This window comes from Puia sp. (genome assembly GCF_036500295.1).
In the GTDB taxonomy this organism is placed as follows: domain Bacteria; phylum Bacteroidota; class Bacteroidia; order Chitinophagales; family Chitinophagaceae; genus Puia.
The window spans coordinates 1-46,408 of record NZ_DASYCH010000145.1 but is presented as its reverse complement, the minus strand read 5'-3'; the positions used below and the strand labels follow the sequence as shown (position 1 = coordinate 46,408).

The following is a 46,408-nucleotide window of genomic DNA, read 5'->3' as shown; positions in this document are numbered from 1 at the left end:
GCGGACGCGGTAGGTGCGGGCGCAGCGGCGGTCTCCCAGCCGGTGACCATGGCGCGGAAGTTGTTCCAGCCGGCGAGGACGACCTGGACGACATGGACCACGAAGAAGACGCAATAGAGCCCGGTGAGGATAAAATGGATGATGCGGGCCGTCGCATAACCGCCGAAACAGGCCGCGAGCCACCCTAACTGGACGGGTTTATAAATAGCCAGCCCCGTCAGCACCGACCCCAACCCCATGACGATGATCCCGGTATAGGCAATCCGTTGCGCCCCATTGTACTTGACCTGCGGCGGGGCCGTCTTGCGCAGATGGAGATCGTGGAGCAGCACCAGCCAGGCCTCTTTGAACGAATGCCTGTTGGGAACGAGAAGCCGCCACTGCCCCGAGAAAAGGGTGTACAGCACATATACCAGCCCGTTAATGAAGAAGATCCACATAAAGAAAAAGTGGAAGGCCATGCCCTCGGCCAGCCGGCGGGATATGTTCAAATTCTTATAGAAGCCGTTGGGGAAGAAGGAGTAAAGGATATCATGCCCCACCCTTACCTTGTAGACATCATTTGCCCAGTAGATGAGCAGGCCGGACCAGATCATGGCGAACAGGACCGGGAAGTTGATCCAGTGCATCCAGCGGATGGCCAGGGGGTGTTTGGGAACCAGCTTTTTCACTGAGGCAAAAGTACAGTATTAAGCAGGATTTTACCTATATTACAATATCACAGAAGTATCACAATTAACCGCTGTCTTATGCTGAGAAACTACCTTATCATCGCCTGGCGCAGCCTCCTGCGCAACCGCACAGCCAGCATCATCAACCTATTTGGCCTTTCCGTCTCTGTCGCGTTTTGCCTGTTGCTGTTCTACCATATCCGGTGGGAGCAGTCTTTCGATACTTTTCATATCAATAAACAGCGGTTGTTCCGCGCCGAGATGAGCCAGACCGGCAGCAACGCCGGAAGAGAGAAGGCGGCAACGGGTTTTTTTGCGCGGTTCCTACCCGGGGATGATCAAAAGATGCAACTGGGCTTTCCGATCATCTGCGGCCCGGACCTCCAGCGGAATTTCCCGGAAGTGGCGGCGGTGACCCGGCTTGCACAGGGCGAAGAGAAGCTGATCCGGGCGGGCGATGCCGTCTACCGGCAAACGGAGGTGGCCGTGGCGGACGCCAATTTCTTCGAGGTCTTCTCCTTCCCGCTGTTGAAGGGCGACCCGCGGACCGTGCTGTCCTCGCCCCGGAATGTCGTACTGACGGCATCGGTGGCCAAAAAATACTTTGGAGACCGGGAGCCCCTGGGTCAAACGATCAGTCTGGCAGGCGACAGCACGCAACTCTTTCGCGTGACGGGGATCGCCCGCGACGTGCCGGCCAATTCGAGTATTCAGTTTGGCGTGGTCATGCAAATAGAAAGCGATCCCGACTATCCCGAACGCGTCAAGGCAGGATTTGACAACGCGATGTACCAGTTGGTCGTTCAGCTGAAACCGGGCACCGACGCAGGCGCCTTCGAGGGAAAGATGAATACCTGGGTGAAGAACTATATGAAGCCCGCACTCGATTTCTATCGGCAGAACGGCGTTGCGGCAACCCTGATCGACAATTTCCACTGGCATCTCCGGCCCCTCGCCGATTGCCATTACAATCCTTCCACCATCTGGGGACATTATACCAACCAGAAAGCCATCTACCAACTGTTTTGCATCGTGGGTGTGATCCTGCTGCTGGCCTCCCTGAATTACGTGCTGATCACGGTGTCCAACGCCGCGGCCCGCAGTCAGGAAGTGGGCGTGAGAAAGGTGATGGGGGCGGCCCGGCGGTCCATCGTCCTGCAATCCTGGCTGGAGACCCAGGTGACCGTGGGTGTCGCGGTGGGCTTTGGGTTGTTGCTCTCCTGGTTAGGGATGCCCCTGTTGAAAAGCGTTCTCGGCAGTGGAGCGAGCTTTAGCACCCTTTCGATGACGGAAGTGGTCGCCGCGGCGGTGGTCCTCGCCTTGGGGCTGGGCCTCGTTGCGGGGTATTACCCGGCCCTGCTGATCTCCCGGCTCAAGCCGTTGTCGGTCATGAAGAGCTTTAGCAGCGTGCGGATCAACCCGCGGTTCTCGCGGGCCCTGGTCGTTATCCAGTTTACCTGTTGCGTGGTGTTGATGACAGCGGCGTTTGTCATCGACCGCCAGCTTTCTTTTGTCATGAACAAGGACCTGGGTTTTGACAAGGACCAGGTGCTCATCATCCATACGACCACCCTGAATGCGGATATGAGCCGAAAGACCAGGGACCGGTTGTATGCTTTTGCCCGGACCCGGCCGGAGATCCTGGCGTCGACCTCGATGGACGGCGGCCCCACGGGATCGCATAATCTCAACGGCATCGTCCTCGACGGCAAGCAGGAGTGGTACAATATGATGTGGGTGGATTACAATTATTTCGAACTCCTGAAAGTAAAAACCCTCCAAGGACGAACCTTCTCGACTGCCTACCCTACCGATACCGCCGTCGTTAACAGACCCTGTGTGGTCAACGAGGCGATGATGCGGCTGTTAGGAAACAAGGCAAAAATGGGCGTCTATATCCCCGAACTCCGGGCGACGATCATCGGCATCGTAAAGGACTACAACTTCGAAAGCCTTACCCAGAAGATAACTCCCGAACAGCACCGGCTGATGAACAACCGGGCGCCCAGCGATATCCTGTTCAAGGTCCGCGGCGGGCAGGTGGCTGCGACGATCCATGCTTTTGAATCGGAATGGAAGAGCCTGACCAACAATTACCCGTTGGATTACGATTTTCTCGATGCGTCGTTGGCAAAGCGGTATGAGGCCGATGTCCGCTCGCAGCAGGCGATGGGCGCAGCCAGCTTTTTTGCGATCGTCATCGCGTGTATGGGTCTCTTTGGGCTTAGCGCGATCGCGGCCGCCAACCGGGTCAGGGAGATCGGCATCCGGAAGGTACTGGGCGCCAGCGTGCGCGAACTCGTGGGAATGCTCGCCTCGGGCTTTGTCTCGATGGTGGGGTTGTCGATCCTCATCGCGGTACCGCTGGGCTGGTGGTTGATGAATAACTGGCTGGAAGACTTCGCGTACCGGATCACGATCCAGTGGTGGATGTTTGCGGTGGTGGGATTGGCGGCCCTTGTGATCGCGTTGGCGACCGTGAGTTTCCAGGTGTTGCGGGCGGCGAGGGCGAACCCGGTGGAGGCATTGCGCAGTGAATAGGTGGATTGGCGGCTTTGGCGTTGCGCAGTGAATAGGCAGAGCCAACGGCCCGGCGAGAGTGCATGAAAAAAACAACTGTTTATGATAAAGAGCTATCTGAAGACGGCGTGGCGTAACCTGCTGCGTAACCGGGTATTCAGCATCATCAATCTGGCCGGTCTTTCCGTGTCTGTCGCCTTTTGTCTGCTCCTGTTCTATCATATCCGCTGGGAACAGGGCTTCGACGCCTTCCATAGCAATAAGGATCGTTTGTACCGGTGTGAGATGAGCCAACTCTTCCCTGACATGGATAAAAAACCGGCAAAGGGATTTTGGGGGAGCCTGTTGGGAGATGCCGATGTCGACAATAACCTTGCTTTCCCCATCATCGCGGGCCCCGATCTGCAGCACAATTTCCCCGAAGTATCGGCGATCAACCGCCTCCGAACCCAGGACGACGAACTCGTCAAAGCTGCCGGCTCGGTATATAAGGAAACGCATGTGGTGCGGGCCGATGATAATTTTTTTCAGGTATTCTCTTTTCCGCTGATAAAGGGAGATGCCCGGACGGTCCTGTCCTCGCCGCAGAACGTCGTATTGTCGGAGACCGTGGCAAAGAAATATTTCGGGGACAAGGAACCCATCGGCCAGACGATCAGCCTCGTCAACGACAGCTCCCGCCTTTACCGGGTCAGCGGGATCGCGAAGGATGCGCCCGCCAATTCCAGCATTTCCGTTGGGCTTGTTTTTCCGATCAAAGGCGATCCGGACTATGCCGAGCATGTCCGCCAGGGCTTCAATCAAATGGCCTATCAGCTGGTGGTGGAATTGCGGCCGGGGACCGACGGGCAGGTTTTTGAAAAAAAGATGAACACCTGGGTGGGCACCTATATCAAACCGTATATGGATACGGGCTGGTACAAGAGCTACCCGGCTTCGGTGCGGGATGCTTACCACTGGAACCTGCGGCCGTTTGCAGACTGCCATTATAACGTGTCGGCTCCCTGGGGTCACTATACCAATGCCCGGGCCATCTACCAACTGCTTTGCGTCGTGGCAGTGATCCTGCTGCTGGCTTCCTTGAACTATGTGTTGATAACCGTGTCCAATGCGGCGGGCCGGAGCCAGGAAGTGGGCGTGCGGAAAGTGATGGGCGCGGGGCGGCGATCGATCGTCCTGCAGTCCTGGGTGGAAACCCAACTCATCGCGGGTATTGCCGTCGGGGTGGGATTGTTGCTGTCGTGGATGGGATTGCCTTTGCTGCGCAGCACGCTCGGGAGTGGGGTGAGTTTTGGCGTTCTTTCCTGGAAAGAGATGCTCGGTGCAGCGCTGGTGCTTGCGTTTCTCCTTGGGATCCTGGCGGGGTATTACCCGGCCCTGCTGATCTCCCGGTTGAAGCCGGTGTCGATCATGAAAAGTTTTAGCAGCGTGCGGATCAACCCGCGCTTTTCCCGAATATTGGTGGTCGTGCAGTTTACGTGTTGTGTGGTGTTGATGACAGCGGCGTTTGTGATCGACCGGCAGATGGCCTTTGTGATGAATAAGGACCTGGGTTTTGACAAGGACCAGGTCCTGATCATTGACAACCCTTCGTGGGACCGGCATTTTACCGCCCAGACGAGGGACGGGCTCTATGCTTTTGCCCGCAATCACCCGGATGTGCTGGGCTTTAGTGCGATGGGCGGCGACCTGACGGGCGGCTACAATACCAATGGATTTAAACTGAACGGGAAGCAGGAATGGCGCAAGGAGTTGTTGGTGGACTATGACTTCTTCCAGCTGCTGAAGCTGAAACTGGTCCAGGGCAGGGCGTTCTCGCGGGATTTTTCGGATGATACGGCAAAGAAGGCGCCGGCCGTTGTCGTCAACGAGACCTTGTTCAACATGCTCGGAAAGGAGGCGAAGGTGGGGGTGTATAATAAAGATATCCGGGGGACGATCATCGGCGTGGTGAAGGATTACAATTTCGAGAGCGTGACCAGGAAGATAGAACCCGAGGAACACCGGCTTGGTACCCGGTGGCTGGGGCATTTTTTCTTCAAGGTGAGGGCGGGTAAGATGCCGGCGACGATCAGGGCCTTCGAGGCGGAGTGGAAGAAGATGACCAACAACTATCCCTTTTCTTATAGTTTCCTGGATGCGTCGCTGGCACAGATGTACGAGGCGGATATGCGGTGGCAGCGGGCGATGAAGGGGGCGAGCTTCTTCGCGATCGTGATCGCGTGTATGGGGTTGTTTGGACTCAGTGCGATCGCCGCGGTCAACCGGACCCGGGAGATCGGGATCCGCAAGGTGTTGGGGGCAAATGTGCGCCAACTCGTGACCCTGCTCGCCGCCGGATTCCTGTCGATGGTGGCGCTATCGATCGTCATCGCCGTTCCGCTGGGGTGGTGGCTGATGAACAAGTGGCTGGAAGATTTTGCGTACCGGATCGAGATCCGGTGGTGGATGTTTGCGGTGGTGGGGTTGACGGCGGTGGTGATCGCGCTGGCCACGGTGAGTGTGCAGGTGTTGCGCGCGGCGAGGGCCAATCCGGTGGAGGCGTTGCGGAGCGAATGATCTGCGGCGGATGAGCTGCGGAGCGAATGAGCCGCGGGCGGATGAGTTTGCGATGAGAATGATCGACTATGATGCTATATTGAAAAATGTGGGCCGGCATGCGGCGATTGACGAAGCGGCGATGGAGCATTTTATTTCCCTGTTGAAATTCCGGCGGTTGCCGCGGAAGGCCTTGTTGCTACGGGAAGGGCAGGCCTGCCGCAACTTTTATTATGTCCACTCGGGGGCGTTGAGGGCCTATTGTATGGATAAGAAGGGCAAGGAGGCGACGATTATGTTTGCGCCGGCGGATTGGTGGGTGACGGATATGTTTTGTTTTTTGAACGGGCGTAAGGCGATGATGTATATCGAGGCGTTGGAGGAGAGTGAGATCTTCCAGATCAGCAAGACCCAGCTTGATCAACTGCTGGACCGCTGGCCGACCTTCGAACGGTGGTTCCGGGTGTTGATGCAGAACGCCTATACGCGGGAGCAGCTGCGGGCGATAGACAACCTGTCCCTGTCAGCGGAACAACGCTATGCGAGTTTTGTGGCAAAGTATCCCGTTATCGCACGTCAGCTGACCCAGAAGCAGATCGCGTCCTATCTCGGGATCACGCCGGAGTTTTTGAGTGCGATCATTGGGAAGGGTGGGCGGCGGGATGGGCGAAGCTGACCCGCCGGGGGAGCCTTCTTAAGATAGTTTAAGTTTTTTTATTTCCTTCCGCGCGTTCTTTGCGCAAATATCTTTTTGTATGCTTATACTTATTGCGGGGCCCTATCGTAGCGGCACCGATGACGATCCGGTGCTGATGCAGGCGAACCTTTCGCGGCTGGAGGCGGCTGCGCTCCAGGTGTTCCGGTTGGGGCATCTGCCGATGATCGGCGAATGGGCGGCCCTGCCGTTGATGCGGGTGGCGGGATCGCAGTTCCCCGGAGATGCGGTCTGGGAGGCCATCCAATACCCGGTGGCGCACAGCCTGCTGGAGAAATGCGATGCGGTATACCGGATCGAAGGCGCGTCCAAGGGTGCGGACCAGGATGTGCGCATCGCCCGGGAGCGCGGGCTGCCGGTATATTATAACCTGGATGAGATCCCCGCCGCGACAGCGAATGTCCATTAAGGGGTGGCATCTGGTGGGCGCGCCTACTTCCCGCTCATCGACTGGATCAGCTTGGTGAGGGTGGTCAGGCTGTTCTGCTGCGAGTCGGTCATCCTGATCTCAAATGCCGACTCCATTTCCCTGCCATGAATGCGTGCCGTCGTAAAGACGATGCGGTCGAAAGTGCCGAGCAGCGTCTGCATCTGTTTGTCCTTTGGCGAGTTGCCGACGAACATGGGTTGCAGGAATTCGCCGAGGGCCTTCATGTCGACGGCCAGCGCCACAGGGGCCGAACGGATATCATCGGTAACCAGCCGGCTTGGGCCGCGGCCGGTCTTGTTGAAATAGTCATCGGTCGCCTGCTGGCTGGGGCCCAGCACGAGGATATTATCCCGGAGGGTATGGGCCGGATGCCATTTTTTGGATTTTTTTGAGGCGGTGGCGGTGTCGGCCGCAACCGGGGCCGCGGCGTCGCGGGTGAGGTGCAGGACGTCGTTCAGCTTGTTGAAGGCGTTGGCGTCACTGATCGTAACCACCACATAGACATTCGGTTTTCCGGGCCGGGCGGGTGTGCTATCCGTTGCGGGGGTGGTCTTGCCGCTGTCGATGACGGCGAGGAGGAGATCTCCTTTAAACGCCGATAGAATATCTTTTATCGTCAGATCCTTTTTTGCGAGCATGGAATCCAGGAAATGGGTGGCCTTTCCACCGGCCTGTAATTGGATGAGGTTCAGCCATGCGGAGGGGTCGATGTGGATGGAGGCCAGTCCGAGGAGATTACCCTGGGGAAGCCGGTCGATAAGCCCGGTGTTCAGGGGATGGCTGCCCGGATCGAGGTTTATGGCCTGATCGTAGAAGACGTGGCTGCGGAAGCTGATGAGGCCATTGTCGAAACGGAAGGTGCCGAGGGTGTGCGAGCGGCTACGTTTTATCTGTTCGGCCACCTGTAAGAAGCTCTTGTCTACCGGCGCCTTACTCATCCGCATGGCATCGGCCATCATGCCGAGACCCGAGCCGAAGCGGCTCCAGGAATGCACGTCTGCGTCGTCGCCAAAGCCTTTTACAAAGTCCGGGTTGGTAAGGAAGGGATTGGTGTCGGAGCCTTTCAGCGCCGCCAGGCATTTGCGGAGGGCGCTCCGCGAGTTGCGGAGGGCGATCTGGGAGTTGGTTTGGATGCCGCCCTGGGTCGGATGGACAGCCGGCCACGGTTTTACGATGACGCAAACCAGCAATTTATCGTCCCAGGCATAGGCCTTGTCCGTGCTGTCCTTTGCGGCACGGATCTTTCCGGGGAGGATGATGAATTTGCCTTTTCGCTGTTGTTTTATCGCCTGAATAAATTTTCCCGAATCGCTGAGCGGGATCAGGATCGTGGTATAACGGGGGCTGTCCACTGCCATCACATTGCTTTGCGTGATCATAAAACCCTGGCGGGGGTCGAGGCCGAGCGCGGAGGGGTTGGTGACGTAGGTGAGCCATTTGGCATTCTCGCCCTTTTGGGGCGCCATGGACATGAGCGCGTGCCAGTCCAGCTTACTGCTGATAGCGGAATAGTTGATGTGGTAGATCTTGTCCGCATCGGCTGGGATGTGGCGATAGAGGGGATTGCCTGCCGGCGTCTGACCATAAGAAAGCATTGCGGTGGAACAAAGGAATGTGGTGGCGGTCAAAACGGTCAGGAGGGTCCTGGGGTGAAATTTCATGGTTAAGTGTTTACGAGTTGTTCAAAGCTGAGCGTTTCCTGCTGGCCGGTGGACAGATCCTTTCTTTTTACGGTGCGGCCGGCGAGCTCTTCGCTGCCGAGGATAACGACGTAGTGAGCGCCTTTCTTATCTGCGTATTTGAATTGTTTGTCAAACTTTGCGGTTTCGTGATAGAGTTCGGCGGAATGTCCCTTCGACCGGAGCTGTTGCATGAGGCCGAAGGCGGCTTTTGCTTCTGCTTCCCCGAGGTTGAAGAAGAGGTATTCGATGCTGGCGTCGATCGCCGTGGGGAAGAGGGTTAGTTCGTCCATGACATCATAGATGCGGTCGACCCCGAAGCTGACGCCGACGCCGGGGATGCCGGGGACGCCGAAGGTGCCGGTGAGGTCGTCGTAGCGGCCGCCGCCGCCGATGCTGCCCATCTGGACGCCGGTGGCTTTGACCTCGAAGATGGTGCCGGTATAATAATTAAGCCCGCGGGCCAGGGTGAGGTCGACGATCAGCGAGGGCGCGCCGGGGTAGGAGGCGTCGGTTGCCGGGTTTGCGGAGGTGTCGGTTGCCGGGTTTGCGGAGACATTGGCGGCCGGGTTTGCTGACGCGTTGGTAGTGTAGGCCAGGATGTATTCCAGCTCGGCGATGCCTTTTGCGCCCGTTTCGTTTATGCCGCTTGTGCCCGTTTCGTTGATGCCGGTTGTGCCCGTTTCGTTGATGCCGGGTCCTCCGGTGGCGGGCGGCGAAAAGAGGGTTTTGAGGGCGGTGAGTTTTTCTTCGTTGGAGCCGGTGAGGGCGAGGTATTTTTCGATGATGGCTACCTGGTCGGGGGTGAGCGCGCGTTCGAGGAGTTCGGCCTTTACTTTTTCGAGGCCGATCTTATCGAGTTTGTCGATGGCGACGGTGATGTCGACCATTTTGCCGGCGCCGCCGCAGATCTCCGCGAGGGCGGCGAGGATCTTGCGGTTGTTGATGCGGATCTCGACGGGGATGCCCAGCTTCTGGAAGGCGGTGGCGTAGATGGAGGCCAGTTCGACCTCGTTGAGCAGGGAGTAGCTGCCGACGACGTCGGCGTCGCATTGGTAGAATTCACGGTAGCGGCCTTTCTGGGGACGGTCGGCGCGCCATACGGGCTGCATCTGGTAGCGGCGGAAGGGAAAGGTCAGGGTGCCGTGGTTCATGGCTACATACCGGGCAAAGGGGATCGTCAGATCATAGCGAAGGGCCCGTTCGGTCAGATTACTGTCGTTCTTTCCCGCGAGGACCTTTTCGAAGGCCGACCTGGCTTTTTCGACGTTTTTAGGGTCACTCAGGCCATTGTTTAGGATCTTGAAAATTAGCTTATCACCTTCCTCCCCGTATTTGCCCATGAGAGTGTCGAGATTTTCCATGGCGGGAGTTTCGAGGGGCTGGTAGCCATAGAGTTCGAAGACGGTGCGGATGGTATCGAAGATATACCGCCGTTTGCGAACGGTGGCGGGATCGAAGTCGCGGGTGCCTTGCGGGAGACTGGGTTTATTCTTGCTCATTTTGCTTTTGGTTATTGGGCCGGCCGGGCTGGCTGGGGGGTAAGGTGGCCATATTTGGCGATGATGTGGTCGGCGGCGGCATCGATCATTTTATATACTTCATGATAGCCGGGTTCGGGGCCGTACCAGGGGTCGGGGACGTCTTCGTCTTTGCCGGGGTGTAATTCGTTCATCAGCAGTTCAACCCTGGACGGGTCGAACTGGCGGCCGGCGATGCGGCGCATTTCATCGACGACATCGCTGGCCATGGCATAGATTTTGTCAAATCGTTGAAGGTCAGCGGCGGTAAAACGGCGTGCGCGTTGTTGGGTGATGTCGATGCCGTTATGGCGGGCCACTTTTTGGGCGAGGTGGTGCGGGGCTTCGCCGATGTGATAGCCGTTGGTGCCTGCGCTGTCGATGGTCCAGTCGAGGCCTGCCGCCCGGGCTTTTTCCTGCAGGATGCCTTCCGCCAGCGGGCTGCGGCAGATGTTGCCGAGGCAGACCATCAGGAAGGAGGCGGGTTGAGCCGGTTTTGTCCCGGAGGTGTTGGGCGCTGTTTCCATGGGCGCAAAGGTACGGCAAAAAGGGAATGGCAGGCGGCCGGAACGGAGGAAGACAGGTGGGCGGATCATGGAAGAACGGGACCTGGGGCGGATATGGGATCATGGAAAAATGGCGTCTGGAGACAGGGTGGGATTTATGGAATCGGGGTTGTTGCGGCATCTAATTTAATGCTATAGGTGGATGTTTTTAAGGTTATTTGCTTAATTTGCCCGCCCTGGGGACGCCAGGCGGGCGGAACCACAATAAATTAGTAAAAAATGGCAAACGAGTATCCGGGAGTGCCGAAAGGGGGTCCGGAACATGATGAAACGAATGGGGCGCCGAGGCCTTTTGTGGAGAAGAGCCGGAAGAAGTCGTATGAGCTTAGGCGTGCGATCCTGGATTACGGCATGGGGGTGATCATCTTTTGTCTCGGGCTGGTTATCCTGTTGGCGCCAAAGCTTGGGGTGTCGGTCAATCTTGATGATCCGCTCCGGTATGCCATGGGGGGATTATTCCTGCTATATGGAGGATTTCGGGTTTACCGCGGGAGGCAGAAAAATTACTATAACAACTAATGGACGGGTATTTCCGGTAATGATATGATCGGTATTGGTAAAGGCATTCTGACAGGCTTTGTTGTTTGCACTCTTCTGGGCGGCTGCGCCAGCAAGGCGCCCAAGACGGCGCAGGAGACGCCGACGAATGGGACGATCCATATCAGTGTGGACGAGTCGTTCCGGCCGGTGATCGATTCCCAGATAAAGGTTTTTGAGTCCTCGTTCCCCAACGTTCATATTATTGCAGATTACCGGTCGGAGGCGCAGTGTCTGCGCGACCTGACCACGGACAGCACGCGGATGGTGCTGGTGACGCGCGGGCTGACGCCGGAGGAGGGAAATTTCTACAATGACTCTTTCCATCTGCGGCCCACTTTTGGGGTGCTGGCCTTTGATGCGATCGCGGTGATCGTTAACAAGGCATCCAAAGATTCTGTTTTCGAGATGCAGGACCTGAAGGATATGCTGAGCGGAGCCGATACGAAGCATTTGCCGGTGATGGATGGGGTGTCGGCGACCAGCACGGTGCGTTATGCGATGGATTCGATCCTTGGCGGGAAGCCGCTTGGGAAGACGGTGACCGCGGCCCGGAGCAGTGAGGGGGTGGTGAATTATGTGGCGAATAATCCCCGCGCCGTGGGTTTTATCGGTGCGGGCTGGATCGCGGACCGGAATGATCCGGGTGATACGAGCTTTAATAAAAATGTGATCGTAGCGGCTATCCGGTGTAAGAACTGCCTCGGGGCAACTTATGTCAGACCCTATCAGGCAAATATTGCACTGCAACGGTACCCACTGGTTCGAAGTTTGTATTATATCCTGAAAGAGAATTTTAGCGGAGTGGGGAACAACTTCGTCAATTTTCTGCAGTATGAACGCGGACAGCTGATCTTCAGTAAAGCTTATTTGTGGCCGGCGGGAATGCATTTCGAGCTTCGGGACGTGCAGCTTAGTAAATAGGGGCATTGTCACATTAATCGACAGGGAAGAAGCCACTACGGAAAAAGGGAGATTGTTTTTTCACAAAAATTTAAACCAGATTTATATAAATTTACACACTTCTAAACAAGACTACGTAATGAAGAACAAGATGCGAATCGGCTTACTACTGGTGGCAAGTGTTGCAGGTCTCTGCAATATAGCATTGGCTCAGACGGTGGAACAGGGGAAGAAATTCCTCTATTATCAGCGTTTCAAGAGCGCTAACGATGTGTTTGACAAGATACTGGCAGGCAATCCCAACAATATAGACGCGATTTACTGGAAAGGACAGACCCTTTTGGCGCAGCATGACTCTGTTGCCGCCGGCGACCTGTATTCCAAGGCACTGCAGACGAACGGCAATGCGCCGATGTTGCTGGCCGGAATGGGGGGTGTGGAGTTGCGGATGGGGAAGACCCCCGATGCGAAGCAGCGCTTCGAGACGGCGATCAGCCTCACCAAGGGCAAGGATGTCAATGTCCTGAATGCCGTTGCCGACAATAATATCGATGCCCGCAACGGGGATGCGCAATATGCCATCGAAAAGCTGACGCAGGCCACCCAGACGAAGAATTTCAATAATGCGGATACTTATTTGTTGATGGGGGATGCCTACCGGAAGCTGATCGACGGGGGTAATGCGGTGCAGTCCTATCAGAAGGCGCTGACGCTTGACCCTAAGCTGGCGGAGGCGAAGTATAAGATCGGGAAGATCTATGAGACCCAGAAGAACACTGAGTTCTATCTGCCGGCTTATAACGATGCCGTCCAAATGGACCCGAACTATGCGCCGGCTTATTATGCTTTGTATGTGCACTATTTCGAGCATGGTGATGTCGATAAGACGACGGATTTCCTGAATAAATATGTTGCGGTGACCGATGAGACCCCTGAGTTGAAGTACGATCAGACCACGCTGTTGTATGTCGGTAAGAAATACGATGAAGCCATTGCGGCTTCCAAGGCAGCGATCCAGGCCCAGGGGGATAAGGTTTATCCGAAGTATTATCTGTTGCTTGCCTACTCCTATGATGGGAAGAATGACAGTGTGAATGCGCGGGAGTATCTGAATCAATATTTCCAGAAGCAGAAACCGGATGCGCTTACAGGCAGGGACTATGCTTTTCAAGGGAAGGTGCTGACGAAATTCCATTCCGACAGTGTCGCGGCCATCGCTGCGTATATGAAGGCGATCAATATGGATACGATACTGCAGAACAAGTTGGATGTTATCAAGGAGGCGCAGGACTTCGCCAAGCAATCGGGAAATAAGGGCGCATATGCTTACTGGCTGGGCGTCGGGTATCCGTACCTCAAGGACCCCAACCAGAACGAGCTTTACAACTGGGGTTTTGCGAACTATTCTGCGGGTAACTATCAGGCGTCAGACAGCATATTCTGCGGGCTTTATGAGTCGAAGTATCCGAATGAGATCTTCGGTTACCTGTGGTGTAAGAACTCCGCTTTGGCGCTGGATGATTCTCTTTGGACGAAGGGATTGCCGATAGAAGCGTATCAGAAACTGGGGGCGATTGCGCGTAGCCTGGATTCGACTGCGAAGGCCGCTAACAGCCCGGATTCGACCAAATATAAACGATATGTTATAGAATCTTATTCCCAGCTGGCCGGTTACTTTAACAATGTGAAGAAGGACAAGGAAACGGCGATCACTTACCTGGACATGTGGATCGAGGTGGACCCGGCCGATCCCAATCCGAAGAAGTTTAAGGAGATACTGACCCGGAAGCCACCGCCAGCGGCTAAACCTTCTTCGGGCGGGAAGAAAGCTGCGAGGAAGTAAAAACTACAGTAAATAGTTGACTATAAGGGGCCGGCGCGAAATTAAATAGTCGCGCCGGCCCCTTTTTTACTTGGAAATCCGGAATGCTGGCTTATTTTTGCGGGTGAAATCCTATAATCTATCATATGGACATCACCCTTCTACAGGTCACTAACCCAAATCTGAATAATTCTACCAGTTATTTTCCGATCGGTGTCCAACTCATATTCGCTCTTGGCTTCGTAGGTGCGGTACTTGGCCTCACTCATTTGCTGGGCCCTAAACGCAAGACTGCTGAAAAACTCCAAAACTTTGAAAGTGGTATCGAAGCCGTCGGTAATGCGCGTCATCCGATGGCCATCAAATATTTCTTAGTAGCTATCCTGTTTGTACTTTTTGACGTGGAAGTAATCTTTTTCTATCCCTACGCTGTTAATTTCAGGGGGTTGGGGTGGAATGGCTTTATGGAGGTGTTGATGTTCGTTGGCTTTTTTCTTGCAGGCTTTATATATGTCATCAAGAAAGGAGCGTTGACCTGGGAAGACTAGTGAGCGTAGCGAAGCCAGGGAACGTGGCGGAGCAGCCCTGACGAAGTTCGGATTGATGAGGTAACATTAAAATATTTGAGTATATGGCACGTCCGGTTAGGTTCAATATTCATCCCATTCAGGCCGATGTTAAAGATAACATCAGCCTTGCCAATATGCCTGAGGGTTTTGGCGGGGACGGTTTTTTTACGACCAAGCTGAGTGATGTTGTGGGGTTGGCCCGGAAGAATTCGCTCTGGCCCATGCCTTTTGCAACTTCCTGTTGCGGGATCGAATTCATGGCGACGATGGCCAGCCACTATGATCTGGCGCGGTTTGGCGCGGAGCGGCTTGGTTTTTCTCCCCGGCAGTGCGATCTGCTGATGGTGATGGGGACCATTGCGAAGAAGATGGGCCCGATCGTGAAGCAGGTGTATCTGCAGATGGCCGAACCTCGTTGGGTGATGGCCGTGGGTGCCTGTGCGAGCAGCGGGGGCATTTTCGACACCTATTCTGTATTACAGGGGATCGACCAGGTGGTACCGGTTGACGTTTATGTTCCGGGTTGTCCGCCGCGGCCTGAGGCGATCCTTGACGGTTTTATGCGGATTCAGGACCTTGTTGGCCAGGAGAGCATCCGTCGCCGCAATGGTGACCAGTATAAGGGGTTGTTACAGAGTTACGGCATACAATAAAAAGCGTAGCTGCCTTTTGGCGGCTTTTTGTATATATGGCATTAACCAACGAAACGATCAAGGATCGGCTTATTACGAAATTTGGAGAGCAGCTTTCCCACTTTGAAGAGCCGTATGGCTTTCTGACCTTCGAGGCGCCCAAGGACCTTAACTTAAAAGTGATGCAATTCCTGTTTGATGACGAGGAGTTGCGTTTCCAGTTTCTCACCGATCTGACGGCGGTACATTACCCCGATCAGCGGGGGAGGGAGCTGGCGGTCGTTTATCATCTGCACAATCTTACCGATAATATCCGGTTGCGGTTTAAAGTGTTTACGTCGATCGAGAAGCCCGATGTTTACACGGCGACGCAGTTGTATTCTTCCGCCAATTGGATGGAGCGGGAGACGTTTGATTTTTTCGGGGTGAATTTTGTGGGTCATCCCAATCTGAAGCGGATATTGAACGTTGATGAGATGGAGTATTTCCCGATGAGAAAGGAGTTTCCGCTGGAGGATCAGACGAGGATCGATAAGGATGATGCGATGTTTGGGCGTGGGCCTTTGCCGGCGGCGGCCAACCGCGGAGCGGTTGAGACTCCGAGGCATGCCGAGGAGCCGCTGGTTCCTGCCAGCGGGACGCCGGGTGGGGGTCAGCAGAAACAGGATTGGAAGACGGATACTACGGCGGGAACGGATGGAACCACCGCCGATAAGAATTGATATCGCTGAACGGAGCGTCGCAACGAAAGATGAAGAGAGATAAGACGCCGACGACAAAAAAAAGTAACACATGAGCACCGAGCAACACATAAAATTGCCGGAAGGCAGCATCGAGAAGACAACGACTACGCTGAACCTGGGTCCAACGCACCCGGCTACGCACGGGGTATTCCAAAATATCCTGGAACTCGATGGAGAGCGGATCGTTTCCGCGGAACAAACGGTGGGGTATATCCACCGGGCGTTCGAGAAGCTGGCTGAGCGCCGGCCGCTTTATCAGATAACGACGCTGACGGACCGGCTGAACTATTGTTCTTCCCCGATAAACAATATGGGCTGGCATCTCACCTGTGAGAAGCTGCTGGGTGTGAAGACGCCGAAGCGGGTGGATTATCTGCGGGTGATCATCATGGAGCTGTCGCGGATCTCCGACCATCTGATCTGTAATTCGGTGGTAGGGGTTGACTCGGGGGCCTTCACGGGATTCCTGTATGTGATGCAGTACCGCGAGCTGATCTATGAGATCTATGAAGAGGTGTGCGGGAGCCGGCTGACGACGAATATGGGCCGGATCGGCGGGTTCGAGCGGAATTTTACGCAGGCCGCCTGGGAGAAACTGGATCGCTTCATGGCGGAGTATCCGGCGGTACTAAAGGAGTTTGAGCACCTGTTCACGCGCAATAGAATTTTTATGGAGCGGACGATCGGCGCGGGTCCGATCAGTGCGGAGCGGGCATTGAACTATGGCTTTACGGGGCCGAATCTTCGTGCGGCGGGTGCCGATTATGACGTTCGCGTACATACACCCTATTCTTCGTACGAGGATTTTGAGTTTGATATCCCTGTCGGAAAGACGGGTGATTGCTATGACCGGTTTCTGGTGCGTAATGGCGAGATGTGGCAGTCGATGCGGATCATCGAGCAGGCGTACCGGAAGATACAGGATATGAAGGGCGCCGAGGCGGATGTTTATCACGCGGATGTGCCCGAGTATTATCTGCCGGCGAAGGAGGATGTGTATACGAAGATGGAGGCGTTGATCTGGCATTTCAAGATCATAATGGGTGAGACGGAGATCCCGCCGGGTGAGGTTTACTGTTCGGTCGAGGGTGGGAATGGAGAGGTTGGATACTATCTGATCAGCGATGGGGGGCGGACGCCTTACCGGCTGCATTTCCGCCGGCCCTGCTTTATTTATTACCAGGCGTATTCGGAGTTGACGCAGGGGGCGATGCTGAGCGATGCTATTATTGTTATGAGTTCGTTGAACCTTATTGCGGGGGAAATGGACGCCTGACCGAGCGGAGGGAAGGTCGCGGAGCAAAGCGAAGCAGACATTAGCCCTGTGGAGACTGCGGAGCAGTCGATGCGAGGGAGAGACTATAAAAAATTGATATGGTAAAGTTCTCGGATGAAAAACTAAAGAAGGTGGACGAAATTATCGCCCGATACCCGCAGGGGAAGCAGAAGAGCGCTATCCTGCCGATCCTGCATATTGCGCAGGAGGAGTTTGGAGGTTGGCTTAGTGTGGAGACGATGGATTATGTGGCGACGATCCTGAAGATCGAGCCGATCGAGGTGTATGAGGTGGCTACCTTTTATTCCATGTATAATCTGAAGCCGGTGGGCCGGTATATGTTCGAGGTATGTCAGACGGGGCCTTGCATGTTGCGGGGCAGCGATGACATCATCGATTATATCAAGAAGAAGCTGGGGATCGGGGTTGGCGAGACGACGCCGGACGGGCTTTTCTCGCTGAAGACGGTGGAGTGTCTGGGGGCTTGCGGGTATGCGCCGATGATGCAGCTGGGCAAGCATTTCCGGGAGAATCTGACGCCGGAGAAGGTGGATGCGATCATTGAAGAATGCCGGAAGACGGCTGCTACGAATAATTAAATCATTATGGGTAGAAAATTATTACTAGAGAAGGCCGGGGTTGAAGGGATCCGCGGGTACGATGTTTATCGGCGGGAGGGAGGCTATGCGAGTGTCGAGAAGGCCTTGAAGAACATGACGCCCGATCAGGTGACGGAAGAGGTGAAGAAGAGCGGCTTGCGGGGTCGTGGCGGTGCGGGTTTCCCGACGGGGATGAAGTGGAGCTTTCTGGCGAAACCGGAAGGTGTGCCACGTTATCTGGTTTGTAATGCCGACGAGTCGGAACCGGGGACGTTCAAGGATCGGTATCTGATGGAGTTTTTGCCGCATTTGCTGATCGAGGGACTGGTGGTTTCGTCCTATGCGCTTGGCAGTCATTCGACGTATATCTATATCCGCGGCGAGTATGCGTGGATCCCCGATATTCTGGAACAGGCGATTGCGGAGGCGAAGGCCAACGGCTGGCTTGGGAAGAACATCCTGGGAACGGGCTTCGACTGCGAGATCTATGTTCACCGGGGCGCCGGGGCTTATATCTGCGGTGAAGAGACGGCGCTGATCGAGTCGCTGGAAGGCAAGCGGGGTAACCCGCGGATCAAGCCGCCTTTCCCGGCTGTAAGGGGAGTTTGGGATTGCCCGACGGTGGTGAATAATGTGGAGACGCTGGCGGCCGTAGTGCCGATCATCAATATCGGCGGGGAAGAATATGCGAAGATCGGCGTGGGTAAGTCGACGGGTACGAAGCTGTTGTCGGCATGCGGGAACATCAACAAGCCGGGGGTTTATGAGATAGATATGACGATCTCCGTGGAAGAGTTTATTTATTCCGATGAATATTGCGGCGGGATTGCCAATGGGAAGCGGCTGAAGGCCTGTATCCCTGGCGGTTCGTCGGTGCCGATATTGCCCGCTAACCTGTTGCTGAAGACGGTGAAGGGTGAGAAGCGGATGATGAACTATGAGAGTCTTTCCGACGGCGGTTTCCCGAAGGGATCGATGATGGGTTCGGGCGGGTTTATCGTGCTGGACGAGGATCAGTGTGTGGTCAAGCATACGCTGACGCTGGCGCGGTTCTACCGGCACGAAAGCTGCGGACAGTGTTCGCCTTGCCGGGAAGGGACGGGATGGATGGAGAAGATCCTGAAGAATATCGAGACGGGTAAGGGGAAGCAGAGTGATATCGACCTGCTTTGGGATATCCAGCGGAAGATCGAGGGGAATACGATCTGTCCGCTTGGGGATGCGGCGGCCTGGCCGATAGCGGCGGCGATCCGGCATTTCCGGGATGAGTTTGAGTGGCATGTGGATAATCCGAAGGAGTGCCTGGTAAGGAATTATGGATTAGCTCATTATGCCGACCCGCTGGAAGCGGTGCCGGCGTAGGGGGGCTGAGCACTTAAGATAAAAGCGTCAGTTATAAAAAGACAAACATGGCAGACGAAAAGAAAATGTTTAAGGTAACGATCGATAACATTACGGTGGAAGTGGAGCCGGGGACGAACATTTTGCAGGCGGCCCGGATGATTGGCGGGGATGTGGCGCCACCGGCGATGTGTTATTATTCGAAGCTGAAGGGTACCGGCGGGAAATGCCGGACCTGTCTGGTGGAGGTTGCGGCGGGCAGTACTGCGGATCCGCGGCCGATGCCGAAGCTGGTGGCATCCTGCCGGACGAACGTGATGGATGGGATGGTGGTGAAGAATATCACGAGCGAGAAGGTGATCGACGCCCGCAACGGGGTTGTCGAGATGTTGCTGATCAACCACCCGCTGGACTGTCCGATCTGTGACCAGGCCGGGGAGTGTCAGCTGCAGGACCTCAGCTATGAGAACGGCCGTCCCGGCACGCGGTATGAGTTTGCGCGGCGCACCTTTGAGAAGCACGATCTGGGTCCATATATCCAGTTGCATATGACGCGCTGTATCCTTTGCTACCGCTGCGTTTTCACGGCGGATCAGCTGACGAACAAGCGGGTGCATGGGATCCTGGATCGCGGGGAGCATGCGGAGATCGCGACCTATATCCATCAATCGCTGGACAACGATTTTATCGGAAATATCATCGATGTATGCCCGGTGGGCGCACTGACGGATAAGACCTTCCGGTTCAAGAACCGGGTATGGTTTCTCAAGCCCGTGGATGCACATCGGGATTGCGGTCATGCGAACTGCAAGGGGCATGTGACCCTTTGGTACCGGGGCGATGAGGTGTTCCGGGTAACGGCGCGCAAGGATCAGTGGGGGGAGGTTACGGACTGGATCTGTAACGAGTGCCGCTTTGAGAAGAAGAAGACCAGCGACTGGACGATCGACGGACCGACGAAGGTCAGCCGGCACAGCGTTATTTCGCAGGGGCACTATGTTGGGGTCGAGCGGCCGCAGGAGGTGTTGTACGATGTGCTGGATGGGCGGAAGCCGAAGCTGTTGATGGATATCCATACGATCAGCGAGGTGAACAGGCCGGAGATCGATCTGAGCGAGATACAGGGGCCTTCGCATTCGACAGATTTTGGGCCGCATGAGGCGAGGGGCGTTAATGCGACCAGCGAGGCGGGGAATCCCTGGAACGACGATAAGAAAAAGAAGAAATAGGCAATCCGGGTTGGGAATAGGGGAGAAAGGCGAGTGGGGCGGAATGGACGGATCAGATATAATGGGGCGGAATGGCCGGATGAGATAATGGGGCGGACCGGATGAGGTATATTGGAATAGAAAATGCAATAAATATCGACCGATGCATCTAACGTTATTGGCTTTTGACTGGGTATTGTTATTAGAAAAGGCTGTGCTGATCCTGATCATCATCAGTGTGTCGCTGCTGGTTGCGATGTATGAGACCTGGGGAGAACGGAAGGTGGCGGCGTTTATGCAGGACCGGCGGGGGCCGAACCGGGCGGGTCCGGGGGGTATTTTCCAGCCGCTGGCCGACGGGTTGAAGTTGTTCATGAAGGAGGAGATCATTCCGTTGAGCTCGTCGCGGTTCCTTTTCGTCCTCGGGCCTGGGCTGGCGATGCTGACGGCGATGATGACGAGTGCGGTTGTGCCCTGGAGCAGTCATTTTCATTTGTTTGGCCGGGATATTTCGATGCAGATTGCCGATGTCAATATTGGCATCCTGTACATTTTTGGGGTTGTGAGCATGGGGGTCTATGGGATCATGATCGGGGGCTGGGCTTCGAACAATAAGTTCTCGCTGCTGGCGGCGATTCGCGGGGCTTCGCAGATCATCTCGTATGAGCTGGCGATGGGGCTTTCGATCATCGCGCTGTTGATGATCGCCGGGTCGCTGAGTCTGAAGACGATCGTCGAGCAACAGCAGATCGGCCATTATTATGTGCTGGTGCAGCCGCTGGGTTTTCTGATCTTTCTGATCTGTTCGTTTGCGGAGTGTAACCGGACGCCGTTCGATCTTTCCGAGGCAGAGAATGAGCTGAACTTCGGGTATCACCAGGAATATTCCTCGATGAAGCTGGGGTTCTATCTTTTTGCCGAGTATGTGAATATGTTTATCAGCAGCGCCGTGATGGCGACGCTGTATTGGGGCGGATATGATATCCCGTTTGTAAACGATGCGTCGCTGATCCATAATATCGGGCAGAATCCGGTGGCGATCCTGCAGGTGGTGAGCCTGTTTGCGAAGATCATCATCTTTATCTTCTTCTTTATGTGGGTGAGATGGACGATCCCGCGCTTCCGGTATGACCAGCTGATGAAGCTTGGGTGGCATGTGTTGATCCCGCTGGCCTTATTTAATATGCTGGCGACGGGGGCGATTATTTTGTGGCGTGGTTAAAAACTATATTTTTGCGAACCTGAACCGGACTCCGTCCGGTTGCCGGGCGATATTTTAAAAATTCAGAATATGCAACCATTAACGAGCCGGGCGAAGTCGGTGGAGCGAAAGCCGATGAATCTGTGGGAGAAGATGTATATCCCGGCGATAGCGAAGGGCATGTCGATCACTTTCGGGCATATGTTCAAGAAGAAGCCGACGGTGAACTACCCGGAGAAGAAGCGGCCGTTCAGTCCGGTTTTTCGCGGGCTGCATGTGCTGAACCGGGATGAGGAAGGGCGTGAGCGTTGCACGGCCTGCGGGCTTTGCGCCGTGGCGTGTCCTGCCGAGGCGATCACGATGGAGGGTGCCGAGCGGCTGCCGGGTGAGGAGAATCTGTACCGGGAAGAGAAGTACGCGGCGAAGTATGAGATCAATATGCTGCGGTGCATTTTCTGCGGGCTTTGTGAAGAGGCGTGCCCGAAGGATGCTATTTATCTCTCGGAGACGTTTGCTCCGTCCAACTATACGCGGAAAGGTTTTATTTATGGGAAGGAGGAGTTGCTGATCCCTAATCCCGTTACGAATCCGGAAGAGTTCGCTAAGGCTAAAGGTCATTAATATGGGTACTACGCAAGTTTTGTTCTGGTTTTTAAGCATATTGGCCATCCTTGGGGCCATCCTTGTGGTGACGAGTAAGAATCCCGTGCATAGTGTGTTGTGGCTGATCGTGGTGTTTGTCGCTATCTCGGGTCACTATATCCTGCTTGATGCGCAATTCCTGGCGATCGTGAACCTGATCGTCTATGCAGGCGCCATCATGGTGCTTTTCCTGTTTGTTTTCATGCTGATGAACCTGAATGCGGATACCGAGCCGCAGAAGAACCGGTGGTTGAAGATTGCCGGAGTGGTGACGGGTGGGGCGTTGTTGCTGGTGCTGGTGGCTGCTTTGAAGCGGGCGGATATGAAGGCGCAGGTGGCGGAGCTTGGCAGCGGAGATATCGGGCTTATCCGTAATCTGGGGCTGGTGTTGTTCCATGACTATGTGGTGCCGTTTGAGATCTCGAGCGTTTTGTTCCTGAGTGCGATGGTTGGGGTGGTGGTGATCGGGAAGAAGACGGATGAAGAGCGGACGACGATCCCGGGTGGACAAAAGTATGGAGGCTAGGATCCAATTCAACTTACTATGCCAATTAACTACTATATTTTTCTTTCTGTGGCGTTGTTTTGCATCGGGGTTGCCGGTGTGCTGACACGCCGGAATGCGATCATTATTTTCATGTGCGTGGAGTTGATGCTGAATGCGGTGAACCTGCTGTTGGTGGCGTTCTCGAAGATGCACTATCATGCGATGGCCGCCACGTCGCCCAATGCGGGGATCGACGGGCAGTTGTTTGTGTTCTTTATCATGGTGGTAGCGGCGGCTGAGGTGAGTGTGGGGCTGGCGATCATCGTGATGATGTATCGCAATACGCATTCCACGGATGTTAATTTCCTTAACCGGTTGAAACATTAATATGACACAATTAGTTTGGCTGGTCCCTGCGTTGCCTCTTGCCGGATTCCTGCTCAACGGTCTTTTCCGCAATCAATTATCCAAATCGCTGACCGGGATCATCGGGAGCGGGGCGGTGCTGGCGGCATTTGTGGTGAGCTTGTTGATCTTTGGCGAGGTGCGCCATGAGGGTTTCCAACCGACGGTGGTTACGCTGTTCGATTTTATCAGTGTGGGGAAGCTTTCGATCCCCTTTGCGTTCCAGGTGGACCAGCTGTCTTCGCTTTTCTTATTGATCATTACGGGGGTGGGTTTTCTGATCCACCTGTATTCGACGGCCTATATGCATGAGGAAACGGCCCCGCATTTTGCGCGGTATTTTTCCTATCTGAATCTGTTTGTGTTCTCCATGTTGCTGCTGGTGCTTGGGGCGAATTTTGTGATCCTTTTCATCGGTTGGGAAGGGGTAGGACTTTGTTCGTACCTGCTGATCGGTTACTGGTTCCAGAATGTAGATTATGGCAATGCGGCGAAGAAGGCGTTTGTCATGAACCGGATCGGTGACCTGGGTTTTCTGATCGCGATCTTTTTTCTGATCCAGAAATTTGGGTCGGTGTCCTTCGATACGGTGTTTGCAAAGGCTTCTTCGGTTCCGGTGGGGATGATGACGGCGATCACGCTCTTGCTTTTTGTGGGTGCGACGGGTAAGTCGGCGCAGATCCCTTTGTATACCTGGCTGCCGGATGCCATGGCGGGTCCGACGCCGGTTTCGGCGCTGATCCATGCGGCTACGATGGTGACGGCTGGTATCTATATGATCGCGCGGAGTCATGTGCTTTTCGATCTGGCGCCGGTGACGCAGACGGTGGTGGCCGTGATCGGTCTGGCGACGGCGCTTTTGGCGGCTACGATCGCCCTTAAACAGAATGATATCAAGAAAGTGCTGGCTTACTCCACGGTGAGTCAGCTGGGTTATATGTTCCTCGGTCTTGGCGTCGGCGCGTATACCGGTGCGGTCTTCCATGTGATGACGCATGCGTTCTTCAAGGCGTTGTTGTTCCTTGGGGCCGGCTCGGTGATCCATGCCATGGGCGGGGAGCAGGACATGCGAAAGATGGGCGGCCTGTGGAAGAAGCTGCCGCAGACGGGGGTGACCTTTTTGCTGGGTTGTATCGCGATTGCGGGGATCCCGCCTTTTTCGGGTTTCTTTTCGAAAGATGAGATCTTATCCGCGGCGTATGCGAAGAATCCCATCTATTATGTGATCGGGGTGTTGACGGCGCTGCTGACGGCATTTTATATGTTCCGGTTGTTTGCGTCGACGTTTGCGGGCAGTTTCCGCGGAACGCATGAGCAGGAGCACCACCTTCATGAGAGTCCGGCGGCGATGACCATTCCCCTTTGGGCGCTGGCTATTCTGGCGGTGGTGGCCGGGTTCCTGGGAATCCCGGCGGTGATGGCGCCGAATGCGCACTGGCTGGCGAAGTTCCTGGGGCCGGTGGTCGGCGAGGGGACGGGTGAGGAGTTGGCGCATGGGACGGAGTGGATGCTGATGGGCATTTCGGTGCTGCTGGCGTTGATTGGGAGTCTTGTCGCCTATTTCCGGTACAGCAAGCGGCCGGAGCTGGGTGAGCCGGTGGGGTTCGGGAAGGTGCTGGCGAACAAGTGGTATGTGGACGAGCTCTATAATGCGGTGGTTGTAAGGCCGTTGGACCTGTTGGCGCAGTTCCTTACATTTTTTGATAAGAATATTGTGGATGGGATCGTGAATGGGGTTGGGCGGCTTATCCAATATGGCAGCCGGCAGCTTCGGCTGTTGCAAAGCGGCCAGGTTGGGGGGTATGTGTTGTTGATGGTGCTGGGGATATTGGCTTTGTTCCTTGTGGAGTTGTTTACGGGGGGAAGCGGTGTGAGTGCCGCGGCGGGTATACCCGGTGCGCCCAAAATGCTTCCGCATTAAGTGCAGATGAAAGAGGCCGGTGATGGCCGTAGAAAATGATTGGCTGTAATTAATTTTTTGATATGATTCCAGTTTTACTGATCGTCATTCCCCTGGTAACCGGGTTGATCGGTTTTCTCCTGAAGAACGAGAAAACGGCTCGGGGCTGGGCGCTTTTGTCGTCCCTGGCGACCCTTGTCGTTGTGTTGTGGGGGGTGGGTGTAGCCAAGGGCAGTTCGCTGTTGCATGCCAATGTCGAGTGGCTGCCCGATCTTGGGAGCCGGTTTGCGGTGGGTTTGGACGGGCTTAGCCTGATTCTCAGTCTGCTGACGGCGTTGAGTTTTCCGTTGATCTTTATCGCTACGTGGCGGGACCAGTACAAACGGGCCTGGAATTTCTATGCGCTGATGTTGTTGTCGCAGGCGGGTTTGCTTGGGGTATTTCTGGCTACGGATGCGCTTTTGTTCTACTTCTTCTGGGAGCTGGCGCTGATCCCGGTCTATTTCCTTTGTTCGCAATGGGGTGGTGAGCGGCGGATCGCGGCAACCTTTAAATTCTTTGTCTATACGTTTTTGGGCAGTCTGCTGATGCTGGTCGGGCTTATCTGGCTTTATTTCCATACGGCCGACCACAGCTTTTCGATGGAATCCTTCTATGCTTTGCGTGGGAAGCTTTCCGGCAGTGATCAGACCTGGGTCTTCTGGTTATTATTCACCGCCTTTGCGATCAAGATGCCGATCTGGCCTTTGCATACCTGGCAGCCCGATACCTATGAGCAGTCGCCGACGGCCACGACGATGGTGCTGAGTGCGATCATGGTGAAGATGGGGTTGTTTGGGGTGATCCGCTGGCTGGCGCCGGTGGTGCCGATCGGGACCTGGGCCTGGGGGGATACGGTGAGTACGGCTTGTGTGATCGGGATGATCTATGCGTCGCTGGTGGCGATGAAGCAGGATGATCTGAAGCGGCTGATCGCGTATTCGTCGATCGCGCACGTGGGGTTGATGTGTCTGGCGATCTTTGCGACGGATCTGACGGGGATGCAGGGGGTGATGATCCAGATGTTCAATCACGGGATCAATATCCTCGGGATGTGGATAGTGGTGGACCTGATCGAGCGGCAGTTTGGGACGCGGAAGATCTCGGAGCTTGGCGGGCTGGCGCAGAAGGCGCCGGGGCTGGCGATATTGCTGGTCATTGTGGCGCTTGCGAATGTGGCGTTGCCGCTGACGAATGCGTTTATCGGGGAGTTTTTGTTGTTCAGCGGGGTGTTTACGTCTGCTGCGACTCAGTATAACGTGGTGTTTACGGTGGTGGCGGGGCTGTCGATCATTCTGGGGGCTATCTATACGCTGAATATGATCCAGCGGGTGTTTTATGGGAAGACGAATGCGTTGACGGAGCGGGCGGTGGATATTGCTTTTAATGAGAAGGTGGTGCTTGGGGTGATCGTGGTGCTGATCCTTTTTATCGGGGTGTATCCGAAGCCGATGCTGGACCTGACGAAGGATGCGGCGGATTTTATCCTGACGAAGATGAGTTACAAGTAACGAAGATTATTTAGAAGATATGAATGCAATCGTACTTTCTGCAATTTGGGGGATCGTGATGATGTTCAGCGGCATTTTTACCAAGAGTAAAACGGCGATCCGTAATGTTGCCGTTGCCGGGCTGGCGTTGTTACTGGCGGTGAACTATGCGGACATGATCGGGCATCATCTGGCGATCGATGTACACAAGATGCTGTATTTTGATACGTTCGGGTTGCTTGGCAATGCGATCGCGTTTGGCAGCACGTTGTTGTATGTCTTGCTGTCGGGCCGGGACATGGAGCGGGTGGGGAATAACCTGGCCGAGTATTTTGCGCTGATCTTTTTTGTGCTTTGCGGGGTGGCGATCATCACGACGTTCAATACGCTGCTGATGTTATTCTTGGGGATCGAGATCATTTCCATTCCCCTGTATATATTGACCGGGTCGGATAAGCGCAACCTCAAGAGTAATGAGGCTGCCCTGAAATATTTCCTGATGGGTTCGTTTTCGACGGGGCTGATGTTATTGGGTATTGCCTTCCTTTATGGTGCGAGTCCGACGGGGACCTTCTTTATCGATGATCTGTGGAGTAAGGGGGGGACAATGGGACCGATCTTTATGGCGGGTTTGCTGTTGCTGCTGGTCTCGATGGCCTTTAAGGTGAGCGCGGCACCGTTTCATTTCTGGACGCCCGATGTGTATGACGGAGCGCCGACGGTGTTTACGTCCTTTATGGCTACCATTGTGAAAGTGTCCATTTTCGTGGGTTTTGTCCGGCTTTTCGACGAGGCTTTCGGGGACAGCCAGGGACAATGGCAGGTCTTTGTGGCAATTATTACGGCGGCTACCTTATTTATCGGCAATATTACGGCGGTGTTCCAGCAGAGCGTCAAGCGGATGCTGGCGTATTCGTCCATTGCGCAGGCCGGGTTCATGCTGCTGGCGTTGCTGGCGCTTAACGGGGTTGCCAAGGAGGGGATCATCCTTTATGCCGCGGCTTACAGCGTTGCGACCATCGGGATCTTTGCGATCCTGATCCGGATGAAAGACTATACGTTTGAGGGCTTTAACGGCCTCGCGCGGCAGCAGCCGGTGTTGGCGGCCACCTGTACGATCTTTCTGCTTTCGCTGGCGGGTATTCCGCTGACCGGCGGGTTCTTCGCGAAATATTATATGTTGAGCTCGGTCGTGGCGACGGGTCATTATCTCTGGCTGGTGATCTTTGCCGTGTTATGCGCGGCGGTGAGTGTCTACTACTATTTCCGGGTGATCCAGGCCATGTACTTCAAAGAGGGCGACGGGACGACCGAAACCGAGCCGGGGGCCGGCTTCAAGGGGCTGCTGGTGATCCTGGCGGCGATCGTGCTGGTGCTGGGGGTATTCCCGCAGTCGCTGTTGAACCAACTTACGCATTTGATCTATACGTGGTAGGTTTTTCGTAATTTGCCTTACACCTATTCAGGCAAATGAGACTAACTGATACCATCTCTCTCGCTTATCGGACCATCCGGGGCAACCGGTTGAGGACGGGCATTACGGTTTCCATTATTGCATTCGGTATCATGGCGCTGGTCGGGATCAATACGGCCATCGACGCTATGAAGCAGAAGTTTACCGAGAGCTTTTCGGCGATGGGGGCCAATGGGTTTACCCTTCATAATAAGAAATGGTTCAACTTCAATGGCGGGGGGGTGAAAAGTGAGCGCAAAGGGTTGAAGGAGAAGAAGTCGAATTCGAATGTGCCGATCAGCAAATACCAGGCGGAGACGTTCCGGGGCCGGTTTCAGTATCCGGCTACGGTGTCGTTGAATATCGGTGGGGTGCAGGATGCGGTGGTTTCGGTGGATGACCGGAAGACGAATCCGAATGTAAGGGTTGTGGGCGGGGATGAGAACTATGTCGAGCTCAATGGGTTTGGGCTGGCGACGGGGCGGAATCTGAGCACGCTGGATGTGCGGACGGGGCGGAATGTGGCGATCATCGGCAGTACGCTGGCGGAGCGGTTCTTTGGGAAGAATCCCGAGACGCCGGTGGACAGGATCATCAACATCAACAATCTGCCGTTTCGGGTCGTGGGGGTGCTGGAGTCGAAGGGGTCCACGCTTGGGATGGACCGGGACAATGTGATCATCACTTCTTATAATAATGTGCGCCGGTTTTTTAACAGCAATGTGAATGCTTCCTTCAACATCCAGGTGAAGGTGGCGGATGTGCAGCTGATCGATGGGGCGATCGACCAGGCGGAGGGGGTTTTCCGGCCGATCCGGCGATTGGAGGTGACGGAGGGGGACAATTTTAATATCGACAAGAGTGATACGTTTGTAAATCTTTTGCTAAAGAATCTGAGCTTTATTACCGGGGCGGCGTTGCTTATCGGGTTGATCACGCTGATCGGGGCTGCGGTGGGATTGATGAATATCATGCTTGTTGCGGTGACGGAGCGGACGAAGGAGATTGGTTTGGTGAAGGCGATTGGCGGGCGGAACCGGAATGTGCGGCAGCAGTTCCTGCTGGAGTCGGTGCTGATCAGTCTGATCGGGGCGGGGTTTGGGGTTGTGCTGGGAGTGCTGGTGGGGAATCTGTTCTCGTTGTTCCTGAATACGGGGTTTGTGATGCCGTGGAGCTGGATGCTTGGCGGGATCTTTATCTGCAGTCTGGTGGGGTTGGCGGCGGGGCTGTATCCTTCGCTGAAGGCGTCGAGGTTGAATCCGATAGAGGCGTTGCGATACGAATAGGAATGTGAACGAACTTGTACGAAAATGTTTCCGGGGGTTATGAGAGGAGGAACGATGTTGTGACATTGGGAAGAGAGGGGATGCGGGGAGGGTTAAAATTCACGTGAAATAAGAAATAAATTAGTATAAATCCGTGTATCTCTGAATCATAAATTCCCGTAGATTTACGGTTCTGGTTTTAGGGCGCTGAATCTTCTCCCCTGGGAACCCCGTACTCTGTCGTAACGGGCTATCGATCGCATCCTGCATAACCATAGTATTAAATGATGATGAAATTCCGGCCGAGGGGTTAGGGCGGCGGATCGTGCCGACGGTGAAATTTGAGGGGATTTACAGGGTTTAAGGCCTGAATTTTGAAGAAAGCTGCGAGGGTGTGACAATGTGAAAAATCCTTATCTTGTGTGTTCTATAAAATTTTATCTATCCAAATTCATCTATTGAAAAGGTTTTTTCCTTAGAATTGTACAATCATTTTCTATTACATACTTCAATTTTTTAAAACACTAAAAACAAACGATCATGGCTGAAACAAAACCGACTGCAGCGACAGCAGCTAAGAGCTCCTCATCTGTTCAACCAAAGAAAAAGGGCAACACAATTTCCTGGGTCGCACCGTTGGTGTGTATAATTGCCGGATACTGTATCTGGAGGTTCATTATCGGCGCTGATGCCAACTTTACAAAACCCGATGCCGCGGGCGGTTTCTGGCCCAGCCAGGAAGGTGCCAAGAGCGGTCTGGCCCGTATGTACCAGGGTGGTATCATCGTACCGATCCTGATCGGCGCGCTGCTGACTGTGGTGACTTTTGTGATCGAGCGCTTTTTGACGATCAACAAGGCTACGGGTAATGGCAATATTGCTGAGTTTATCCGCAAAGTACAATATCACCTGGCCAACAAGAATGTGGATGCCGCTATCGCCGAGTGCGACAAGCAGAAGGGTTCTGTTGGTAATGTCATGAAGGCTGGTCTTCGCAAGTACAAGGAGATGATCGGTGCTGAACTTGACACTGAGCAAAAAGTTATTGCTATCCAGAAGGAAGTAGAAGAAGCAACGGCGCTTGAGTTGCCGATGCTGGAAAAGAATCTGGTATTCCTTTCGACGATCGCTTCGGTTGCCACCCTGATGGGTCTTCTTGGAACGGTTATCGGGATGATCACTTCCTTTGCCGCGCTTGGTGAGGCTGGTGGCGGTGAGGCTGCACAGCGGTTGTCACAAGGTATCTCCGAGGCCCTTTACAATACGGCTCTTGGTATCGGTACTTCGGCTGTTTCCATCATCATGTACAACATCTTTACCACGAAGATCGATGGTATCACGTATGGTATCGACGAAAGCGGTTTCACGCTGACTCAGAGTTTTGCTTCTCTTTACAAATAAGAGGGCGGCGGGCCTGGTTGCCAAAATGTTAAAATTTGGGCCGGGTCTTGTGGAAAAATGAGAAAAGCGGGTCTTATGTCTGTTAATAGAGAATGAGACCGAGTTGAAACAACTTTAAACAAAATTTACAATGGGAAGAGCAAAAATACCCCGTAAGAGCACGAATATCGACATGACTGCGATGTGCGATGTCGCCTTTCTGCTGCTGTCCTTCTTCATTCTGGCGACCAAGTTCAAGCCGCCCGAGGCGTTGAGTGTCGTCACCCCGAGTTCGGTATCGTCGAAGATCGCGCCTGACAAGAATGTGGTGATGATCACGATGGACCATGACGGGAAGGTGTATTTCAGCGTCAGCGACGCGAATACATCGGAAAAGAGGGATATCATCGAAGCTATCAATACCTCCAAGAACCTGGGGCTGACGGATGCGGAGAAGAAGAATTTCTACGCCAATCCTACGGCTTACATAGGAGTTCCGTTCAGTCAGCTGAAACCTTATCTGGACCTCGGTCTGGAGCAGGTGAAGGCCTTTAAGGCGCCGGGGATCCCGACGCAGGACAGCACGAATAACGAGCTGATCGAATGGATGCGGGCGGCTGTTGCGGTATCTGCGGGCGGCGGTTTTAACGGCGGGCACATGAATATCCTGGTAAAGGGTGATGATGCTGCGAAGTATCCTGCCTTTCAGGGGGTTATCATCGCCTTTAAGAAGAATGATCAGCTGAAGTTTCAGCTGGTGACCAATCCGGTTGCTGCGCCTATGGGGTCTGAGCTGGATAAGATCCAGAAGAAGTCCGGGAGCAAGAGTTCCGAGCAGTAGGTGTTGCCGGTTTGTAATGGAGAATGATAAAGTGTTAAGGTTCAATAGATTATTGAAGTCAGACACATGAGAAAACGATCCGTTGCGGCTGGTGGCGGCTGAGAGGCCGGACTTGAGGGATTTGGGTGAAAAGAGGGCAAAAAGAGGCCAGAAAACAAGCGGCCCCAGAGAGGTCGCGCGCGAAGGGCAGAGGCAGGATGGATTTGAGCCAAAAGGCTATATTCCCAGAGGCTTTTGGCGAAAATATTTTGTAACTTTAAAAAAAGCTATTGTCATGGCAGAAATGGATACTTCAAGCGGCGGTGGTCATAAAAAGGGCCCCGGCGTGAAGAAAAGTAAGAAGCTTTCCACGCGGGTGGATCTTACTCCCATGGTGGATTTGGGTTTCCTGCTGATCACGTTCTTCATCTTCACTACGACGATGAGTCAACCGACGGCGATGAAGCTCAATCTTCCGAAGGATGTGGACAAGCCGGACGAGCAGAACAAACTGAAAGAGTCTGCGGCGTTGACGGTGATGCCCAGCGGCAACAATATGGTGTTTTATTACGAGGGTCTGGATCCTTCGAAAATACAGGTTTCTTCCTTCAGCAAGAATGCGATCCGGGATGTGATCCTGGATAAGAAGCGGAGGACCGATCCGAAGGATTTCATGGTAATCATCAAGCCCACGAAGGATGCTACGTACAAGAATACGGTGAACATTCTGGATGAGATGAAGATCGATGACGTCAGGCGGTATGCTCTTGTGGATATTACGCCGGATGAGTATAAGTTTGTGTCCGCGACGGAAGGGGGCGCAGGAAAATAAAGCCGGCCGGTTCCGTATGGAATCTGGTAGGTTTTGAATCTTAATAGTCAGAAACAACCCATTTACAATGGAAATCAACAAAATACTAAACGCCGATATCCTTGATATCATCTTTGAGGGTAAGAACAAGGAGTACGGCGCTTACGATCTGCGCAAGACCTACAATAAGCGCCTGATTAAGGCGATTTTGGGGACTGCCGCGGTGATCCTGTTGCTGTTCATTGGGTATTTTGTATCCAATTTGAACGGTGGATCGAAGAAACAGGCGCTGGTGGTGGATGATGTGCAGCTCGAAGACGTTAAACAAGAGCAAAAAAATGAGCCGCCGCCTCCTCCGCCGCCCAAGGTGGAACCCCCGAAGGTGGAAATGGCCAAGTTCACGCCTCCTAAGATCGTGAAAGACGATCAGGTAAAGGAAGAAGAAAAGCCACCGGAACAAGAGAAGCTGGAGGATACGAAGATCGGTACGGTCAATCAGGAAGGTGTCAAGGACGAGGGTATCACTGCCCCGCCGGTGAGCGATGCCGGTAAGGGTGTGGTTGAAGCGCCCAAGGACAATGAAGACTATGACAAGACCTTTACGAAGGTGGAGATCGAGTCTGAGTTTCCCGGTGGACCTGCGGCCTGGCTCCGTTACATGAACAAGAACTTGCGTTATCCCGACGATGCCGTCAATAATGAGATCCAGGGGACTGTGGTTGTGCAGTTCATCGTGGACAAGGAGGGCGTCGTGAGTGATGTACAGGCTATCAGCGGCCCCGAGAATGGTGGTCTGCGGGAAGAAGCGGTACGGGTAATCAAGAAGAGTGGTAAGTGGACGCCGGCCGTTCAGAATGGACGTCAGGTGAAGTCTTACAAGAAGCAGCCGATCGTGTTCAAACTTGAAGCTCAGTAGGAGTATTGAATAAATTGATGAGGCCCGCTTGGACAGCGGGCCTTTTTTTTGACCCTCGCCGTAAGGCGAGGGTCTTTTCGTTTATTGGTTAGCGTTATGGAATCGGCTTCGGATGGCATCTTATAATAAACTATAATTTATGGAGCCTAACAAAATCCTGAGTGCCGATGTCCTCGACATTGTGTTCGAGGGCCGTAATAAAGAGTATGGGGCGTACGAGTTGCGCCGGACGTATAATCGCCGGTTGACGAAGGCGATATTGATCACGTCGAGTGTGTTGTTGGTGTCGATCGCGGGTTGTTCTGTTATGGCGCGGAGCCAGGGCGAGAAGGCGAAGCTGATTGATCTTGGGGACGTGGATATTTCTGCTGTCAAGGAGCGGGTGGATCCGCCGCCGCCACCACCCCCGCCGCCGCCGAAGCCGATAGAGCAAAAGTTCGAGATAAAGGCGTTTACGCCGCCGAAGATCGTGAAGGATCAGGACGTCAGGAAGGAAGACGTCCCGCCGGTGCAGGAGGATCTGGATCAGGTGAAGATCGGGACGGTGAACCAGGATGGGATGAAGGATGACCGCCTGGTGGGGCCGCCGGCGCCGGTGGGGGATGGGAAGGGGGTGGTTGAGGCGCCGAAGAAGGAGGATGATGCGCCGTTTATGAAGGTGGAGAAGGAGTCGGAGTTTCCGGGCGGGTCTGCGGCCTGGTTGCGGTTTTTGAATAAGAATCTGAAGGTGCCGGATGACGCGATCAACAATGGGATCTCGGGGCGGGTGGTGGTTCGGTTTATCGTGGATAAGGAGGGTAATGTGAGTGATGTGGAGGCGGTGAGCGGGCCGGAGGAAGGAGGATTGCGGCAGGCGGCGGTGAAGGTGATAAAGATGAGTGGGAAGTGGATACCGGCGATACAGAATGGGCGGATGGTGAAGAGTTATAAGCAGCAGCCGATCATCTTTGAGGTGGGGGAACAATAGGCTATCTGGGGGATTAATACTAATTTTAGTATTAGAGACCCTTATGTTGCAGCGCTTTCTTACTAACCCATACAGGAATGCATTCCTGAACCTGTTTCTCCTATTCTTTTTGCTCCTATCCGGGGTGGGGAGAAGTTTTGGGCAGGGGCCGTTGACCGTGACGGCGACGGCGACCAGTGCCTGTGCGGCGCCTTCCACGATCGTTGTGACGGCTACGGGCGGGGTGCCGGGGCCCGGGGGTTATCAGTATTCCGTTGACGGGAGTGCTTATCAGCCTTCCAATGTATTTCCCAATTTTACCGGGCTTGGGGCGCATACGGTGTCAGTGTTGGATGCGAGTGGTAATCCGGCGACGACGATTACTTTGACGATCGATTGTATCACCTTTATTCCGGTGGGGAACAGCGCCGCGACCTGTTTGAGTAACAACGGCAGTCTGACGGTGGATCCGACGGGCATCCAATGGCAGGATGCGGCCCTGAACCACTATGTAGGCGGAGGGGGGCCCTACCAGTACTCGATCGATCACGGCGCCACCTGGCAGACGAGCCCGACTTTTTCGAACTTGTATGGTAACACCGTTGCCTACGATGTTTGGGTGCTCAACGGCAATCATACGATCGGGATGGCGACGGCAATCGTTGGGAATCTTGGCGGCGCGACGGTGGTGCCGGTAGCGACAGATGCGGGTTGTCCCAACAACGACGGGACGGTGAATGTGACGGCGATGGGTACTGCGCCGCCCTTTACTTATAAACTGAATGACGGGTCGTTTGGGCCGAAGACAAATTTTACGGGGCTGGCGCGGGGGGATTACATCGCGTATGTCACGGATGGTAATGGGTGCGTGACGCAGGCGCCCGTGACCGTCCAGCAGAACAATACCCTCGTGTTGACGACGGGGCCCGATGTGACGATCTGCGAGGGACAGCATACGACGCTGGGGGCGGCGAGTCCCAATGGGGTCTCTTATTCCTGGACGCCCGCGACGACCTTGAACAATCCGGCGGTGCTGAGCCCGGTGGCGAGTCCCCGGTCTTCCACGACCTATACGCTGGTGGCGACCTGGGGTGCTTGTACGCAGACGGGGACGGTGACGGTGAATGTGAACCAGGCGCCGGTGGCGGATGCGGGGGTGGGGGATACGACGTGTTATGGGCGTTCGACAGGGCTTATGGGAAGTGCGACCGGTGCGGCACCCTTTTCTTACCGATGGAGGCCTACGACGTTTCTGAATAATTCGGTGACGGCGGGCCCGACGGTGGTACAGCCGACGGCTTCGACGACCTATCACCTGGTGGTGACCGATGGCAATGGATGCAGTTCGCTCAACGATGCGGCCGCGACGGTGTTTGTGACGCCGCCGCCGCAGCTTTTTGCGGGTAACGATACGAATGTGGTGGCGGGGCAGCCGGTGCCGCTGCATGCGGAGGATGTGATCGGGAGCGGGTTTGTAAGCTATCAGTGGACGCCGGCGGAGGGCCTTGACAACTCCCTTGTCCAGGACCCGCTGGTGATCGCGGCGGGCGCGACGACGACCTATATTGCGACGGGGACGACGGCGGCGGGGTGTATGGGGACGGACTCGATCACGGTGAAGGTCTATACGACGGGCGATATCTATGTGCCGAATGCGTTCAGTCCGAACCATGACGGGCATAATGACGTGTTGCGGGTCATCGCTCCGGGTATAGCGTTCCTTAAAATGTTTGCCGTCTATGACCGATGGGGGGCGCAGGTGTTTGCGACGTCGAATGTGGGGATTGGCTGGGATGGGACGCGTGGCGGGCGGGAGCTGGCGCCGGGGGTGTATGTGTGGATGGCGGTGGGGGTGGATTTTCAGGGGAGGTTGGTGGAGAGGAAGGGGACGGTACTGTTGGTGAGGTAGGGAGCGCGTTAGGGACAGAAGTGGAAAGCCCGGAGACCGACAGAGGAGGTCGAGGACTTGGAACGGATGGCCCGCCCGGCGCGCCGGGGAACGCCCAACAGATTATCTTTGCGGGATGTTAGGAAAGTTAGCAGGTTGGGAGGATACGATCGTCGCGGTGGCGACGCCGCCGGGGGTGGGGGCAATCGGCGTGATCCGGGTGAGTGGGTCAAAGGCCTTCGAGATTGTGGGTAAGTTATTCCCTTCGAAGGACTTAGGTGTGCAGGCATCGCATACGATGCATGTGGGTTTGCTGAAGGAAGGGGAGGAGACGCTGGATGAGGTGGTGGTGGGACTGTTTCGCGTGGGTCGCAGTTTTACGGGAGAAGATGTGATCGAGATCTCCTGTCATGGGAGTCCTTATATCCTTGGGCGGGTGGTGCAGGCCCTGGCAAAGGGGGGTGCACGACTGGCGAAGGCCGGAGAGTTTACCCAGCGGGCCTTTTTAAACGGCCGGCTTGACCTGGCGCAGGCCGAGGCGGTGGCCGATGTCATCGCCAGCAATACTGCCGCGAGTGCGCGTACAGCGCTTCATACTATGCGTGGCGGATTTTCACGGGAGCTTCGGGAGTTGCGGGAACGGCTGATCAGCTTTTCCGCGCTGATAGAACTGGAGCTCGATTTTTCCCAGGAAGATGTGGAGTTTGCGGATCGGACTGCGCTATATCGGCTGATCGCCGAGGCGGAGACGATGACGGCGGCGTTGCTGGCGTCGTTCCGGCTGGGGAACGTGATCCGCAACGGGGTTTCTGTCGCGATCGTCGGGAAGCCGAATGCGGGGAAGTCGACGCTGCTGAATGCCTTGCTGAATGAGAACCGGGCGATCGTTTCGGAGATTGCGGGGACGACGCGGGATACGATAGAGGAGATGTTGAATATCGATGGGGTGCTTTTCCGATTGATCGATACGGCGGGGATCCGGGAACATACTTCCGACGTGATCGAGCAGATTGGGGTTGGGCGGAGTCTGGAGAAGATGGAGCAGGCGGATATCGTGGTTTATCTTTTTGATGTTTCGACGGAGGATGCGGGTGCGGTTGGGGGGATGAGGGAGGAGTTGGTGAGGAAGGGGAAGAATTTTTTGTTGGTGGGGAATAAGATGGATGCGGTGGATGCGGGGGGACATACTACGGGGGGACAGGGTTATTCGGGGGGACAGGGTGAGGGGGGACAGAGTTTTTCGGAGGGACGGGATGCGGGGGGTCGGGGTTCGGCGGGAGACGGTGGCGGGACACGGGCTGCGGGGGCGTTAGATGCCGGGAAGGATTTGTCGGGGGAGACTGCGGCGGGCGGCGGTTTGCGGGGACAGGTTTCGGGAGTTCGGGCTGTTGTGCGGTTCCCAGAGGAGGTGTTGATCTCGGCGCGAGAGGTTAGACATATCGATGTGCTGAAGCAGCGGTTGGTGGATCTGGTGTTGCGGGGGGCGGCAGCGGGTGAGGGGACGATCGTGACGAATGCGCGGCATTATCATGCGCTGCAGTTGATTGCGTCGTCGCTGGGGGTGATACGCCAGGGGCTGGATGAGTTGTTGCCGGGGGATCTGCTGGCGTTAGATATAAGGCATTGTTTGCATTATCTGGGGGAGATAACGGGGGAGATCACGACGGAGGATCGGTTGGATTATATCTTTTCGAAGTTTTGTATTGGGAAGTGACCCGGCGGTATTTGCCTAGCAACCGCCTTTGCGAGGGACACGTTTGAAAATTACTTTGCCATCCTGTTCTACATATTCGCCCCAGACTATTGGGTATGAATACTTGGGCGCGTACGATACGGTATGGCTTCTTATAATTATTTTGTCGTTAACCTTCAGGCTTTGCAATTGCTCAAGTTGAGACTCTTCCGGTTCAAATTTTACAATGTAATCGACACCGTCAATCCTGGCCATCACGCCGAAACCCAATCTTGATCCTGGCGGAAGAGAAAGAGAGGTTATAATAGCCTCCATACTGGTAAAAGTATTTAAATGCCCCTTTATTTTAGCAGCACCGGCGTACACTTTTTTACCTGCGGGAGACGCTTCCCATTGTTTAAACTTTACACCTTCAGGGCTAGCCTCCCATTTTTTCATTTCGGCTTCCCTTTCGGCAGCAGTGAGCGGCTTTACGGCGGGCTTCTTAGACCTTTCATTGTTGATTCCGCGATTGGCAAGTACCAGCCCGCTTACCACAACCAGCGGTAAGATCAGCAAATAAATAGCTTTTTTCATATTTTTTATGTTTTTTAATCCTGTCGAAATTTGATTCAGCGAAGTTATCTTGATACCTTTCTTTGCGGGTATTTGGATTGTAAATAAAAATGTAACCTTTGTAAATAAATGGTAAAATGGTATGTTTTATAACCGAAATCTGCTTTCCAGGAAACGCAAATACCTGTGGGGGTTGATATTATCCCTGCTTATCTCCATAATATGCGTGGCTTTCAGTATGACCAGCAGTGACGACTTTGATATCGCCAGGAGGGAAGTTTTGCTTCGGAGGATAGGAGATGAACTACTCACCCAGTCGGGCGACGGTAAATCGAGGGTGCTTCCGGTAAAAAAGATCGCCGAAAATGAATACCGGATCAGCTTTGAGAATGAGCTCACTTTTCAACCGGACTCCCTGATGAGTACTACCCGGCGTTTGTTGGCCAAAGATCCCCTCGCAAGTGATTATGTTGTTACTGTTCTGAACTGTAGCAACTCCAGTGTAACCTATGGATACGCTATATCCAATAATAAAAGAGATGATATTGTAGCTTGTAGAGGAAGAGTGCAGCCCAAGGGATGTTACATGGTGGACATTAAATTTAAACCGACAGGAAAAAATATAGCAAAGAATGGATTTTTGATAGGCAGTTTGCCATTTTTAGCATTTATTGGTTTTATATTTTTTAGGTCTGCTAAACCGCGTCGGACTTTAACTGATGGTCAGATTACTGGTGTAGTCACTTTGGGCTCAATGTTGTTCGATGAAAAAAATCGTACCCTCATAATAAATGGAAAGACCATTGATCTCACCGGAACCGAAACCCGTGTGTTGCACATCTTTACATCTTCTCCTAACAAGACAATAGAGAGAAGCAGGCTACAAAAGGAGATATGGGAAGATAAAGGTGTTATAGTAGGCCGCAGTCTTGATATGTTCATATCAAAACTCAGAAAAAAACTGGAACCTGATCCCAATATTTCCATTGTTGTTATACGTGGCAAAGGATATAAGCTTGAAATTAGCTGTTAAGGAGCTATGGCGCAGTTAGCGTATTTGGCGAGGTTGTCTTTGACGAGCTGCTTGCAAGACTGGAAGCTTGGATTTAATAGTATTTTGGCGCATATGGAGTCCATGCGCCCGCATCCTTTTTTTCTTTCGGTATTCCTGATGAGTCAAGCGTTTGAACGGTTAGGGAAACCAAAAGACCCGGCACGAGAGAACAAACGATAGATGCTCTTTTCAGGATTAACGGTTTAAGGTTCCAGGAAAGGTAGGCCTTTTCACAAATCGGCGCCTCCGTAAAAACACCTGATTTATCTCATCCCCTCCCCCGGGTGCGCAGACAAAAACTTGGCCACACCAATATTATGTTTAAATTTAATATCGCCTACCCCAATTTTATTAACTCTAAAACTTAAAATCAATGAGATCTTCCAAATTGGTCAATCCATTCCTCTACGTCGGGCTGGTCATCTTCCTCGCCTCCTGTGGATCCGCCGCAAACGAAAAAACAACCGCCACAGACTCCACCGCTACGGCAGATTCGGCGGCAAAGGCAAAAGCCGCAAGCACCATTCTTACGACACCGCAAATGATGGTCGTCGTAACGCACAAGGTAGCTGATTACGCCAAATGGCTGTCCGCCTATGAAGCAGATGACCCGCAACGGTCGGCCGCCGGATTACACAAGTATGTCATTGGCCGGGGTCTGGTAGACTCCAATATGATCCTGATCGCCATGAAGGCCGATGATTCCGCCAAAGCCCTGGCCTTCGGAGATTCTCCCGGCCTGAAGGAAGCGATGAAAAAAGCGGGCGTAATTGGCGCCCCAACGCATTACATGACTACTGCAATATGGCAGGATACCTCGATAAACAAAACAGCGCTCCGTTCCTTCACCTCGCTTACGGTCAAAGATTGGAATGCCTTTATAAGCACCTATGAAGCCAGCAGGCAGGAGCGTATCGATAATGGTCTCATGGACAGAGTTATTGGACATGACATAGCCGATAACAAAAAAGTAATCCTCGCGATGGCCCTCACCGATACCGCCAAGGCCTTCGCTTACTACAAATCAGATGCAATTAAGAAAAGAAGAGAGGAAGGCGGCGTCATCGGGCAACCCAGCAGGCTTCTCTACTGGATTGTAAAAAGGTACTAAACCCAACCGCTCAACAAGCAAAAAAAGAATGAGGCATATGCTTCATTCTTTTTTTGGCCACCCAGATGTGCAAATTTTATGACAATTTGACTTACATTGTCGGCGCCATGCATCCCAGGATATCTCAAATACATCTACTTCTTTTCTTTGTCCTTTTGCTGACTGGCTTCCGAATAGCAGAACCGGCAAAAGCAGTCCCCTCACCACCGCCGGAGATCAGTATTATTACCGATGTCGCGCCCGGGCCTGTCGCGCTGTACGGGTTGGAACGACTAACCAGCATGTTGACCTCCCGGCAGATCACATTTGAAACCTTATCCGAGCCCGCCCGCGCGAGGGGCAGATACTTGCTGGTCGCCGGCTTGTCCAATGGACGGGGCACCGCCGCCCAATGGTTAAAAGCGGCCGGCCGAAGTCCCGCCCGGACAGCAGAAGCCCTTTTGTTATGGCATACTATCCGTCAGCAGAAACCGGCCCTTGTCATCAGTGGATATGACGACACCGGCCTGATGTACGCTTTACAGGAGACCACCCGGCACATCCGGCTGGGTACAAACACCCGGATGGCGCTCGACTCGTTAAAAGACATTAACGAAAAACCTTCGATCCATACCCGGGCGGTTTCCATTTATACGATGAACCGCGCTTATTGGGAAAGCCGGTTCTATGACGAAAAGTATTGGTCTCGCTATCTGGACGAATTGGCCGAAAATCGTTTTAATTCCCTGGTAGTGGTCTTTGGATATGAGAATGGGGGCTTCCTGGCGCCCTGCTATCCTTACTTTTTTAATGTCGACGGTTATCCCGGTATCCGGATGACGGGTCTGAGCGAAACGGAACAACAACGCAACCTGATGGCGATCAATCGGCTGATAGCCATGGCTCATCAACGGGGTATTCGGTTTACCGCCGGCATCTGGGACCATATCTATAGAGGCGGTGTACAGGGAGGAGGCATCCCCGGCAATGAGAAAGCACCGGATCATCCCGTACCCGGGTTGGTGTGGGGTGTTACCGCTGATAATCTCACAGCATATACAAAAGCGGCTTTAGCAGAATTCATCAGGCAGATCCCGGTAGACGCTCTCCAGTTCAGGATGCATGGAGAGTCTGGCCTGAAAAAGGAAGAGGAGGAGTCGTTCTGGGCAGATGTGTTCAAGATGATCCGCCAGGTAAAGCCGGATCTGCAGATCGATATGCGGGCCAAAGAACTTCCTCCCATCGTCATTCGAAGCGCCGTCAGCACGGGTATCCGGTTCAGGATCGCCACCAAGTTCTGGATGGAACAATTTGGGCTGCCTTATCATCCTACACGCATCAATCCTGACAAAAGCTATCTCCGGCACAGCTACGGCGACCTGCTTCGCTATCCGAAAGAATACAATATGGCGTGGCGATTGTGGAATGGCGGCACCAATCGCGTGCTGTTGTGGGGTGACCCTGACTATGTCCGTCGTTTTATGAAAAGCGTGCACCTGTATGATGGAGACGGATTCGAGATCAATGAGCCGCTTGCCACCAAGATGGAGGCCCAGCCGCACGACGCCGTGCCTTTTGAGCTGCTTCAACCACAACATCGTTATTATGATTATGAGTTCCAGCGGTATTGGCACCTCTTCCAGGTCTTCGGACAGATCGGCTATAATCCCAATACATCCTCCGAAAGCTGGGACAAAGAATTCGAAGCCCGTTTTGGAAAGATGACGGGACCGCTCATTGAACAAGCATTGCACCGGGCGAGCGGCATATTACCTCGTATCATCGCCTCCTGTTACCCTTATAGCTATTTCCCCATGACGCGAGGCTGGGCCGAAAAACAACGCCTGGGTGATCTCCCAACCTATGCGAAGGCCGAAAGCAGCGATCTTTGCCAGTTTGCCGATTTTGACGACGAGGCCGGTCTTTTGCTGACAGGAGAGGAAACAGCGCGAATCAGGCCCGCTGAAAACAGTCAATGGTTCGCACAGGCCGCCAGGGATATACAGGCATTGACCAATCAGGTAAAGAAAAAAGGCGACTTGGTAAACAAAGAACTCGGTTCAACCCTTGCCGACCTGGGCATTTTATCCAATCTGGCGCTTTACCATGCTCGCCGGGCCCCGGCTGCGGTCTACTATTGTCTGTATCAGCGTACCCGCGACGTGTCGGCGCTCGATTCAGCCATTGCACACGAACGCCTGGCCATCGATGCCTGGCGGCAGATCGTGACTTCGGCTTCGGATTACTACAATGATAACCTGCAAATGGGCGTGTCCGTTGCTGATCTTTGCGGGCACTGGAAGGATGAGCTGGGCAAGTTGGAAGACGGCTTACAAAAATTGCAGCAGCAACGTCTGGACGCCGATCCCGCCGCGATGACGGCAAAAGCACCACCGTATAAAATGGCTCCCGCACAGCCGTTTGACGCTCTGTTCAAGGTGGAGCTGCAGACTCCCGGCGAAGCACCGGCCAAAAAGTCTGTCAACATTCGCCTCAACGCCTCGGCGCCACGGGGCATTAAGTGGATACGCCTGTTTTACCGTGCCGTCAACCAGCAATTGGAATACAAACACCTGCCGATGGAACGGAATGGCAGCACGGGAGAATACCAGGCTATCATCCCGGCTTCCGACATCGATCCTGGGTATGATCTGATGTATTATATCGAATTGATGGATAAATCCGGCCGTGGCCGGATTTATCCCGATCTGAATAAGGAGACGCCTTATAAAATAATTAAACTCATTCGTCATTAGCCCGGTTATTCTCTCCGGAATTTCACCTTGCTGTTGATATTTTGCGCTATTTTCATTCCCTGTTTGGCGCCTTCTTCCACCGCATGACGGGTATGAATCCCACCGTACACTCTCGAGATCGCAATAGCATTGGCAAATTCAGAAAACGATTTGTAGGAATAGCTCCCCATATCCTCTGGCCCATTTCCCAGATCAACCAGTTGCCCCTTATAAGTGCTGTTGGTAAAAGGCACCTTGTCACCGAAAATGGTATTCAACGACTCAGCAAATGCCGCGGCAAAGGTCGCATGGTTTGCCGGAAAATCAGGATGAGGTGGCGTGACGATAAAAGGCTTCCACCAGGTAGCCGGATCGCTGGATGGCTCTATCACCCTTCGAATAAACTGAAAGGGGCGTTCCTGCATGAAATGGAATTTTGCTTTCATGGAGCCAATAGTGGCATCAAACAGGCTCATACCGGTCTTGGCATAAGCAAATGCGGCAATATCGAGTGCCGGATTTTGTTGTTCCAGGATTTGTTTGAATACAGGAATATAGCTGGCTCCGGAGGGATAACCATTTACGGCTGGATCATCATAATATTTGGCCAGACGCTTTTGATCATAACTCAGGTTTTTCGAGACGTCATAAATCTCCTTAAAATCCTTGTAATAAGGAGAAGTTATATCTGCATCGTTATAGGCATAAGGCACGGAGGTTACATTGTCGATACTGCCGGCAACCATGGAGCGCGTATCACCCCAGTAAGCAAGCCCATTGGCAATCGTAGGGTTATTGTTTTCCGGCCACCAACGACCTGGACTGTGATCGGTAAGCACTAAAGCCGGCCAGGCAGTCCATGGATGATCTGAAGTGGACCAGGTAAAGACCGCTTCGGCTACAGCTAATCCGAAGGCTTTTGACCGTTCAAAGATGGCAGTGTCGCCGATTTCCTTTGCATAGCTTACATTTAATTCATCTTCAAGTTTCTGCACCGCGTCGGTCGTTGCAGGAGTAAAGGTGAATAGTCTCCTCGTCATTTCAGCCAAAGCGGCATTGGCACAGGTTGGCCAGTGATAAGCCTTTCCCGGTTCCGTTTGGGGCATTTGGGGCATTTCATTTAGTTGGCCGTAGAGACTTTGATAAGTGGGCATGCCGGGCACCACGGCTTCGTATGCGGCTACGCCACAATAAGCCATGTATCTGCCGGCATTAACTCCATAAGAAACAGCAGGAGAATACAACAAAGGCAATTGAACGCCCAGCCATTTCTTTATGACATCCGAAGAAAAAGTCTTGGTCTGTTGGTTGTGACTGTTGGTTTCCGGGTTTCCTTTCCGGCACGAAAAAGTCAACAATGATGCAGTTGCAATCAGCAACAGGGCATAGGCGATTTTTTGTTTCATTGATTGGTGTTTTAAGTTTAGTTAACAAGCGCAAAATAAAAACAGCTTTGTCAACGATAAATTCTAATCGCCTAACAGATTTGTTTGTTGGAAACAAGGCAGTTAAAACAGGCTAATGGCTTTCGGAAGAGAAAAATGCTGTTTGTCTGCAATTGACTGTCGTTTGTCTATTTTACATTCAGGTGAAACGATCATTTGGTTTAATTGCTTAAATTGTGAATATGATCAAAACAAACGAGTTTATCTTTTCCTCGAAATACCGGGTGATCCGGCATCTCTTGTTTTGGTCATTATGGCTGTTGAGCTGGGCCTCCTTCCTGACCATGATATGGCCGCCATTTACTGATCACCTCATTCGCATCTCGCTTTGGATTCCGGTCTTTATGGTCTTTAGTTATCCTATTTCAAACATCGCCATTCCAAAGCTGCTGATGAGAGGCAAATACGGGGTATTCCTCGGCGCAATCGTTTGCTGGCTTGCGGTCGGCTGGTTCCTGACCGGCTTTTTTCTTAGGTATATAGACGCTCCTTTGCTGGATCGGATGCAAATGCCCCATGGGGATGATTATGCATGGCAATGTTTCCTATGCGTTTTGACCACCTCGGCTTGCTTCTCCTCTCTATCGCTTGGGAAACAATGGTTATTGAAGCAAAAAGAATTTCTGCACGCGCAACAGGAAAAAGTAACAGCCGAGTTGCAACTGCTGAAAGCACAGGTACATCCGCATTTTCTATTTAATACGCTTAATAATATCTATTCTTTTTCTCTCGACAGGTCACCAAAAACGCCTGAACTTATTTTGAAATTGTCATCGTTGCTTAGCTACATGCTTTATGATTGCAAGGCCGAAGAAGTGAGGCTGGAGAAAGAAGTGCAGATCATGAGAGATTATCTAGATCTGGAAAAAGAACGCTATGGCGATACATTGGAAATATCATGGATGGTGGAAGGCGATATCAGGGACGTTTTCATATCGCCCTTGTTGATGCTTCCTTTTCTGGAAAATGCTTTTAAGCACGGCGCTTCGGAGCAAATTGAAAAACCCTGGATGGGAGTGGATATATCTGCGACGAACGGTATATTAAAATTCAAGATCGCCAATAGCAAAAACGAATATATATCGCACAGCAATAATGGCATCGGCATCAACAATGTAAAAAAGCGTCTCGAATTTCTTTACCCTGGAAAATATGAACTGAAGATAAATGACGAGGGAGATTTCTTTGCAGTTTCATTAATGATTAAAATGAGCGGCAGTATATCGGCTTTTACGATGCCGCATCCCCCTCCCGTAATCGCTCAAACTATGACCTCATGAAGCTTCGTTGTCTGCTTATAGATGATGAGCCTCCGGCATTGAAGGTGCTGGCGAAATATATTTCTTCCCTTGATGACATGGAAATTGTTGGCCAGTGCAGAAATGCAATTGAGGCTTTGGGGGTATTGCGGAATAAAACAGTTGATGTTATTTTTCTGGACATTAAAATGCCCCGGATCATCGGTACCGAATTTCTAAAAAACCTTTCCCATCCCCCCAAAGTAATTTTTGTTACGGCATATAGGGAATATGCAATTAATGGTTTTGAATTGGATGCAGTGGATTATTTGGTTAAGCCTGTTTCCTTTGAACGTTTTTTTAAAGCCATCACCAAATTAAACCGGATGATGGGCCGTGAAATGTCTGTAACCACAGTAAAAGAAACGCCGGACCCGGCTGCTTTTATTTACCTGAAAGTGGACAGGGATATGAAAAAAGTTTTTGTGAATGAAATTGAGTACATCGAAAGCTGGAAAGATTATGTAAAGATTTTTCTTACAGGTGACAGGCATTTTCTGGTAAAACGTGCCATCAGTGTAATTGAAAATATTTTGTCCGATCACAAGTTTATCCGGGTGCACCGATCGTACATTGTTTCCCTCAGCAAAATTTCCGGTTATAATGCATTGGTGGTGCAAATAGGA

General features: G+C 53.4%; 40 protein-coding genes. 34 read left to right on the top strand and 6 right to left on the bottom strand.

Annotated features, from left to right (window positions below):
- Positions 1-671 (bottom strand): cytochrome b/b6 domain-containing protein (locus VGM48_RS25515; RefSeq protein WP_331583943.1); only part of this gene is annotated, 671 nt, incomplete at its 3' end.
- Positions 672-749: 78 nt separating this feature from the next.
- Here VGM48_RS25515 and VGM48_RS25510 point away from each other — a divergent pair.
- The 4 genes from VGM48_RS25510 to VGM48_RS25495 all read left to right on the top strand — a co-directional run bounded on the left by VGM48_RS25510 (position 750) and on the right by VGM48_RS25495 (position 6,853).
- Positions 750-3,212 carry an ABC transporter permease gene (locus VGM48_RS25510; protein ID WP_331583941.1) on the top strand — a complete coding sequence of 821 codons (2,463 nt, stop codon included), beginning with the start codon at positions 750-752 and terminating at the stop codon, positions 3,210-3,212.
- 81 nt (positions 3,213-3,293) lie between these two features.
- Positions 3,294-5,750 carry an ABC transporter permease gene (locus VGM48_RS25505; RefSeq protein ID WP_331583939.1) on the top strand — a complete coding sequence of 819 codons (2,457 nt, stop codon included), beginning with the start codon at positions 3,294-3,296 and terminating at the stop codon, positions 5,748-5,750.
- 10 nt (positions 5,751-5,760) lie between these two features.
- On the top strand, positions 5,761-6,405 hold the full coding sequence (locus VGM48_RS25500; protein WP_331583937.1) for a Crp/Fnr family transcriptional regulator: 645 nt from the start codon (positions 5,761-5,763) through the stop codon (positions 6,403-6,405).
- Positions 6,406-6,484: 79 nt separating this feature from the next.
- Complete coding sequence (locus VGM48_RS25495; protein ID WP_331583935.1) at positions 6,485-6,853, top strand: hypothetical protein; 369 nt, start codon at positions 6,485-6,487, stop codon at positions 6,851-6,853.
- 23 nt (positions 6,854-6,876) lie between these two features.
- On the opposite strand, the gene VGM48_RS25490 is transcribed toward VGM48_RS25495, so the two are convergent.
- The 3 genes from VGM48_RS25490 to VGM48_RS25480 are packed head-to-tail and all read right to left on the bottom strand — an operon-like array spanning position 6,877 to position 10,600.
- Positions 6,877-8,535 carry a hypothetical protein gene (locus tag VGM48_RS25490; protein ID WP_331583933.1) on the bottom strand — a complete coding sequence of 553 codons (1,659 nt, stop codon included), beginning with the start codon at positions 8,533-8,535 and terminating at the stop codon, positions 6,877-6,879.
- 2 nt (positions 8,536-8,537) lie between these two features.
- Entirely contained in the window at positions 8,538-10,055 is a 1,518-nt protein-coding gene (locus tag VGM48_RS25485; protein WP_331583931.1) for a histidine--tRNA ligase, read from the bottom strand.
- 11 nt (positions 10,056-10,066) lie between these two features.
- Positions 10,067-10,600 (bottom strand): low molecular weight protein-tyrosine-phosphatase, encoded by a 534-nt coding sequence (locus VGM48_RS25480; RefSeq protein WP_331583929.1) that lies wholly within the window; start codon positions 10,598-10,600, stop codon positions 10,067-10,069.
- A 258-nt stretch (positions 10,601-10,858) separates the two neighbouring features.
- Here VGM48_RS25480 and VGM48_RS25475 point away from each other — a divergent pair, with 258 nt between their 5' ends.
- From VGM48_RS25475 to mnmE, 25 genes are all read left to right on the top strand, one after another.
- Positions 10,859-11,158, top strand: coding sequence for a hypothetical protein (locus VGM48_RS25475; RefSeq protein ID WP_331583927.1), 300 nt, complete (start codon positions 10,859-10,861; stop codon positions 11,156-11,158).
- Between the two features lie 24 nt (positions 11,159-11,182).
- Positions 11,183-12,100 (top strand): substrate-binding domain-containing protein, encoded by a 918-nt coding sequence (locus tag VGM48_RS25470; RefSeq protein ID WP_331583925.1) that lies wholly within the window; start codon positions 11,183-11,185, stop codon positions 12,098-12,100.
- Positions 12,101-12,218: 118 nt separating this feature from the next.
- Complete coding sequence (locus tag VGM48_RS25465; RefSeq protein ID WP_331583923.1) at positions 12,219-13,922, top strand: tetratricopeptide repeat protein; 1,704 nt, start codon at positions 12,219-12,221, stop codon at positions 13,920-13,922.
- Between the two features lie 125 nt (positions 13,923-14,047).
- Positions 14,048-14,449, top strand: coding sequence for an NADH-quinone oxidoreductase subunit A (locus VGM48_RS25460; protein WP_331583921.1), 402 nt, complete (start codon positions 14,048-14,050; stop codon positions 14,447-14,449).
- Between the two features lie 83 nt (positions 14,450-14,532).
- A complete protein-coding gene (locus VGM48_RS25455; RefSeq protein ID WP_331583919.1) occupies positions 14,533-15,123 on the top strand; it encodes an NADH-quinone oxidoreductase subunit B in 591 nt (196 codons plus the stop codon).
- A gap of 35 nt (positions 15,124-15,158) precedes the next feature.
- Positions 15,159-15,824 (top strand): NADH-quinone oxidoreductase subunit C, encoded by a 666-nt coding sequence (locus VGM48_RS25450; RefSeq protein ID WP_331583917.1) that lies wholly within the window; start codon positions 15,159-15,161, stop codon positions 15,822-15,824.
- Positions 15,825-15,894: 70 nt separating this feature from the next.
- Positions 15,895-17,121: an NADH-quinone oxidoreductase subunit D gene (locus VGM48_RS25445; protein WP_331583915.1), complete on the top strand. Its 1,227-nt coding sequence runs from the start codon at positions 15,895-15,897 to the stop codon at positions 17,119-17,121.
- Positions 17,122-17,219: 98 nt separating this feature from the next.
- On the top strand, positions 17,220-17,720 hold the full coding sequence (locus VGM48_RS25440) for an NAD(P)H-dependent oxidoreductase subunit E (RefSeq protein WP_331583913.1): 501 nt from the start codon (positions 17,220-17,222) through the stop codon (positions 17,718-17,720).
- Positions 17,721-17,726: 6 nt separating this feature from the next.
- Entirely contained in the window at positions 17,727-19,082 is a 1,356-nt protein-coding gene (nuoF, locus tag VGM48_RS25435; protein WP_331583911.1) for an NADH-quinone oxidoreductase subunit NuoF, read from the top strand.
- Between the two features lie 47 nt (positions 19,083-19,129).
- Positions 19,130-20,290 carry a 2Fe-2S iron-sulfur cluster-binding protein gene (locus VGM48_RS25430; protein WP_331583909.1) on the top strand — a complete coding sequence of 387 codons (1,161 nt, stop codon included), beginning with the start codon at positions 19,130-19,132 and terminating at the stop codon, positions 20,288-20,290.
- Between the two features lie 142 nt (positions 20,291-20,432).
- Positions 20,433-21,491 (top strand): NADH-quinone oxidoreductase subunit NuoH, encoded by a 1,059-nt coding sequence (nuoH, locus tag VGM48_RS25425; protein ID WP_331583907.1) that lies wholly within the window; start codon positions 20,433-20,435, stop codon positions 21,489-21,491.
- Positions 21,492-21,560: 69 nt separating this feature from the next.
- Complete coding sequence (gene nuoI, locus VGM48_RS25420) at positions 21,561-22,091, top strand: NADH-quinone oxidoreductase subunit NuoI (protein ID WP_331583905.1); 531 nt, start codon at positions 21,561-21,563, stop codon at positions 22,089-22,091.
- Between the two features lies 1 nt (position 22,092).
- Positions 22,093-22,638, top strand: coding sequence for an NADH-quinone oxidoreductase subunit J (locus tag VGM48_RS25415; protein WP_331583903.1), 546 nt, complete (start codon positions 22,093-22,095; stop codon positions 22,636-22,638).
- A gap of 18 nt (positions 22,639-22,656) precedes the next feature.
- The gene (gene nuoK, locus VGM48_RS25410) at positions 22,657-22,986 is read left to right on the top strand and encodes an NADH-quinone oxidoreductase subunit NuoK (RefSeq protein WP_331583901.1); all 330 of its coding nucleotides are present in this window, start codon (positions 22,657-22,659) and stop codon (positions 22,984-22,986) included.
- A gap of 1 nt (position 22,987) precedes the next feature.
- Positions 22,988-24,925, top strand: coding sequence for an NADH-quinone oxidoreductase subunit L (gene nuoL / locus VGM48_RS25405; RefSeq protein WP_331583899.1), 1,938 nt, complete (start codon positions 22,988-22,990; stop codon positions 24,923-24,925).
- Positions 24,926-24,987: 62 nt separating this feature from the next.
- Entirely contained in the window at positions 24,988-26,454 is a 1,467-nt protein-coding gene (locus VGM48_RS25400) for an NADH-quinone oxidoreductase subunit M (protein WP_331583897.1), read from the top strand.
- Positions 26,455-26,473: 19 nt separating this feature from the next.
- Positions 26,474-27,868 (top strand): NADH-quinone oxidoreductase subunit N, encoded by a 1,395-nt coding sequence (locus VGM48_RS25395; protein ID WP_331583895.1) that lies wholly within the window; start codon positions 26,474-26,476, stop codon positions 27,866-27,868.
- Between the two features lie 35 nt (positions 27,869-27,903).
- Positions 27,904-29,172 carry an ABC transporter permease gene (locus VGM48_RS25390; protein ID WP_331583893.1) on the top strand — a complete coding sequence of 423 codons (1,269 nt, stop codon included), beginning with the start codon at positions 27,904-27,906 and terminating at the stop codon, positions 29,170-29,172.
- 519 nt (positions 29,173-29,691) lie between these two features.
- Entirely contained in the window at positions 29,692-30,552 is an 861-nt protein-coding gene (locus tag VGM48_RS25385) for a MotA/TolQ/ExbB proton channel family protein (RefSeq protein WP_331583891.1), read from the top strand.
- Between the two features lie 130 nt (positions 30,553-30,682).
- Positions 30,683-31,372 (top strand): biopolymer transporter ExbD, encoded by a 690-nt coding sequence (locus tag VGM48_RS25380; RefSeq protein WP_331583889.1) that lies wholly within the window; start codon positions 30,683-30,685, stop codon positions 31,370-31,372.
- A gap of 274 nt (positions 31,373-31,646) precedes the next feature.
- On the top strand, positions 31,647-32,183 hold the full coding sequence (locus VGM48_RS25375; RefSeq protein ID WP_331583887.1) for a biopolymer transporter ExbD: 537 nt from the start codon (positions 31,647-31,649) through the stop codon (positions 32,181-32,183).
- A gap of 67 nt (positions 32,184-32,250) precedes the next feature.
- Positions 32,251-33,078 carry an energy transducer TonB gene (locus tag VGM48_RS25370; protein ID WP_331583885.1) on the top strand — a complete coding sequence of 276 codons (828 nt, stop codon included), beginning with the start codon at positions 32,251-32,253 and terminating at the stop codon, positions 33,076-33,078.
- Positions 33,079-33,217: 139 nt separating this feature from the next.
- Complete coding sequence (locus VGM48_RS25365) at positions 33,218-34,045, top strand: energy transducer TonB (RefSeq protein WP_331583883.1); 828 nt, start codon at positions 33,218-33,220, stop codon at positions 34,043-34,045.
- A gap of 43 nt (positions 34,046-34,088) precedes the next feature.
- Positions 34,089-35,933, top strand: coding sequence for a gliding motility-associated C-terminal domain-containing protein (locus tag VGM48_RS25360; RefSeq protein WP_331583881.1), 1,845 nt, complete (start codon positions 34,089-34,091; stop codon positions 35,931-35,933).
- A 115-nt stretch (positions 35,934-36,048) separates the two neighbouring features.
- Positions 36,049-37,626, top strand: a complete 1,578-nt coding sequence (gene mnmE / locus VGM48_RS25355; RefSeq protein WP_331583879.1) for a tRNA uridine-5-carboxymethylaminomethyl(34) synthesis GTPase MnmE — start codon at positions 36,049-36,051, stop codon at positions 37,624-37,626.
- Between the two features lie 15 nt (positions 37,627-37,641).
- Here the strand turns inward: mnmE and VGM48_RS25350 are convergent, their stop codons facing one another.
- On the bottom strand, positions 37,642-38,181 hold the full coding sequence (locus VGM48_RS25350; RefSeq protein WP_331583877.1) for a hypothetical protein: 540 nt from the start codon (positions 38,179-38,181) through the stop codon (positions 37,642-37,644).
- A 217-nt stretch (positions 38,182-38,398) separates the two neighbouring features.
- Between VGM48_RS25350 and VGM48_RS25345 the strand changes: the two genes are divergently transcribed.
- The 3 genes from VGM48_RS25345 to VGM48_RS25335 all read left to right on the top strand — a co-directional run bounded on the left by VGM48_RS25345 (position 38,399) and on the right by VGM48_RS25335 (position 43,060).
- Positions 38,399-39,193 carry a winged helix-turn-helix domain-containing protein gene (locus VGM48_RS25345; protein ID WP_331583875.1) on the top strand — a complete coding sequence of 265 codons (795 nt, stop codon included), beginning with the start codon at positions 38,399-38,401 and terminating at the stop codon, positions 39,191-39,193.
- Positions 39,194-39,587: 394 nt separating this feature from the next.
- A complete protein-coding gene (locus VGM48_RS25340) occupies positions 39,588-40,325 on the top strand; it encodes a hypothetical protein (RefSeq protein WP_331583873.1) in 738 nt (245 codons plus the stop codon).
- 155 nt (positions 40,326-40,480) lie between these two features.
- Positions 40,481-43,060 (top strand): hypothetical protein, encoded by a 2,580-nt coding sequence (locus tag VGM48_RS25335; protein WP_331583871.1) that lies wholly within the window; start codon positions 40,481-40,483, stop codon positions 43,058-43,060.
- Between the two features lie 5 nt (positions 43,061-43,065).
- Here the strand turns inward: VGM48_RS25335 and VGM48_RS25330 are convergent, their stop codons facing one another.
- Positions 43,066-44,445: a vanadium-dependent haloperoxidase gene (locus VGM48_RS25330; protein ID WP_331583869.1), complete on the bottom strand. Its 1,380-nt coding sequence runs from the start codon at positions 44,443-44,445 to the stop codon at positions 43,066-43,068.
- A 221-nt stretch (positions 44,446-44,666) separates the two neighbouring features.
- Between VGM48_RS25330 and VGM48_RS25325 the strand changes: the two genes are divergently transcribed.
- A complete protein-coding gene (locus VGM48_RS25325; RefSeq protein ID WP_331583867.1) occupies positions 44,667-45,764 on the top strand; it encodes a sensor histidine kinase in 1,098 nt (365 codons plus the stop codon).
- Positions 45,761-46,408, top strand: a 648-nt coding sequence (locus tag VGM48_RS25320) for a LytTR family DNA-binding domain-containing protein (protein ID WP_331583865.1), incomplete at its 3' end; no start/stop codon positions are given. The genes VGM48_RS25325 and VGM48_RS25320, both read left to right, overlap by 4 nt.

Bases quoted from the DNA above. Each gene is read 5' to 3' on its own strand.
- VGM48_RS25455 (WP_331583919.1), top strand. From the start codon at position 14,533: ATGGCACGTCCGGTTAGGTTCAATATTCATCCCATTCAGGCCGATGTT.
- VGM48_RS25505 (WP_331583939.1), top strand. From the start codon at position 3,294: ATGATAAAGAGCTATCTGAAGACGGCGTGGCGTAACCTGCTGCGTAAC.
- nuoF (WP_331583911.1), top strand. From the start codon at position 17,727: ATGGGTAGAAAATTATTACTAGAGAAGGCCGGGGTTGAAGGGATCCGC.
- nuoI (WP_331583905.1), top strand. From the start codon at position 21,561: ATGCAACCATTAACGAGCCGGGCGAAGTCGGTGGAGCGAAAGCCGATG.
- VGM48_RS25510 (WP_331583941.1), top strand. From the start codon at position 750: ATGCTGAGAAACTACCTTATCATCGCCTGGCGCAGCCTCCTGCGCAAC.
- VGM48_RS25445 (WP_331583915.1), top strand. From the start codon at position 15,895: ATGAGCACCGAGCAACACATAAAATTGCCGGAAGGCAGCATCGAGAAG.
- VGM48_RS25495 (WP_331583935.1), top strand. From the start codon at position 6,485: ATGCTTATACTTATTGCGGGGCCCTATCGTAGCGGCACCGATGACGAT.
- VGM48_RS25400 (WP_331583897.1), top strand. From the start codon at position 24,988: ATGATTCCAGTTTTACTGATCGTCATTCCCCTGGTAACCGGGTTGATC.
- VGM48_RS25470 (WP_331583925.1), top strand. From the start codon at position 11,183: ATGATCGGTATTGGTAAAGGCATTCTGACAGGCTTTGTTGTTTGCACT.
- nuoK (WP_331583901.1), top strand. From the start codon at position 22,657: ATGCCAATTAACTACTATATTTTTCTTTCTGTGGCGTTGTTTTGCATC.
- VGM48_RS25380 (WP_331583889.1), top strand. From the start codon at position 30,683: ATGGGAAGAGCAAAAATACCCCGTAAGAGCACGAATATCGACATGACT.
- VGM48_RS25370 (WP_331583885.1), top strand. From the start codon at position 32,251: ATGGAAATCAACAAAATACTAAACGCCGATATCCTTGATATCATCTTT.
- VGM48_RS25365 (WP_331583883.1), top strand. From the start codon at position 33,218: ATGGAGCCTAACAAAATCCTGAGTGCCGATGTCCTCGACATTGTGTTC.
- VGM48_RS25360 (WP_331583881.1), top strand. From the start codon at position 34,089: ATGTTGCAGCGCTTTCTTACTAACCCATACAGGAATGCATTCCTGAAC.
- VGM48_RS25390 (WP_331583893.1), top strand. From the start codon at position 27,904: ATGAGACTAACTGATACCATCTCTCTCGCTTATCGGACCATCCGGGGC.
- VGM48_RS25345 (WP_331583875.1), top strand. From the start codon at position 38,399: ATGACCAGCAGTGACGACTTTGATATCGCCAGGAGGGAAGTTTTGCTT.
- VGM48_RS25325 (WP_331583867.1), top strand. From the start codon at position 44,667: ATGATCAAAACAAACGAGTTTATCTTTTCCTCGAAATACCGGGTGATC.
- VGM48_RS25485 (WP_331583931.1), bottom strand. From the start codon at position 10,055: ATGAGCAAGAATAAACCCAGTCTCCCGCAAGGCACCCGCGACTTCGAT.
- VGM48_RS25475 (WP_331583927.1), top strand. From the start codon at position 10,859: ATGGCAAACGAGTATCCGGGAGTGCCGAAAGGGGGTCCGGAACATGAT.
- VGM48_RS25465 (WP_331583923.1), top strand. From the start codon at position 12,219: ATGAAGAACAAGATGCGAATCGGCTTACTACTGGTGGCAAGTGTTGCA.
- VGM48_RS25385 (WP_331583891.1), top strand. From the start codon at position 29,692: ATGGCTGAAACAAAACCGACTGCAGCGACAGCAGCTAAGAGCTCCTCA.
- nuoL (WP_331583899.1), top strand. From the start codon at position 22,988: ATGACACAATTAGTTTGGCTGGTCCCTGCGTTGCCTCTTGCCGGATTC.
- nuoH (WP_331583907.1), top strand. From the start codon at position 20,433: ATGCATCTAACGTTATTGGCTTTTGACTGGGTATTGTTATTAGAAAAG.
- VGM48_RS25490 (WP_331583933.1), bottom strand. From the start codon at position 8,535: ATGAAATTTCACCCCAGGACCCTCCTGACCGTTTTGACCGCCACCACA.
- VGM48_RS25330 (WP_331583869.1), bottom strand. From the start codon at position 44,445: ATGAAACAAAAAATCGCCTATGCCCTGTTGCTGATTGCAACTGCATCA.
- VGM48_RS25480 (WP_331583929.1), bottom strand. From the start codon at position 10,600: ATGGAAACAGCGCCCAACACCTCCGGGACAAAACCGGCTCAACCCGCC.
- VGM48_RS25340 (WP_331583873.1), top strand. From the start codon at position 39,588: ATGAGATCTTCCAAATTGGTCAATCCATTCCTCTACGTCGGGCTGGTC.
- VGM48_RS25450 (WP_331583917.1), top strand. From the start codon at position 15,159: ATGGCATTAACCAACGAAACGATCAAGGATCGGCTTATTACGAAATTT.
- VGM48_RS25500 (WP_331583937.1), top strand. From the start codon at position 5,761: ATGAGCTGCGGAGCGAATGAGCCGCGGGCGGATGAGTTTGCGATGAGA.
- VGM48_RS25430 (WP_331583909.1), top strand. From the start codon at position 19,130: ATGGCAGACGAAAAGAAAATGTTTAAGGTAACGATCGATAACATTACG.
- VGM48_RS25375 (WP_331583887.1), top strand. From the start codon at position 31,647: ATGGCAGAAATGGATACTTCAAGCGGCGGTGGTCATAAAAAGGGCCCC.
- VGM48_RS25395 (WP_331583895.1), top strand. From the start codon at position 26,474: ATGAATGCAATCGTACTTTCTGCAATTTGGGGGATCGTGATGATGTTC.
- mnmE (WP_331583879.1), top strand. From the start codon at position 36,049: ATGTTAGGAAAGTTAGCAGGTTGGGAGGATACGATCGTCGCGGTGGCG.
- VGM48_RS25350 (WP_331583877.1), bottom strand. From the start codon at position 38,181: ATGAAAAAAGCTATTTATTTGCTGATCTTACCGCTGGTTGTGGTAAGC.
- VGM48_RS25440 (WP_331583913.1), top strand. From the start codon at position 17,220: ATGGTAAAGTTCTCGGATGAAAAACTAAAGAAGGTGGACGAAATTATC.
- VGM48_RS25460 (WP_331583921.1), top strand. From the start codon at position 14,048: ATGGACATCACCCTTCTACAGGTCACTAACCCAAATCTGAATAATTCT.
- VGM48_RS25415 (WP_331583903.1), top strand. From the start codon at position 22,093: ATGGGTACTACGCAAGTTTTGTTCTGGTTTTTAAGCATATTGGCCATC.